Source organism: Streptomyces sp. NPDC057099, from assembly GCF_042671245.1.
GTDB lineage: Bacteria > Actinomycetota > Actinomycetes > Streptomycetales > Streptomycetaceae > Streptomyces > Streptomyces purpurascens.
In genome coordinates this window covers 1-55,417 of record NZ_JBHUTX010000045.1, presented here as the reverse complement: position 1 = coordinate 55,417, position 55,417 = coordinate 1, and the positions used below count along the sequence as shown (strand labels likewise).

At 69.0% G+C, this 55,417-nt stretch carries 55 protein-coding genes and 1 pseudogene (1 of these 56 cut by a window edge); 21 read left to right on the top strand and 35 right to left on the bottom strand.

Annotated elements, in window-relative coordinates:
• The 6 genes from ACFT4A_RS34625 to ACFT4A_RS34600 form a co-directional block, all read right to left on the bottom strand.
• A protein-coding gene (locus ACFT4A_RS34625) for a plasmid mobilization protein (RefSeq protein WP_382838377.1) crosses the window boundary here: on the bottom strand, nt 1-302 show its 5' end (the start). 316 nt of this gene lie to the left of the window's left edge; the window shows 302 of its 618 coding nt (coding positions 1-302); the start codon lies at nt 300-302; its stop codon lies beyond the left edge, outside the window.
• Between the two features lie 207 nt (nt 303-509).
• Entirely contained in the window at nt 510-701 is a 192-nt protein-coding gene (locus ACFT4A_RS34620; RefSeq protein WP_382838374.1) for a hypothetical protein, read from the bottom strand.
• The gene (locus tag ACFT4A_RS34615; RefSeq protein ID WP_382838371.1) at nt 698-2,284 is read right to left on the bottom strand and encodes a hypothetical protein; all 1,587 of its coding nucleotides are present in this window, start codon (nt 2,282-2,284) and stop codon (nt 698-700) included. Before ACFT4A_RS34615 ends, ACFT4A_RS34620 begins: the two co-directional genes overlap by 4 nt.
• A complete protein-coding gene (locus ACFT4A_RS34610; RefSeq protein ID WP_382838368.1) occupies nt 2,281-2,922 on the bottom strand; it encodes a WhiB family transcriptional regulator in 642 nt (213 codons plus the stop codon). The genes ACFT4A_RS34615 and ACFT4A_RS34610 overlap by 4 nt, the downstream gene beginning before the upstream one ends.
• Before the next feature lie 156 nt (nt 2,923-3,078).
• Entirely contained in the window at nt 3,079-3,795 is a 717-nt protein-coding gene (locus ACFT4A_RS34605) for a hypothetical protein (protein WP_382838365.1), read from the bottom strand.
• 3 nt (nt 3,796-3,798) lie between these two features.
• Nucleotides 3,799-4,695 (bottom strand): helix-turn-helix domain-containing protein, encoded by an 897-nt coding sequence (locus ACFT4A_RS34600; protein WP_382838363.1) that lies wholly within the window; start codon nt 4,693-4,695, stop codon nt 3,799-3,801.
• Nucleotides 4,696-5,281: 586 nt separating this feature from the next.
• Between ACFT4A_RS34600 and ACFT4A_RS34595 the strand changes: the two genes are divergently transcribed.
• On the top strand, nt 5,282-6,184 hold the full coding sequence (locus ACFT4A_RS34595) for a helix-turn-helix domain-containing protein (RefSeq protein ID WP_382838360.1): 903 nt from the start codon (nt 5,282-5,284) through the stop codon (nt 6,182-6,184).
• Nucleotides 6,185-6,213: 29 nt separating this feature from the next.
• On the opposite strand, the gene ACFT4A_RS34590 is transcribed toward ACFT4A_RS34595, so the two are convergent.
• Genes ACFT4A_RS34590 through ACFT4A_RS34580 form a run of 3 tightly spaced genes read right to left on the bottom strand, consistent with a single transcriptional unit; the run spans nt 6,214 to nt 9,062 of the window.
• Entirely contained in the window at nt 6,214-7,416 is a 1,203-nt protein-coding gene (locus ACFT4A_RS34590) for an amidohydrolase family protein (RefSeq protein ID WP_382838357.1), read from the bottom strand.
• Between the two features lie 30 nt (nt 7,417-7,446).
• Nucleotides 7,447-8,562 carry an MAB_1171c family putative transporter gene (locus tag ACFT4A_RS34585; RefSeq protein ID WP_382838354.1) on the bottom strand — a complete coding sequence of 372 codons (1,116 nt, stop codon included), beginning with the start codon at nt 8,560-8,562 and terminating at the stop codon, nt 7,447-7,449.
• Nucleotides 8,562-9,062, bottom strand: a complete 501-nt coding sequence (locus ACFT4A_RS34580; RefSeq protein WP_382838351.1) for a hypothetical protein — start codon at nt 9,060-9,062, stop codon at nt 8,562-8,564. Before ACFT4A_RS34580 ends, ACFT4A_RS34585 begins: the two co-directional genes overlap by 1 nt.
• A gap of 1,041 nt (nt 9,063-10,103) precedes the next feature.
• Between ACFT4A_RS34580 and ACFT4A_RS34575 the strand changes: the two genes are divergently transcribed.
• Nucleotides 10,104-10,934 (top strand): helix-turn-helix domain-containing protein, encoded by an 831-nt coding sequence (locus tag ACFT4A_RS34575; RefSeq protein ID WP_382838348.1) that lies wholly within the window; start codon nt 10,104-10,106, stop codon nt 10,932-10,934.
• Nucleotides 10,935-11,082: 148 nt separating this feature from the next.
• Here the strand turns inward: ACFT4A_RS34575 and ACFT4A_RS34570 are convergent.
• Nucleotides 11,083-12,011, bottom strand: a pseudogene (locus ACFT4A_RS34570) (UTP--glucose-1-phosphate uridylyltransferase).
• A 538-nt stretch (nt 12,012-12,549) separates the two neighbouring features.
• Here ACFT4A_RS34570 and ACFT4A_RS34565 point away from each other — a divergent pair.
• Nucleotides 12,550-14,004 carry a hypothetical protein gene (locus tag ACFT4A_RS34565; protein WP_382838345.1) on the top strand — a complete coding sequence of 485 codons (1,455 nt, stop codon included), beginning with the start codon at nt 12,550-12,552 and terminating at the stop codon, nt 14,002-14,004.
• Between the two features lie 5 nt (nt 14,005-14,009).
• Here the strand turns inward: ACFT4A_RS34565 and ACFT4A_RS34560 are convergent, their stop codons facing one another.
• A complete protein-coding gene (locus ACFT4A_RS34560; protein ID WP_382838341.1) occupies nt 14,010-14,531 on the bottom strand; it encodes an NUDIX domain-containing protein in 522 nt (173 codons plus the stop codon).
• A gap of 214 nt (nt 14,532-14,745) precedes the next feature.
• Between ACFT4A_RS34560 and amcB the strand changes: the two genes are divergently transcribed.
• The 5 genes from amcB to ACFT4A_RS34535 all read left to right on the top strand — a co-directional run bounded on the left by amcB (nt 14,746) and on the right by ACFT4A_RS34535 (nt 17,978).
• Nucleotides 14,746-15,897 (top strand): cyclophane-forming radical SAM peptide maturase AmcB, encoded by a 1,152-nt coding sequence (gene amcB, locus ACFT4A_RS34555; RefSeq protein WP_382838338.1) that lies wholly within the window; start codon nt 14,746-14,748, stop codon nt 15,895-15,897.
• Nucleotides 15,894-16,085 carry a multiple cyclophane-containing RiPP AmcA gene (gene amcA, locus ACFT4A_RS34550; protein WP_382838335.1) on the top strand — a complete coding sequence of 64 codons (192 nt, stop codon included), beginning with the start codon at nt 15,894-15,896 and terminating at the stop codon, nt 16,083-16,085. The genes amcB and amcA overlap by 4 nt, the downstream gene beginning before the upstream one ends.
• 75 nt (nt 16,086-16,160) lie before the next feature.
• A complete protein-coding gene (locus tag ACFT4A_RS34545; protein WP_382838332.1) occupies nt 16,161-16,847 on the top strand; it encodes a pentapeptide repeat-containing protein in 687 nt (228 codons plus the stop codon).
• 29 nt (nt 16,848-16,876) lie between these two features.
• Entirely contained in the window at nt 16,877-17,599 is a 723-nt protein-coding gene (locus ACFT4A_RS34540; protein WP_382838329.1) for a hypothetical protein, read from the top strand.
• A gap of 169 nt (nt 17,600-17,768) precedes the next feature.
• The gene (locus tag ACFT4A_RS34535) at nt 17,769-17,978 is read left to right on the top strand and encodes a DUF6207 family protein (RefSeq protein ID WP_382838326.1); all 210 of its coding nucleotides are present in this window, start codon (nt 17,769-17,771) and stop codon (nt 17,976-17,978) included.
• Nucleotides 17,979-18,034: 56 nt separating this feature from the next.
• On the opposite strand, the gene ACFT4A_RS34530 is transcribed toward ACFT4A_RS34535, so the two are convergent.
• The 6 genes from ACFT4A_RS34530 to ACFT4A_RS34505 all read right to left on the bottom strand — a co-directional run bounded on the left by ACFT4A_RS34530 (nt 18,035) and on the right by ACFT4A_RS34505 (nt 26,060).
• Nucleotides 18,035-18,691 (bottom strand): HNH endonuclease family protein, encoded by a 657-nt coding sequence (locus tag ACFT4A_RS34530; RefSeq protein ID WP_382838323.1) that lies wholly within the window; start codon nt 18,689-18,691, stop codon nt 18,035-18,037.
• A 192-nt stretch (nt 18,692-18,883) separates the two neighbouring features.
• Nucleotides 18,884-20,374 (bottom strand): NUDIX domain-containing protein, encoded by a 1,491-nt coding sequence (locus ACFT4A_RS34525; protein ID WP_382838320.1) that lies wholly within the window; start codon nt 20,372-20,374, stop codon nt 18,884-18,886.
• A 55-nt stretch (nt 20,375-20,429) separates the two neighbouring features.
• Nucleotides 20,430-21,572 (bottom strand): NUDIX domain-containing protein, encoded by a 1,143-nt coding sequence (locus ACFT4A_RS34520; RefSeq protein ID WP_382838317.1) that lies wholly within the window; start codon nt 21,570-21,572, stop codon nt 20,430-20,432.
• 61 nt (nt 21,573-21,633) lie between these two features.
• Nucleotides 21,634-23,574, bottom strand: coding sequence for an ATP-binding cassette domain-containing protein (locus ACFT4A_RS34515; RefSeq protein WP_382838314.1), 1,941 nt, complete (start codon nt 23,572-23,574; stop codon nt 21,634-21,636).
• A gap of 284 nt (nt 23,575-23,858) precedes the next feature.
• Entirely contained in the window at nt 23,859-24,986 is a 1,128-nt protein-coding gene (locus tag ACFT4A_RS34510) for a hypothetical protein (RefSeq protein WP_382838311.1), read from the bottom strand.
• Between the two features lie 195 nt (nt 24,987-25,181).
• The gene (locus tag ACFT4A_RS34505; protein WP_382838308.1) at nt 25,182-26,060 is read right to left on the bottom strand and encodes an amino acid--tRNA ligase-related protein; all 879 of its coding nucleotides are present in this window, start codon (nt 26,058-26,060) and stop codon (nt 25,182-25,184) included.
• 503 nt (nt 26,061-26,563) lie between these two features.
• On the opposite strand from ACFT4A_RS34505, the gene ACFT4A_RS34500 reads away from it, so the two are divergent.
• The 9 genes from ACFT4A_RS34500 to ACFT4A_RS34460 all read left to right on the top strand — a co-directional run bounded on the left by ACFT4A_RS34500 (nt 26,564) and on the right by ACFT4A_RS34460 (nt 34,894).
• Nucleotides 26,564-26,902 carry a hypothetical protein gene (locus ACFT4A_RS34500; RefSeq protein WP_382838305.1) on the top strand — a complete coding sequence of 113 codons (339 nt, stop codon included), beginning with the start codon at nt 26,564-26,566 and terminating at the stop codon, nt 26,900-26,902.
• A gap of 129 nt (nt 26,903-27,031) precedes the next feature.
• On the top strand, nt 27,032-28,075 hold the full coding sequence (locus ACFT4A_RS34495) for a fatty acid desaturase family protein (protein WP_382838302.1): 1,044 nt from the start codon (nt 27,032-27,034) through the stop codon (nt 28,073-28,075).
• 106 nt (nt 28,076-28,181) lie between these two features.
• Entirely contained in the window at nt 28,182-29,327 is a 1,146-nt protein-coding gene (locus tag ACFT4A_RS34490) for an inosamine-phosphate amidinotransferase 1 (RefSeq protein WP_382838299.1), read from the top strand.
• A gap of 71 nt (nt 29,328-29,398) precedes the next feature.
• A complete protein-coding gene (locus ACFT4A_RS34485) occupies nt 29,399-30,724 on the top strand; it encodes a JmjC domain-containing protein (protein WP_382838296.1) in 1,326 nt (441 codons plus the stop codon).
• On the top strand, nt 30,721-31,551 hold the full coding sequence (locus tag ACFT4A_RS34480) for a DUF3865 domain-containing protein (protein ID WP_382838293.1): 831 nt from the start codon (nt 30,721-30,723) through the stop codon (nt 31,549-31,551). The genes ACFT4A_RS34485 and ACFT4A_RS34480 overlap by 4 nt, the downstream gene beginning before the upstream one ends.
• Nucleotides 31,551-31,979 carry a GFA family protein gene (locus ACFT4A_RS34475; protein ID WP_382838290.1) on the top strand — a complete coding sequence of 143 codons (429 nt, stop codon included), beginning with the start codon at nt 31,551-31,553 and terminating at the stop codon, nt 31,977-31,979. The genes ACFT4A_RS34480 and ACFT4A_RS34475 overlap by 1 nt, the downstream gene beginning before the upstream one ends.
• Before the next feature lie 134 nt (nt 31,980-32,113).
• Complete coding sequence (locus ACFT4A_RS34470) at nt 32,114-32,980, top strand: dimethylarginine dimethylaminohydrolase family protein (protein ID WP_382838287.1); 867 nt, start codon at nt 32,114-32,116, stop codon at nt 32,978-32,980.
• 67 nt (nt 32,981-33,047) lie between these two features.
• Nucleotides 33,048-34,322 (top strand): cation:proton antiporter, encoded by a 1,275-nt coding sequence (locus ACFT4A_RS34465; protein WP_382838285.1) that lies wholly within the window; start codon nt 33,048-33,050, stop codon nt 34,320-34,322.
• Nucleotides 34,319-34,894, top strand: coding sequence for a nitroreductase (locus tag ACFT4A_RS34460; protein WP_382838282.1), 576 nt, complete (start codon nt 34,319-34,321; stop codon nt 34,892-34,894). Before ACFT4A_RS34465 ends, ACFT4A_RS34460 begins: the two co-directional genes overlap by 4 nt.
• A gap of 502 nt (nt 34,895-35,396) precedes the next feature.
• Here the strand turns inward: ACFT4A_RS34460 and ACFT4A_RS34455 are convergent.
• The 16 genes from ACFT4A_RS34455 to ACFT4A_RS34380 form a co-directional block, all read right to left on the bottom strand.
• Nucleotides 35,397-36,710 (bottom strand): transcriptional regulator, encoded by a 1,314-nt coding sequence (locus ACFT4A_RS34455; RefSeq protein WP_382838400.1) that lies wholly within the window; start codon nt 36,708-36,710, stop codon nt 35,397-35,399.
• Nucleotides 36,711-36,783: 73 nt separating this feature from the next.
• Entirely contained in the window at nt 36,784-36,942 is a 159-nt protein-coding gene (locus ACFT4A_RS34450; RefSeq protein WP_382838280.1) for a hypothetical protein, read from the bottom strand.
• Between the two features lie 165 nt (nt 36,943-37,107).
• Nucleotides 37,108-37,233 (bottom strand): FxLD family lanthipeptide, encoded by a 126-nt coding sequence (gene fxlA, locus ACFT4A_RS34445; RefSeq protein ID WP_382838277.1) that lies wholly within the window; start codon nt 37,231-37,233, stop codon nt 37,108-37,110.
• Nucleotides 37,234-37,247: 14 nt separating this feature from the next.
• Nucleotides 37,248-37,715, bottom strand: a complete 468-nt coding sequence (locus ACFT4A_RS34440; protein ID WP_382838274.1) for a DUF6082 family protein — start codon at nt 37,713-37,715, stop codon at nt 37,248-37,250.
• Between the two features lie 64 nt (nt 37,716-37,779).
• Complete coding sequence (locus tag ACFT4A_RS34435; protein WP_382838271.1) at nt 37,780-38,949, bottom strand: GntR family transcriptional regulator; 1,170 nt, start codon at nt 38,947-38,949, stop codon at nt 37,780-37,782.
• 166 nt (nt 38,950-39,115) lie between these two features.
• Nucleotides 39,116-40,345, bottom strand: coding sequence for an acyl-CoA dehydrogenase family protein (locus ACFT4A_RS34430; RefSeq protein ID WP_382838268.1), 1,230 nt, complete (start codon nt 40,343-40,345; stop codon nt 39,116-39,118).
• 58 nt (nt 40,346-40,403) lie between these two features.
• Entirely contained in the window at nt 40,404-40,961 is a 558-nt protein-coding gene (locus ACFT4A_RS34425) for a GAF domain-containing protein (protein WP_382838265.1), read from the bottom strand.
• Nucleotides 40,958-41,590 (bottom strand): ATP/GTP-binding protein, encoded by a 633-nt coding sequence (locus ACFT4A_RS34420; RefSeq protein ID WP_382838262.1) that lies wholly within the window; start codon nt 41,588-41,590, stop codon nt 40,958-40,960. The genes ACFT4A_RS34425 and ACFT4A_RS34420 overlap by 4 nt, the downstream gene beginning before the upstream one ends.
• Nucleotides 41,544-41,948, bottom strand: coding sequence for a DUF742 domain-containing protein (locus ACFT4A_RS34415; protein ID WP_382838259.1), 405 nt, complete (start codon nt 41,946-41,948; stop codon nt 41,544-41,546). The genes ACFT4A_RS34420 and ACFT4A_RS34415 overlap by 47 nt, the downstream gene beginning before the upstream one ends.
• Nucleotides 41,935-42,414, bottom strand: coding sequence for a roadblock/LC7 domain-containing protein (locus ACFT4A_RS34410; protein WP_382838256.1), 480 nt, complete (start codon nt 42,412-42,414; stop codon nt 41,935-41,937). The genes ACFT4A_RS34415 and ACFT4A_RS34410 overlap by 14 nt, the downstream gene beginning before the upstream one ends.
• A gap of 85 nt (nt 42,415-42,499) precedes the next feature.
• Entirely contained in the window at nt 42,500-44,017 is a 1,518-nt protein-coding gene (locus ACFT4A_RS34405) for an ATP-binding protein (RefSeq protein ID WP_382838253.1), read from the bottom strand.
• A 668-nt stretch (nt 44,018-44,685) separates the two neighbouring features.
• On the bottom strand, nt 44,686-45,534 hold the full coding sequence (locus ACFT4A_RS34400; RefSeq protein ID WP_382838250.1) for an SAM-dependent methyltransferase: 849 nt from the start codon (nt 45,532-45,534) through the stop codon (nt 44,686-44,688).
• Nucleotides 45,524-46,696 carry a methyltransferase gene (locus tag ACFT4A_RS34395; RefSeq protein ID WP_382838247.1) on the bottom strand — a complete coding sequence of 391 codons (1,173 nt, stop codon included), beginning with the start codon at nt 46,694-46,696 and terminating at the stop codon, nt 45,524-45,526. Before ACFT4A_RS34395 ends, ACFT4A_RS34400 begins: the two co-directional genes overlap by 11 nt.
• Nucleotides 46,693-47,184, bottom strand: a complete 492-nt coding sequence (locus ACFT4A_RS34390; protein ID WP_382838244.1) for a response regulator transcription factor — start codon at nt 47,182-47,184, stop codon at nt 46,693-46,695. Before ACFT4A_RS34390 ends, ACFT4A_RS34395 begins: the two co-directional genes overlap by 4 nt.
• Nucleotides 47,185-47,484: 300 nt before the next feature.
• A complete protein-coding gene (locus tag ACFT4A_RS34385) occupies nt 47,485-49,431 on the bottom strand; it encodes a glycoside hydrolase family 15 protein (RefSeq protein ID WP_382838241.1) in 1,947 nt (648 codons plus the stop codon).
• 310 nt (nt 49,432-49,741) lie between these two features.
• On the bottom strand, nt 49,742-50,251 hold the full coding sequence (locus ACFT4A_RS34380; RefSeq protein WP_382838239.1) for an ATP-binding protein: 510 nt from the start codon (nt 50,249-50,251) through the stop codon (nt 49,742-49,744).
• Nucleotides 50,252-50,380: 129 nt separating this feature from the next.
• Between ACFT4A_RS34380 and ACFT4A_RS34375 the strand changes: the two genes are divergently transcribed.
• Nucleotides 50,381-51,622 (top strand): helix-turn-helix transcriptional regulator, encoded by a 1,242-nt coding sequence (locus tag ACFT4A_RS34375; RefSeq protein ID WP_382838237.1) that lies wholly within the window; start codon nt 50,381-50,383, stop codon nt 51,620-51,622.
• A 63-nt stretch (nt 51,623-51,685) separates the two neighbouring features.
• Here ACFT4A_RS34375 and cutA read toward each other — a convergent pair whose 3' ends face one another.
• Nucleotides 51,686-52,012: a divalent-cation tolerance protein CutA gene (gene cutA / locus ACFT4A_RS34370; protein WP_382838234.1), complete on the bottom strand. Its 327-nt coding sequence runs from the start codon at nt 52,010-52,012 to the stop codon at nt 51,686-51,688.
• 522 nt (nt 52,013-52,534) lie between these two features.
• Here cutA and ACFT4A_RS34365 point away from each other — a divergent pair.
• Together ACFT4A_RS34365 and ACFT4A_RS34360 are read left to right on the top strand one after the other, a co-directional pair.
• Nucleotides 52,535-53,017 (top strand): lamin tail domain-containing protein, encoded by a 483-nt coding sequence (locus tag ACFT4A_RS34365; protein ID WP_382838231.1) that lies wholly within the window; start codon nt 52,535-52,537, stop codon nt 53,015-53,017.
• Between the two features lie 340 nt (nt 53,018-53,357).
• A complete protein-coding gene (locus tag ACFT4A_RS34360) occupies nt 53,358-53,819 on the top strand; it encodes a hypothetical protein (protein WP_382838228.1) in 462 nt (153 codons plus the stop codon).
• A gap of 565 nt (nt 53,820-54,384) precedes the next feature.
• On the opposite strand, the gene ACFT4A_RS34355 is transcribed toward ACFT4A_RS34360, so the two are convergent.
• Nucleotides 54,385-54,834: a hypothetical protein gene (locus tag ACFT4A_RS34355; RefSeq protein WP_382838225.1), complete on the bottom strand. Its 450-nt coding sequence runs from the start codon at nt 54,832-54,834 to the stop codon at nt 54,385-54,387.
• Nucleotides 54,835-55,067: 233 nt separating this feature from the next.
• Between ACFT4A_RS34355 and ACFT4A_RS34350 the strand changes: the two genes are divergently transcribed.
• Nucleotides 55,068-55,417: transposase (locus ACFT4A_RS34350; protein WP_382838398.1), on the top strand; the 350-nt coding region annotated here is incomplete at its 3' end.

The following is a 55,417-nucleotide window of genomic DNA, read 5'->3' as shown; positions in this document are numbered from 1 at the left end:
AGGGTGTGTTCGGACGGGTTGAGGCGGACGCTGTGCGCGCGGCGCTGCTTCTTGTCGCGCGGACGCGCTCGCCCCTTGGGCCGCCCCGTGTGGGCGGCTCGTGGCTGCGATCCGCCCCCGGTCGCAGCCTTCCCGTCTGGCACCCCCCGGTGCCAGTCGGACCCCGCCACCCCAGGGGCGGGGACAGGTTCGGACGCTGCCCCCTCGGGGGAGTGTCCGAACCTCCATCTTGCTCGCCCTGAGACCGAGTTGGAGTCGGGGACAGGTTCGGGGGTGTTGCCGTTCTGGAGCGGGTTCGTCATCGGTTTCGGGCCTCGTGGAGCGGATTCGGTGCTGGATGGCGGCGGTCAGTTCGACGATGTCGGCCGGCCCCGCGAGGAGGCGGACAGGCCCGCTGGGGTGGTGCTGGACGAGCCACTGGCCGGTCGGCGTGAGAACCGCGGTGGGTGGACCGGCGGAGCCGGGCCACCCACTGTGGATAGGGGCGTTGGGCTGCGGCTTTGCCAGGTTCAGCCGCACTGGGGGCAGCGCCCGACATGGCCGGTGAGTGCCCGTGCCATGCGCTGCTTGGCTGCTACGGCTTGCCTCGCGCTGGACTTGGCCGCTGGGCGGCCTTCGTGCCGCGTGGAGTGGGCTTGCAGATAGCCGACCTCCCGCTCGTACTCCGCGCGGACGGCGTCGAACTGGGGGCAGGTCTTCATCGGGTGGTGCTCCTTGTCTTCGTGGTGTCGTCGCTCCGCAGTTCCTGGAGGACGAGGCTCAGCCGGTCGTTCCGGCCGCCCTTGAGGCCCTCGCGGCGGAGGATCTCCCGCAGCTGGACCCGCGTGACCGCCTCGTTGCCGTCCCGATCGAGCAGGGCACGTACATGGGGTCGGACCTGCTGGACGAGCTGGTCCACCGACTGCTCCAGCTCACGCGGTGGGCGAGGCGTCTGCGGGGTACGGGACCGGCCGCGCTTCGCCTTGTTCTTCGTCCTGGTCTTCGTGGCCGACTTCCGCCGGAGGGGGACCACGTGTCCCCGGTCCCCGGTGGGTTCGGTCCCCGTGTCGGTGTCGGTCGGTCCCCGGTCCCCGGTGGGTTCGGTCCCCGACTCGGCGGCGTCCGGTCCCCGATGCGAATGAGGGTCCTGAGCAGGAACTTCTCGCGTCAGGCGATCGGTCCCCGTGCCTTGGGCATCCCCCGCTGCGGCTGTCGGATTGGCAGGACCGGACTCTGGGACCGCTCCTGGTTCTAGGGCCTCGGTTTCCACCCTGGTCCCCGCGCTCTCGCCTTCGGTCCCTGCGCCTGGCGACGCCTCCGAGCCCGCCCTTTCGGGGACCGGTCCCCTCAGGGCGCTCGGTCCCCGGTCCCCCTCCGACACGTCGGGACCGACTGTGGGGACCGGCGTCTCCGAGGCCGGCGGCGAGGGGACCGTGGCTGTGGTTGTGGTGGTGTGTGCGGGGGACCAGGGGGAGGGCAGGGGGACCGTGGCGAGCGTGAGTGCGTGCCGGCGGGCGGCGAGCTGGTCGAGCAGTTGCGTGCGCTGGAGGGGGTCGGTGCCGACCGAGGCCCTGCCGACCGCCTTCGACAGCTGTCGGGTGAGTCGTCGGCCGCGCCAGTTCTGCTGCTGCTCGGGCGTGCGCTCGGCGAGGCGGGCAGCGAGGTCGACCGCGCGGGTGGTGGCCCGGTCCCGGGTGATCTGCGCGGCGTCACGGTCTCGCGCGGCGATACCCAGCCGGGACAGCAACCGCTCGCGCGCCTCCCGGCCCAGTACGGCGATCAGCCCGTGGGAGGCGGCGCCAGGGGTGCGCAGGCGCAGCTCGATACCCATGGCGAGGTGCCACAGCATCGCCGCCATGACCGGCCCGACGAACGCCCTCACCGTGCCGCCGACGGGACCGCTCTCGGCGTAGGCGGGGATCACCTGCACTCCCGTGATCACCCAGACCAAGGTGCCCGGCAGGCCGGGGGCGCCCTGGGTGGCCAGATTCTGGCGTGCCATCAGCGCGGTCGCGAAGAGCGCGAGTTCGGCCGCGGCGAACATGGCGGCCCGCTCGGCGGTGCCGGCCATGTCGAGGTAGTCGGCGGCGAAGCGCCAGCTGGTGTCGGCGCTGTAGGCGGTGCAGCCGAGGGCTGCAAGGGCGGCGACCTTGACCGCCGGACCGCCGAGACGTTTCCGCTGGAGCGCTCCCCGGCGCCGGACCGTCCAGGCGGTCAGCACGACCGCGAGGGCGGCGGGCACGACGGCGACGAGGAGGAGAGGGAGGTCCGAAGCGGCACCGAAGGCAAGGACGGGGTGGGTCATGCGGCCTTTCCGAGAGGGGCGTGCGCCGGCGTCGACGCTGCCGGGCGGCCTGCCGGCTGCTGAGTGCCGGGAGCTGCGGGCGTAGGCGCGCCCTTGGCCTTGGAGGGCTTCTTCCGCTTCTTCTTGGGGCGGGGCACGCCGTACTTGCGGTCGCGGTCGAGGACCTTGTTGGCGGCCTGACGGAGCAGGTCCCGGGCGTGCTTGTGGCTGATCTGCAGGGCGGGGGCGAGCCTGTCGGGCCGCCAGCCGCGTACGTAGGCGTGGTCGACGACGACCTGCCGCTCCGCTTCGGTCAGGTGCACGTCGCGTCCCTGGAAGAAGGCCGTGATGCGCCGGTAGTCCAGGCGACGGTGCAGTTTGTTGTGCAGCGGGCGCCGCTCGGCTTCGGTGAGTCCGCCCCAGATGCCCTCCTTGAGGACGTTCTCCAGGGCGAAGTCGAGGCATTCGCGGCGCACCGGGCACCAGCCGCACAGCTCCTTCGCCTCCGCGATGTCCTCATGGTCCCGGGGGCCGGGGAAGAACACCGCGTCGGCGTCCTCGACGTCCATGCCGTGGCACGCTCCGCTGGTGTGCCAGCTGGTGTCGCCGATGCCGCGCAGGCCGGTGGCCGGCGCGTCGTGGGTGGTGATGTGGCGCAAGGCGGATCTCCGATGTGCTGCCGCCTCTTCCGAGGCGGCGGGTGCGGCGTCGGGCGCCGTCTGCGGCGCGGGGGCGTGCGCCGTAGCCGGTGTGGGGCGGTGAAGTGGGGTGGTGCGGTGCACCGGGCGGGCGTGCACGCGTCCCGGATGCGCCGGTCAGGCCAGGGCGGGCTGCTGTGCCTGCTCGGTTGGCTGGGCCTGCTGGGCGGCGGCGAGGTCGAGGCGGCCGGGGTGCGGGGTGGCGCGCGGGGCGGTGCCGTGCGCTCCGTCGTCGGGGCCGATCCTGCGGCGGCGGCACGGCTCGCCGGGCTGGGCCAGGCACCACTCGCACCTGACGCTCAGGGCGTCGGGCCGCCCCTGCGCGACGGCGGCCTCACGGGCTGCCCGGGCGGGACGGTAGGGCGCGAGGGCGGCTCGGGCGGCAGGCGGGATGCAGGATCCGACCTCCCGCAGCCGGGCCTTCAGCCTCGGGTTGATCCCGTCGTGACCGCTGGTGATCGCCAGGGCCTGAGCGGGCGGGGTGGTGCCGGAGGCGACGGCGTGGCGGGTGCCGACCAGCTCGGCGGTCCAGGCGGCCTGGTCGTCCGGGTCGACCGACGGTGTGGGATCGGAGTGCCTCGCCAGGCGGTCGCGCCGGTAGCTCTCCCAGGGGCGGGCGATGTCCGCGGGCAGGATCTGGTACGGCGAGACGCGGATGTGCTGGCGGGCGGCGACACGGGCGTCCCAGCCGTGCGGCGTGGCCATCGGCACGTCGCCGAGCAGCTCGTGCCACTGGGCGAGCTGGTCGCGGGCCTCGCCCTGGTCGGTGCGGGTGGTGCGGGGGTCGAGTCGGCCGATGTAGGCCAGCAGGGCGGCGATTTCGCGGCGGTCCAACGGTCAGCCCTCCGTTCCGGTCGGCTCGTCGAGAGCGGCAAGCAGGGCGGCGGTGTGGGCCTCCGTCCGCGTCATGCCACCCGGAGCGGCGGTGTTCTTGCCGGGCACGGCGTAGAGGCTCGGGCGACTCGGCGGGTGCTCCCGGGCGACCCAGGAGCGCCAGTCGGCAGCCCAGGCTTCCGCCGCCCTTGGGGCGTGGCCCGCCCGGTGGGCACGCCACTTCGCGTCGGCTGCCCGCAGGCCCTCCTCGCCGAGGCGGTCACGGTGCCCTTGCTGGCGGGCCCAGGTGTGGGTGGCTGGGTCGACCTGCCACTCGGCAGCCGAGAGGACGGCAGCACCACTACTGCTGTACCTCCGGTTCAAATCAGGTTCACTACGGTTCTGTGTGCCGGTGGCCGGTACATCGCTGTGCCGGTGGCCGGTACGCCGCTGTGCCGGTTTACGCTTCGACCTGCCGGTTTCCGGTACTGCCGAATTCCGGACCCTCGCGGGGGATTCCGGCACCTCACGCGGGCGGATTCCGTACCGCCGCAGAGCCGAGAGCCGGAGCTTCGCAGGGGCGGCGGGCTCGTTCGACACCCCTGCGTCGCCTTCCTCCTGCTGCTGCTCTCGCAGGGCCTGCGCGACCGCTTCGGCGGCGAGAGGCATGCGGTAGACGGTGCTGCGCTGTGGGCCTACGAGATCGTCGAGCTGTTCCAGCTCGCCGGCCAGGAGCAGGCTCTCGATGGCCTTGCGCACCGTGGAGAGCGAGGCGCAGGTGCGCTTGGCGAGGCTGGACAGCGAGGCCCAGGAGATGCACTGGTCGTCCGCGACCCGGTCGGCGATCGACAGCAGGACCAGTCGCGCGGCTCCTCGGCTGGAGCTGTGCTCCCACACCCACTCGCGGGCGTCGCGGCTCATCGGCCGCTCCCGATGAGCGGGCGGGACCGGCGGCTCGCCGGGGCCAGGATGGTGCGGTCCGGCCCGGGGCGCTCAGGCGCCGAGGCGGAGGTGGCTATCGCGCAGGCCAGGCGGAAGGGCCTATTGCGCAGGGCAGGAGGCATGCGATACTCCCGTTTGCAGTGTTGCCACGCTGACGCGCCCCTCGGAAGGACTCAGCGTGGTGATGGTGGGCAATCTCCGCCCTTGCCGGGGCGGGTTGCCGCTTAGCGTTCGGCGTCCGTGAGTTCCCGCTCTCGGGCGCCATCGCTGTTTGTGGACCTTCGCGGTCCGGTCCGTGCTTGTGGTCTCCTGACGTCCGTCGTCGCGGGTGGGCTGCCCGGGGACGACGAACATACGCACGGACCCGTGTCAAGATCCAGAGTTGGTTCTTAAACTCTGTAGAAGTCGCACCGCGGGGTGCGCCCCGGGACGGCTGATCATGAGTGGTCCTCGTGCCTGGGAGCGTGGCTAAGCCACGCCTTTTTCGCTAAGCTGAACCTATCCCCCGGCAAAGTAAAAGTCAACGAGATGCATCTACTTCAACTTAGCGAAAAAGAGAGGTTCGATGCCTGCCCGTCACTTCGACCGACACCGCGCTCGCGCCGTGCGGCGAGCCGCTGACCGCCTGCAGGGCCAGGTGGGTGCTGACATGGGCGTGTCGGATTCCGCGGTGGCGAACTGGGAGACGGGCCACTCTTCGCCCGATCCGGAGAAGTTGCCGGAGTACGCGGCGGCGCTCCGTGGTGCCCTGGACGACCTGTTTCCGCGGACGGGCATGCCCGATCTGGCTGATCTTCGCTGCGACGCCGGCATCTACCTGAACGAGACGGCCGGGGTGATTGGAACCAAGAGCGCAGGTCCGGTCAGCGCAGCCGAGAAGGGTGTCCGACGGCTCAAGGACAGGTACGTCCCGGCCCTGGCCGCGAGGTATGGCGTCAGCGAGGGGGACCTGCGCAGAGCCGAGGACCGTTCCTTCGCCGCAGCGGAGGAGAAGAGCAGAGGAGCGGAGTCCGGAGTCCACCAGGACGCTGCCGCCGACTTGGGCAGGCCGCCCGGCTCGCTCGCCGAGAAGATCACCCTCATCCTGCAGCGTTCGTACCCCGGGCCTCAAGGACCCCCGTCGGACGCCGAGATGGCGGCACAGGTGAATGCCCAGATGGGTGCGGACATCCTCACTGCGCAGGATTTCCTCGAACTGCGGACTGGCGTCAAGGACACGGCACCTACGGCAGTACTGCCGGCCCTGGCAGCGGTTGTCGGCGTTTCCCCGCTCTACTTCGAATCCGATGACGCCGTTGCCGCCCAGGTCTACGAAGGACTCCAGTTGCTGGCCGCCGCCAAGCAAGGATCAATCGGAAGGGTCAAGGCCCGCGGCCTGGGACCCCAGGGCCTGTCGCCCAGGATGATGGCCCTGGTCAACGAACTTGTGGCGGAGATGAAGGAAGAAGAGGCAGAAGCCGGAAAGTAGACCGGCCCCGCGGCCGGCCGGTCGGGCAGCTACCGCTTCTGCTCTGCCGGTGAGCCCGGGTCGTGCAGGTGTCCTGCGGCGATCACGGCGCGGATGTCCTTCAGCGCCCCGAGGTCGGCCAGGGGATCACCGCCGACGACCAGCAGGTCCGCGCGGTACCCGGGCGCGATGCGGCCCGCTGACCCACCCAGCCCGACAGCGTCCGCCGCGTGGGCGGTGGCCATGTCGATGATCCTCTCGGTCGGCACACCCACGTGCGCGTAGAACCCCAGCGCCCCGGCCAGCGAGCCGTTGAACCCGGTCCGCTGCACCCCGGCATCGGTGCCGGCGATGAGCCTGACGCCAGCCTCGGCCATCTGCCGGACCTGCCCGAACAGGATCCGCGTCCGCTCGTCGCCGAAATAGCGCGCCACCTTCTGCCAGTGCGGACTGACGGCCGGGCAGACCGCGATCCCGCGATCGACGATCTCCATCAGGACGTCCTGACGCAAGCCGAAGCCGTCCTCAGTCATCCACGTGCAGTGCTCAATGGTGTCCACGCCTGCGGCAACGACCGCCGCGATGCCATCCGCGCTGTGGGCGTGCGCGGCCACTGGCACCCCGGCCAGGCGCGCCTCCTCCACCAGCGCCTTCAGCTCGTTCGCCGAAAACTGGCTCTGCCAGCTCTTCGGCCCGTCCTTCGTCAGACCGCCGCCGCTCGCCATCACCTTGATCACTTCGGCACCCGCCGCCACGTTGGCCCGCACCAGGTCGCGTACCGCAGCCTCGCCGCGGACCTCACCGCCCAGGAAATGGCAGTGACCTCCGGGAATGGTCAACGGCGTGCCCGCGGACACGATACGAGGGCCAGCAGCGGCGTCCCGCCCGATTTCCTCCCGCAGGCGCAGCACCAGGCCGTCGCGGTCTCCAAGATCACGGACAGTTGTCACACCGCTCGACAAAAGCTGCTCCGCACGTTGGCGCATCTCCCGCAGCAGCTTCTCGTCGTCCGAGTCCTTGAAGGACGCCAGGGGTTCGGTGCCGCCGTCGAACACGAGATGCACATGGGCGTCGATGAGACCCGGCATCACAGTGGCGCCGGGAAATGAGAGGTGGGCCCCCTGTGTGCCGGCGTGGCCGGCGAGTTGCGCGCGAGGCCCCACAGCGGTGACCAGGTCACCGTCGACGAGGACTGCGCCATCCTTCAAGTACGTCCCGGAGCCGGTCAGGACCCGGTCGGCGGTGATCAACATGCCGTCTCGCCTTCGCTGTCTCTTGCACGGTCACGCGGTCAGCCGGAGTGCCTCCGACACCGCTATCAGCTGGTCGACGTCCGAGTCCGGGTCGTCCCCCTTCGGCTTTGCCAGAGGTACTGCCCTTGTGGGGGCCGGGGTGCCCTGCCGGATGGTGGTGGAGGCGTGACGCAGCCGTCGGGCCAGCTCTGCCGGCTCCAGGCGGAGGAGGTCGGCTTCCTCGCCGTCAGCCGCCAGGTAGGGGCTGATGTCGACCAGTCCATCACGGCATTCCACTATCCGTCGGTGGTAGCGGCGGTGCACGCCACGGGCACGCCACCTGTCCCACGGTGTGCGCGACGCGGACTTCAGCTCGTTCTTCGGGTTGATCCCGGTCAGCAGTTCCCAGAGCGGAGTCAGCCGGCGGTGATCCCTGCGCCGGCGCAGCCATAGCCGGGTACCGGTGATTCTCGCGCACAGGCCCGAATAGGTGACGCCCACGACGAAGACCAGGTTCGACACCGTCAGCATGACGGCCGCCGAGGTCATCAGCGGGTCCGGCACCGACCCGCCGCTCCAGCGGACGACCGTGAAGACCGCGCGGACGCCACAGGCCAGGGCCAGCGAGCCGAGTGCGATCGCCGTGATCCACAGCCCGGTGGCGTGAGGCCGACGCGACTTGCGGGCATAGCGAGCAGACCACCGTCCCGCCCTCCCGATCGCGTACGTCATGTACAGGCCCGCGCAGAGGTAGAAGACGGCGACCTGCGGGATCGTCATATCCATCAAGCGGCTCGGCACGCTGAGTGCTCCCAGCGGTACGTTCAGGGCCGCCACGGTGATCACAAGCGCGACCAGGGCCACAACGACGCCGTCCACCTGGGCTCGGCGCCGGGCAGCCGGGCCTTCGGCGGAGTACAGGTAAAAGCACATCAGGAAGTAGGACGCGAGCAGCAAAAACAGGTTCTGGACCAGTCGCGCGATGTCGTGCCCTGCCGTGATGTCGAGGCCGTGGGCGCCCCCTGGACTGGCCACCGCGTGTGACAGGCCCAGACTCAGAAGGGTCAGGGCAACCGACCGGGTGGGGGCGTCATGGGGAGCACGCGACCACAGGAACAGTCTCCACACGATGGCAGCCGCGATGACCAGCGGAAGGTACTTCGCCACTACAGCCACCCCCGCCGGTCACCCAGAGCGGCCTGCACCCGGCGAACCTCCGGGTCATCCGACAACGGCGGGAGTTCGTCGACCACCGACGACCACTCAAGGATGATGGTCGCCGCAAGTTCGACTGAGCATTCCTGCTCGTCGTCGTACGAGCATCGCAGGCATATCCGACGGATCAGCTTCGGATCGACGATCGGGATGAGGGAAGCCCACTCCTCCACGAAGTCGATCGCAGAGTCCGCCACGGTCTCACCCTCCCACTCCGAGACGATGATGTGGAGAAGCTCGTGGAGGATGATCTGGCGCTGGTGCAGTCGAGTCGTTTCCTGTTGGTAGACGATGAGATCCGCCTCTGGCAGCTCGAGCCACATCCCCGACGGCCCCGGTACCTCCAGTGGGAACGGGCGAAGAATGCTCCGACGGCCGCGCCGCTCTCCAAGAGCCTTGGCCAGCTTTTCCATATCAAGTGGCGGGCGAATACCCAGGCTGCGCAGCTCCATCCGGAGCCGGCGGTGGAGGTCTCGCTCTACGGTCCGTTGTTCCCCCGTACGCCACCGCCCCCAGCGGCGGCTCGCTCTCGCCCGAGCAGGCACCGCAGAATCCTGAGCGCCGGGGAACCTCTCTCCCGTAGACATGTGCGCAATTCCTTCCTACCGGCTGGCCGGAGCTCTTCCTCCAAGCCGGATTGGGCCAGAAGGTGTATCTCTTGGCGGCAGCAACACTATTGGCGGATCTCGAAAGGCACGGGAGACAACATCCGCGCTCATCTCGCAGATGAGAACTGGCAGTTCTCATAGCCAGCTGACCGTCGTTCAAGCCATCACTTGTCCGCCATGCGTGCGGACTTCAACTGGCCCAAATGCAAGCCCTGATGGCAAGTGGGCATGGCGGCAGACGGCGCCGTAGAAAGTCGGAAACCTGTGACGCGAATCCCACCCGCAGGGCCGAGAGGCGTTATGTAAACGTTATGGATGGCGGGGGTCTAGAGGCTCCCCTTCTCGCCCGCTCGCGAAGGACCCCGTGGCCGGGCGACGGGCGGCACTCCAGCCATCCCTCTCAATCAACTCCTGCCACCTGCTTTGCAGGCCCAAGTTGAGCAGGGCGAACCTGGGGCATCTGCCTGAGCGACCAGCGATGGGACACCCTTGCCTGCAGGAGAGGACCCAGGAATGGGTTTCGGCCCCAACGTCGTGGAATAGGCGCTGACATGGCCGGAAGCGCAGGCTCATAGCACGCCGAGGGCTAGGCCGACCGGATCGGCCAGCGGCAGTTCGAGTGGCGCGGCAGGGTGCGTTGCCCCGGACGTCAGTGACCCTTGCACCAGATCTCCAAACGCGCAGACATTGTTGGTGGCGCATATTCTGAGGGTGAGAACTGGCAGTTCCCATGGCCGGGTGGTCGAATCTTCAACGACATCCGACCGATGGGGCCGCCCACTGTGACTTGCTTCAAGTCGGGCCCCGACGGCCGGCGAGTGCGTGGAAGGGAGGCGGCGTCGAGACTCGGGGAACTGTCACGCGAATCCCACCCACGGGCGTCACATGAACGTTATGAGCGGCGGAGGTGCGGAGAATCTCGTTATCACCCGCATCCTGCAACAGGCACGCGCACGGCGACATGGAGCGGACATACCGGGGTTCGCTGCGGTCTTCGGGGTGCGGGCGACCCGTGGGATCACTCAGGCGGAGACAGCAAAACTGGCAGGCGTCAGTCGCCGCTGGTACAACGCCCTCGAAACGGGGCGCCGGGAGAACTACAGCGACACCTTCCTGGAAGCCGTCCGTCGCATCCTCGCGCTGAACTCCGACGAGTGGGACATCGTCTATCGCATCGCGCGTGGCGGCCGTGCCCCGGACATCCACCCCACGGACCCCCCAGCCCGAACGGTGCCACCTGCTCTGCTCTTGCTCGTGGAGCATAGTCTGACCTGGGGTGTCTATCTCAGTGACCATCGTTGGGATGTTCTCGCTCACAATGCGAAGGTCCAGGAGTACCTTCCGTGGCTGGCCAGTGGGGTCAACGTCTTGGAATGCGTGTTGACTTGGCCGGAAGTGCGGTCCCAGCTCGTCAACTGGGAGAAAGATTGGGCGATGCCCGCCATTGCGGCGCTACGCGTGGATTCAGAACAGTGGCCGCTTGACGAACGCCTTCAGGAAATAGTTGCGAAGGTGCGACTCGCACCTGCTGCCCGCAGGTTGTGGAACGCTCCCAATCTACCGACGGCCAGATATCCAGCATCGAGTTCTCCGCGCCGTCTCTATCTGCCCCAGCACGGTGGCAAAGAATTCTCCATACGACCTGTTGCGCTGACACCTATGGAGCTGCCGTTTTGCCGTCTGGTAGCAATCACGCCTGCAGAGTTGGTGTCCTAAGATCGTTGGAAGCTGACGGGCGGCCGGTCGAGGGCGCGCGGCGGCCGTCTGCGCCGCACCAGTCGGCGAACGCGCTGGAGGCGCCGGTCGGGGTGCGCGTGAGATGCGGCTCCGGGGGAGTGAGCGGCCCAGGACAGGAAGCGGCAGGTCAGGCGTCGGTTTCCGCCGGGAGGGCGGTAGTGCGGTCGGCGTCGAGTCCGGCGACCAGGCCGCGCAGGACCGGGCCGTACTCGGGGTGGGCGAGGGCGAATGCCATCTGCGCGACGAGGTAGTCGGCCGGGTTGCCGGTGTCGTACCAGCGGCCCTGGATAACCTGCCCGTACACGGCGCGGGTGGAGGCGTAGGCGTTGATGGCGTCGGTCAGGTAGACCTCGCCGATCTTGTGCTCGTACCAGCGGCGGGTCTGCTCGCGCAGCTCGTCGATGATGCCGGGGGTGATGACGTAGCCGCCGATCGCCGCGAACGACGACGGGGCGTCGGCGGGCTTGGGCTTTTCGACCAGGCCGGTGATGCGCAGGGTGCCGTCGCCGAGGTCTTCCTTGACGACGGGTACGCCGTAGCGCTGGGACTCGGCCGGGTCCATCGGCAGGAGAGCCAGGACCGGGCAGCCGGTTCGTTCGTAAGCGCGGATCAGCTGCTGGGCGCGGGGGACCTCGGCCACGAACACGTCGTCGGGCCACAGCACCAGTACGGGCTCCTCGCCGAAGGCGCGGGCGGCGTTGAGGACGGGGGTGCCGTTGCCGTAGGGGCCGTGCTGGTCGAGGTAGGTGATGTGTCCCTGGCGGGCCAGCTCGGCGACCTCCTCCACCGCGTCCGCATAGGCCGTCTTGCCATCCTCGCGCAGTTGCGCGACGAGGCTGGGGTTGGGCCGGAAGTGGTCCTGGATGAGGTTCTTGCCGCCGGAGACGACGATGGTGATGTCGGTGATGCCGGAGTCCACCAGCTCGCGCACGGTGTGCTCGATGACTGGCTTGTCGCCGACGGGGAGCATCTCCTTGGGGTCGCCTTGGTCAGGGGCAGCAGACGCGAGCCCAGTCCGGCGGCGGGGATCACGGCCCTGCGGATCGTCGGGGACATCAGGTCTCCCTCGGTCGAGCGGTGCACCGCGCCGACCGGCACGGCACACGCCGACGCTACCAACGCCAGCTGCTGCCCCTGCCTGATTGCCGCATTCACTGACCACTTCGGTCATTACCGGCACAGAAATGACTTGGTGTATTTCGTCACCGCGGGTCCAAAGAAAGTCGGTGTGGCGGTCGACGAGCAGGCTTCCGTCACGTACGACGTAGCGCAGAACCTTGGCCTTGGTGATCTTCTCGGGCACGTGGTGATGCCCGCGTCCGTCGGCTGCACCTCGGCAGCGAGTCAGACCGGAAGGGCTGAGCTAGGGCCGGCAGGGAGGCCACGGCGCCGTCACCGCGAGCGCGTGCAAGTGTGGGGGTGAGATGCACGTGGAGGCGGGTTTCCCCTGCTGACCACACTCCTGGGCATGCTGGAACACGAGCGGCTTCAAGGCCAAGCCCCGTAGCATCTCGATCCTGAACGCGCGTCGGTGGTAGGCGAGTTGGGTACGGTCCGACCGGCGGTCCGGGTCGTTCGGCGGCGGAGGCGAATCATGAAGCGTGCGCACATGGGGCTCGCGGCGTTCGAGACCAGAGTGGGCGAGGCTGCCCGGACCCTGCTGCGTAATCAGGGGTACGACGGCGGGTGGGGTCTCACCCTGACCTCGGTCTCGTCGATCGTCAACACCAGCGAGGTCCTGCCGATTCTGCGGGCCGCAGGCATCGCCGGACAGCCGGTTCGCCAAGGGCTCGACTTCCTTGCCGGCGTCATCCCGGAGCACTCGCGGCCCCGACCTAAAGGCGGTCGTGGTGAGCACACGCGGTTCATCGCGTTTGGCCTGGCCGGACTGCTGTCCCACCCTCGCTTCTTTCACCACAACGGCGTCGCGGAGTCCGCGGCCTGGTGCGTCGGCTGGCTGGAGGATCACTCGGTCGACCACGGCTGGCCCGAGGTCCTCGGACTTGACGACACCTCGCTGCACCAGACCGCCTTGGTGGTGCACCGGCTCGCCGAGCTCAGAGATACCCTCCATGAATTCGGCCCTGGGCTCCTCTTGCCCGGCGGGGTGGAGACCAACAGCCTGCTGGAGCGCGTCGAGCCGCTGATCGACCATGGGGTGTACGGCCTGCTCTACCACCGGCGCCCCAGCGGGGCATGGGGGTGGCGTACCTACGTCGACACCGATCCGAGCCCGAGCAAGACCGCGCTGTGCCTGCTCGCGCTGTCGGCCGTCTGTGCCGGAACTGGGCCCGGCGGCGAGCCCTCCTACCGGGACGTCCCGCGAGAGGCGGGCGGGGTGCACGGCCAGGTACAGCGGAAGCGGCTGTCCGACGTGGTCGTCGAGGCCGGCCAGTGGCTGCTGCACAACCATCACCGGTGGGAGGAGTTCGTCGAGGACGACAAGGACGTGCAAGGCACGGCCTGGGAACACATGGCGTACGCGCTGTGCACCCAGGCTGCCATCCGGGCCGGCGCGAGTCCGCGCGATCCCCGCCTCGCCAAGGCGTGGAAGTTGATGAACGACCTGTGGGACCCGGAGGCGGGGCTGTGGAACGAGCCGGGTGCCTCGGGCAAGCGCGCCACCATCAGGGCCGCGTACTACACGGTGTCGGCCTACGAGGAAGCGGCGCGGCGTCTGGCCCGTATGAACCTTGCCGACACCACCTCTGAGGACGTGAGCGAGACGTCGGCCGAGATGGTCATCGTCCATGTCGCCCTCGGGCCGGGCCGGACCGTCCTCCTCAGGGCACGCGACAGCGAGGGAAGTGTGGCGTGTGAGCTGTCGGATCGCCTGTTCGACGTGGTGAAGGCCGTGCACGACGCCCCCGAGGCGGCAATGGCGACCGAGCGGATCGCCGCGAAGCTCTATGTCGCCCCGTCCTCGGTGCCCAAGTACGTTCAGCGCCTCAACCAGGCCGTCTCTGCGGCATTCGGCGGTGCCCCGACCCGGTTACTGCTGGCCAGCACGGTGGACGGGGCCAGCGGGTATCGCCTCGCGGGGCAGTAGGCCGTCTATGACGTGGCGCGCTCCCCGGCCAGCGGGTAGTTCAGCAGGGCGAACCGAGCCAGGGAACGGACCTGGTCGAAGGTCTTGAGGGTGTCGAGGTCCTCCAGGCCGAACCAGGCGGCCCCGTGCACCTCTTCGAGTTGCGCCTCCACGGCCTGTTCCCGGGTACCCGGCTGCCGCTGGACGTAGAAGAACTGGACCAGCGCCGGCGTCGGGAACCCTTCGCGCTCGATGTCCGCATAGAACGGCACGGGTTCAGGAGTGGCGTTGTGGTCGGCCGGGTGGATGGCCGGCTGGCTGGAGATCGCCTCCACCAACAGACCCGTCTCCTCCTTGAACTCGCGCACTGCCGTGCCCGCGAAGGACTCCCCGGGCTCGATATGACCGCCCGGCGGAACCCATTTGTCGAAGCGGTTGTGGTGCACAAGCAGCACCTTGCCGCGCTCGACGAGGTAGCCCGAGCAGCAGTACACCAGACCGATATCGCGGGCGGTCTGGCCGTCGTGGATCAGAATCGAGCGAGGCACCCCGCCACGATAGCCCACAGGAATCCACTCGAACTCCCGTGCAGATGACGCCACTTCAGCGCAGTGTCAGCGCCGCGCCGATGACATGTCATCGGCAATGACAGTGCGATGTCATCGCGTAGGCGTCATCGCGGGACGGATCGTGGTCGCATCCCGCTCCGCGGCACCCACCGCGGGCCGGCGTTGCCCTCCGTCCGTTGAGGAGAGGACCCCGATGCGCTCTCGCCCTTACCCGTGGCAGGCTCGGTACCGGCAGCGGTTCGCGGCCCCGCAGACCGTGGTGGTCCAGCCCACGACCTGGTGCAATCTGGACTGCCGGTACTGCTACCTGCCCTTTCGCAAGCTCAAGCACCAGATGCCCCTGGAGGTGGCCGAGGCCCTGGCGCAGGCGGTGGCCCAGTTCGACGACAGCGGCCATCCGATCGGCATCGTCTGGCACGGCGGGGAGCCGCTCGCCGTCGGCCAGCAGAGGTTCGCCGCCCTGCTCGCACCGTTCGAGGCCCTGCGGCGGGCGGGCCGAGTCCACCACTATGTGCAGACCAACGCGACGCTGATCACCGAGACGTGGTGCGACCTGCTGGCCGCGCACGACGTCCACGTCGGGGTGAGCGTCGACGGCCCGGCCGCCTTGAACGCCGAGCGCGTCGACCTGCGAGGCAAGCCCGCCTTCGACCGGATCCTGCGCGGCATCTCGCAGCTGCGCGAGCACGGCATCCCGTTCTCCGTCATCTCGGTGGTCGGCACCCTGGGCATCGCGATGCCCGAGGAGCTGCTGCAGTTCCTGACCTCTCTGGGCGGCCATTCGGTGGGCTTCAACATCGAGGAGATCGAAGGGGTCAACACCGACCGTCAGCCGCCCACTGCGGTCCAGGCCGAGGAGTTCTGGCGCCGCACCCTCACCTGGACTCGCGAGCATCCTGGCGCCCCGGCGGTCCGGGAAGTCGAACGCCTCGCCGAGTACCTCCAGCTGATCCGGTCCGGCCAGAGAAGTCAGTGGGACGGGCGTCGCCTCGACCCGATCCCCACCATCTCCTGGAAGGGCGACGTGGTCCTACTCTCCCCGGAACTCGCGGACACGGCGGCGCCCGAGTACGGCGACTTCGTGGCCGGCAACATCCTCCACCACCCCCTGCCCGAGACCCTCCGTGATGCCCACCGGCTGCGCTACGTACGCGACTTTCTCACCGGCCTGGACCGCTGCCAGGCCGAATGCGAGTTCTTCGACTTCTGCCACGGTGCCCAGGCCGCCAACCGCTACTTCGAGAACGGTGACCTCACGACCACCGAGACCCACTACTGCCGGGTCTCCCGGCAGGCACTGGTCACGGCCCTGTCCACGCTCGCAGCCAAGGAGGCTGTTGCATGAAGATCCTGGACCGACTCGCCGCATCCGACACCCCCGTCGTGATGGAGTTGACCGCCACGCACGACGTCCCGACCCCGGTGATCGTTGAAGCGACGTGGGACAACCGGCCCACCTGGGACAACTGGGCGAAGACCCCAGCCCCCTTCGACAACCGCCCGACCTGGGACAACTGGAACAAGAAGAAGTAGAGCCGCGCCGCTGCTGGCATGCCCCGGGCGTGCCAGCAGCACCGGCGACCAAGCCACCGCGCTGAAAGGCTGCTGATGGACACCCGCACGATCCGCCGTACGAGCGTCACGCTCCCCGCCCTGAACGAGCCGGGCCTCTACCTCTCCAACGTCACCTCACTGGAGGGTGGCCGTGGCCGGGTGGCGGAGTTCCACTACGCCGACGCCGACCTGCGGGACCTCGATCTGGCCGACACCCACCTGATGGACGGGCGGATCACCGGCCTCAAGGCCCAGCGCACCCGCCTGGAGAAGCTGCGCGTCGACTCCGTGGAGTTCACCGGCTGCGACCTGGCCTCCCTGCACTGGACCGACAGCAAGGTCTCCCGAGCCGTCTTCCGCGACTGCAAGCTCATGGGCGCCGCACTCGAAGACGTCACGCTCGACAACGTCCTGTTTGAGAACTGCAAGATCGACTACAGCACCCTCACCCGCGTTCGGGCCGCCGGCCCCGTGATCTTCGCCAAGTGTTCCCTGCGCGAGACCACCTTCGCCGCCGCTGACCTCGGCGCCGCCCTGATCGACGGCTGCGACCTACGGCTGACCGAGTTCGACGGCGGGAAGTACCGCGGCCTGGACCTGCGGGGGAACGACCTCTCCCAGCTTCGCGGCCTGGCCTCGCTCAAGCAGGTCGTCATCGACCACGCTCAGACACTCCAGCTAGCCGAGGCCCTCGCCGCCGAGCTGGGCGTCACCTTCGGTGAAGACCTTCACGACAAGTAGCCCCACACCTGCCCTCGGGAGGCACGGCCATGGGCCCGCGACTCGTATTCGACACGTACGACGACATACGCGGCCGGTGCGACACCGCACCCGTCCGGCAGACCGGCAGCGAGCCCGGCTACGACCACGGCGCCATCGTCCCCGACGATGACTGGGCGCCCCTCACCGCCACGGAGGCCGCGCGGCACCAGGCCGACGACTCGACGCCGGACAGCATTCGCATCGAGTTCGTACACCGACCGCTGCCGGACCTCGACCCTGACGACCTGTCCGGCCGACTCGAAACCGCCGCTCGCCTCGACCCCCTCAACGGCCACTGGCCCAACACCCTCCTGGGGTGCGCGTCCAGCCCCGGCAACCGGACCACCACCACAGAGGACAACACCCGCCGACGCATCGGCCTGCACGTCGACAACTTCGACCGGCTGCCCTACCCCAGACGCCACCAGGGCCGCCGCCGACTCTGCCTCAACCTCGGCCCCGGCCCGCGCTACCTGCTCATCGGCGACCACGACATCCAGCAGATCTGCCGCACGCTCCACACCGACCCGGAACGGCACCACCCCCACACCGAGGACATCCGCCGATACGTCGCCGCAGGACACCCGCTGCGCTGCTTGCGCATCCGCCTCGATCCGGGTGACGGCTACATCGCCCCGACCGAACTCCTTGCTCACGACGGCTCAACCGCCGGAGTCGACCAGCCCTCCGTCGCCGCCTTCTGGCTCGGCCAGCCACCGAACGCGACATGACCGACCAGCCGCGAAACCGAGTTCAAGGACCAGGAGACCGAGCGGGGACGCGAGGGCGCCGCACCTGGCGCCATACCTGTGGCTGCGCGACGCCGGCCGGAACATACCCGGTCGGGTGAACGCGCCACGGCAGGGGAACCTCCGGGATCCGCAGCGCGTAGTGCCAGGCATGAAGCCGATCAGCGAAGCGCACGTGGCGCAGCCGGGCCTGGCCGTCGTCGACGTCGCGGCATGCGACGACCAGACCGCGCTCGCCGTCCAGGAACTGCTCGCCGGGCAGTGGGCGACCGCGCCGGCGGACAGCACGACCCGGGTACCCGGCGAACCCGGCGTACGGCTGCGCTGCTATCTGGACGTGCGCCAGGAACTCCGCTCGTAGCGTCCTCGGCTGCGGGCATGTCCCCGATGGCCGAATGCGTCGGGGACGTTGTCCTGCTACGGCGCCAGCTCGTACTGCACAGTCTGAAGCGGGCAGTCGACAGCCAGTTCACGCAGGGCTGCAAGCTCGGTTTCGTCAGCCGTCAGAGTCCAGCGGAGCTTGGTGCCCACCCACTCCGCGGCGTAGCGGCAGTGGGCGTCGGCGGCGGGCGGGAGCCACTGGGCCGGGTCCTGGTCGGCCTTGCTCCGGTTCGAGCGGGCGGTGACCGCGACCAGCGACGCTTCCTGGCCTTGGTCGTTGGCGTACCGCTCGCGGCGCTGCGCCGTCCAGGCCGAGGCCCCGCTGTCCCACGCCTCGGCGAGGGGCACCATGTGGTCGATGTCCAGACCGGAGGCCGCCTCCACAAGGACGTCGTCGTAGTAGGACCACCAGCTCCCGCCGGTCTGACGGCAGTTCGGACCGATGCCGGGCGGCTCGACTGCCTCGTGGAGCAGGACCTCAGCGCGCGTGTTGCATCCGTCGGCCGGGTCGTCACCGGCGTTCCAATGGCGGAATTTTTCGCGGCTGTAGCCGTCGCGGGATTCAGTTCCGAGCGGCAGGATGTCGACGGCTTCGGACAGGGGCAGTGTCTCCGCAGCGTGGGCGGGTGAGGAGACGGTGGCGGACAGGACCACAAGGGCGGCAGCCAGGCCGCGCAGAACAGCTTTGACCATGCAACGGTGATAACGGCCCGGCCAGGGGCGTGTTCAGCGGATTCCCGATGCGCCGCCCGTGTGAGTGGAAAGGTCATACCGGATGTACGCCGACACCAAGAGTTGTCTGTCCACGCCGGGGCGCCCCACGGCCTGCTCAGCAAGCCGTCACACACCTCGGGCCGGGAGGCCCGAGTGCCGAGGGCGCCGTGCTCACGCCCATCCCGCTTCGGAGTAGAGGCGGTCGGCGAGGATACCCTCGATGGCTACCCGGGTGTAGGGGACGAGGTCTTCGGGGAGTGCGGTCGGGTCCCAGAATTTCCACTGGGTGCACTTGTTCGGCTCGCGTAGTTCCGGCTCACCGGTCCAGGTCTGGACGCGGAAGACCACGCCCATACGGGGCTGGTCCCCGGCCTGGTCGATGTGGTGGATGACGTGGACGAGTTCGATGTCCTGCGGCTGGATCAGGAGGCCGGCCTCCTCCTGTGCCTCCCTGATGAGGCAGGTGGTCGCGCTTTCCCGCTCGCAGTGGCCGGCCAGGAGGTGCCAGGTGGAGGGTGCGAACTCGGAGTCGGGGTGGCGAAGCCCGAACAGCACCGTTCCGTCGGGCCGCTCCAGGTAGAGGTGGACGCCGATGACGTTGGGGACCGTGCCGTGTGGGGCGGCCGGGCGGCGCTCATCTTTCGGTGAGGCCCCGATGCGCGGAGAGGCACAGGACGTGCCGACCGTGTGGCTGGCGGCGTGGCGTCGTACGAGGTCGCTGGTGGTGGGTGCGATGCGCAGGCGGTGGAGGTCATCGGGGGCGAACCAGGCCAGCATCACTCCTTCCGTCAGTCGGAGTTCGCGGGGATCGCCGTTCCAGCGGCCGGCGTAGATGGCGATGGGCACGGTCGCTCCGGCGTCGTCGGTTGCTTCCTCGATGCCGAACGGGGTCAGGTCGGCGATGTGGAGGCCGGCTTCCTCGGCGAGTTCGCGCCGCACGGTGTGTTTCAGGGTGGCGTCCTGGAGCTCTCGGCCGCCGCCCAGCAGCGACCACATGCCCGGCTCCCAGATCTGGCCGGGGAAGTAGTCGCGCAGGTGGAGCAGGTACTCGCCTCGGTCGTTGTAGATCAGGGCGGAGGCGTTGGCGGTCGCCGGTTCGACGGCGGGCGTGAGCTTGATCAGCTTGTTGCGCAGGGAGGGTGAGGTCACCCGGTCCACGGGCCGCCACTCGATGCCGCCGACCTCTTCTTCCTGCAGCACCACCTCCGGTTCGGTCCCGGTGTGGAGGCGGAAGAGGAACCGCAGGTCGAAGTGGACGTGGCCGGGTTCGCCTTTGCCCGGGCGGGCGTCGATGTCGTGGATGTCGATGTCCAGTGGCACGGTCTCGTAGCCGGGCCACGGCGTGACGGCTTGGGGTGGGATCCCGGTCTCCTCGTGCAACTCCCGCAGCGCCGCTGCTGCCAGGGACTCGTCGGCGGGCTGGGTGTGTCCGCCTGGAGGGAGGACCTTGCCGCTCGCCAGGTGGAGCACATGCAGGACGCGTCCGAGCTGGTCGACGACGATGGCGCCGCAGGTGATGTGTCCGGTGAAGGTGGAGCGGCTGGCGATGTCGGTGGGCCGGTCGAGGGCGTCCAGGAGGCCGCCGAGTTGTGGTCGCTCGTCAGGTTGGCGGGCGAGGTAGGTCTCGACGGTGGTGCGGATGTGGTGGTGCGACAGCGACATGTGGACCTCGGAGGGGCGGGGAGCGGAACGAGTCGAGGTGGGGTGGTCGTTCGTGTCAGCTCAGCCGCATCCCTGCCGTGGGGACTTCTTCGATTGCGGTGGGGCGAGCGGTGGGCAGGCCCCAGCGGTCCCGAGCTGTCCCGGCGGCGAGTTGGGCTTGCCGTGCTCCTGGCGGGCCCCACCCGAGCAGGGCGGCTGCCTGGGCGGGGGTGGCGAGCAGGCGTGCGAAGGGGTGGCCGGTGGCGGGGTCGATGGCGGCCGGGCCGATGTCGCTGATCCGGGCGGCCAGGCGGAGCCGGGCGTTGGGCCCCACTCCGCCGTAGACCTCGCCGGTCTTGTCGAGTACCCAGCCCAGTCGCACCGGGTCGGTGAGGGTGAGCTGGGCTTCCTCGGAGGCTTCGCGGCGGAGGGTGTCCTCGGGCGTCGTGTCGGTCTTCTCCACCGTGCCGCCGGGCAGCATCGGCAGCGCGCCCCGGGGTCGGGGTTCGGCGACGAGGACGATCCTGCCGTCGGGGACGAAGCACCACGCCCAGGCTTGCTGCACGGGGAGCCGCTCGGGGACGGGGCCGCGGTTGAGGGGGCTGTCCCAGTGGGGGCGGTAGCGGACGTGGACGTCATGGCGGTCCAGCACCGGTGTGTCGAGGATGTGCCGGCCGTCGGCGAGGTGGGCGGTGGCGGTGTTCCCGAGGCGGGCACGGTAGGCGGCGAGCATGATCTGCCCGTCCACGGGGAGCAGACGCCGCACCGCGTCCCTGGTCTCGAGGAAGGCGAACTCGGACAGCTCCTCGCGGGGCAGGCGGATCGCCTTCGCCTGGTCGGGGGTGAGGGTTCCGCCGTCGAAGATGTAGCGGATCTCTCCGGGGCAGGGCATGCCGGGCCGGATGTCGGGGTGGTGCGGCGAGAGGGAGTGGACGGCGAGCACGCCCGCCAAGGCCGGGTCCTGTAAGCCCAGTTCTTCGGTGATCTCGCGTCGGCAGGCATCCTCGGGGTGCTCGCCGGGGTCGGCGGCGCCTCCGGGCATCAGCCACCGGTCGTCCTCGCGGTAGGTGGGGTGCACCAGCAGGACGCGGCCGATCTGGTCGGTGATGATCGCGGCGGCACTGAGCCACACCGCATGGCGGGACGCTGCGTACTGCTGCGCTGCGGACAGGGCAGCCTGCTGCGCAATGGGGTCCGAAGGGGAGACGGAAGAAGTCACGGGCGCTGCCTTTCACCGTCGGTGCCGGGGCTGTGCATGGTGCGGGGCGGCGAACCGGCCATCATTCGGCCTCGCCGCTCATACGGCGCTGCAACTCCCACAAGGACCGGAAGAGCCCGGGCTCCTGGGTGAGTTGGGTGTAGGTGCCTTCCTGCACGATCCGGCCCTCGTCCAGGACCACGATCCGGTCGGCGACGGCCACATTGGTGAGCCGGTGCGTGATCAGCAGGACGGCGCGGTCCTTGGCCAGCTCGCGCAGGCCGGAGAAGATCCGGTGCTCCGCACGGGCGTCGAGCGCGGCCGTGGGTTCATCCATCACCAGCAGTGCCGCCTGCCGGTGGAAAGCACGGGTGAGGACCAGGCGCTGCCACTGCCCGCCGGACAGCTGCTGTCCGCCGAACCACTCACTGGTCAGAAGGGTGTTCAGGCCGGAGCGGAGGCCCGGCAGCATCTCCGCGGCGCCGGACGCCTCGCACGCGGCGAGCAGGGCCGCGTCGCTGGTGTCGCCCTGCCCGAAGGTGATGTTGTCGCGCATCGTCAGCGGCAGGTAGGTGAACTTCTGCGGGACCAGCGCGACGTGCTCCCATGACCCCCACGGGTCCAGGTCCGCCGTGGAGGCGTGGTCCCAGGCCACGTCGCCTTCGGTGGGCAGGAGCAGTCCGCACAGCAGGCGGGAGAGGGTCGTCTTGCCGGAGCCGTTCTCCCCGACCAGCGCCACGATCTCGCCGCGCCGCACGTGGAGGGAGACGCCGCTCAGGCTGTCCTTGGGGGCGCCGTCGTAGCGGTAGGTGACGTCGCGGACCTCGAAGCGCTCCGGTACCGCGGGCAGGGCCGTGGTACCGCGGGAGTCGGTCATGGCCTGGCCGTGGGCGTTGTCGAGGAAGTTCTGCCAGTCCTGCACGTACCAGCCGGTGCGCACCAGGCGGGCCCCGCCGTTGATGATGCCGCGCACCGAGCCGGTGGCCGTCTGGAGGGCGAAGACCGCGCCGCCCCCGGCCGCCAGGCTCATCCGCCCGGAGGCCAGGAGCCACAGCAGGGCCGCCCACACGGCGGTCGAGGCGATCCCGCCGGCGACAGCACCGGCCAGTCCCATCCAGGCGCCCGTGTTCGCGGCCTTGCGCTCGGCCGCGTTGACCGAGGCGGCCAGCTTCCGGTACCGGCCGATCAGGAAGGGACCGGCCAAGCAGGCGCGCATCTCCTCGCTGGACTCCTGGTAGGCCATGTGCCAGCGCAGCTTGCCCAGCATCCGGCGCCGCCCGGAGGTCTCCAGACCGGCGAGGTAGATCACGCGTGCGGAACGGACGTAGGCGGCGGCCTGCGGCAGGCACGCGAGGAAGAGAAGAGGAAGGAGCATCGGGTGCAGGACGGTCAGGACGGCTGCTCCGGCGGCGAGCGTCGCGGTCGCCGCGAGCACGTCCTGTGCCTCTTCGACGAGGTCGGGAGTGACCTGGGCGCCGCGGTCGGCGATGTCGTAGGCGTCGTTGTAGCCGGGCTTGTTGTTGGCGGCCAGTTCCGCGCCGAGCGCCGCCTCGATCATCGTCACCTCCGCTGCCCGGCCGAGCACCGGTCGCAGACGCCCGGTCAGCCAGACGACCGTGATCCCCAGCAGCGCGCGCAGGCCGGCGGCGGCGGCGATGACGGCCAGCTGCGGAGCGGCGTCCCACAGCCGCTCGGTGATGTCGCCCGAGGAGACCAGCGCGGTGATCGTGCCCGTGACGGCCAAGAGGCCCAAGGCCGCGAGGACGCCCGTCCCGATCTGGCACACCAGCAGTCCGATGGTAGCGCCGCGGTCCACCCGCCAGGCCATCCGCACCGAGCGCCGCACGAGCGAGGGCAGGCGCCGAGCCATGGTGCGGGACGTCAGCAGGGATCCGGCCTGGAGCCGTGACGCGTCGCGGTAGAGATACTCCTCCTCTCGAACACCGGCCTCCTGCGGGTCGTCATCCTGCGACGTGCCCTTCGGTGGTGGTGGCGGCTGGTCCTGCGTGATGGCCGAGGTCATCGTTCCCCCTGGGACGGTCGCTGCGGCAGAGTCGTCAGGTTTAATGACCCGGCGCCGTTATCGAACACACGTCATTCGGTCGTGCTGGGAAGCCCGCAACTTCCTGCGCGAGCGCCCCCTTCGGACCTGGGATACCTGGTCCGGCCTGGAGCGGCCCCGGGCCTCCGATGGCCGAAACGCCGACAACATTGGGCGGCGAGGGCGATGCGGCGGTTCCTCTGGGCTGGCTCCCCGTCTGGTCGAGATCGGGCTCGGTCTCCAGCAGCCTTTGCTCAGAAGCGGTGTCAGGCGTCGAGGATCGTGAAGCCAACGGAGGGGAAGCGGCGGCCGTTGACTTGAAGGGCGAGGGAGTAGGAGCCTGCGGATACCTTCCACCGGGCGGTCGAGCGCAGTGGGTGCACCTTGGCGAGCCGCAGTTCCTGACCCGGCTTGGCTGTGGCGCGGCGTAGGAAGGAGACCTTCTCCCGCGGCTGGCCGGTTTGCCCCGTGATGCTGATCACGATCATCACGTGGACCGGCGTGGTGGTGGGGGCGGTGAGAGTGGCGGAGAAGTCCAGAGTGTCCCCGTCGCGGAGTTCGGTGCGCTCCAGAGTGAGCGGGGTAAGCGTGATGGGTGCGTCGTGGGCGTAGCCGAGGATGGCGTAGGCCGGGGGCCAGCCCTCCTTGAGCCGGTTGCGCAGGGCGCCCCGAGCGATGACGGTGAAGTGCTTATCTGGGAGGCGGCCCGACTGCTTCCAACGCTGAAGGATCTCGAGAACGAGTCCGGGCTTTTCTGCGGCGATATCGCTGAGGTGGTTGGCGACCGAGGTGCGGACGAAGGGGTGGGTGTCGTCGTAGAGCTGTTCGAGGACGGGCAGTGCTGCGTCGGTGGGAAGCGTGAGCCGCGGGGCCCAGGGCAGCAGGGGCCGGGTGGCCTCGCTGGCCAGTCGGCGTACCCGGAAGTCCCCGTGGCGGGCCCACACGTCTACAGCCTTCATCGTCTCGTCGGGGAAGTCGGTGAGAAAGTGCCGCGCCGGCAGCTCGGCGGAGAAGTAGCCGGTCATGCGTGCCAGAGCGGCCAGAGCCTGGTCCAAGTGCTTGGCGGTGCGCACGTAGCGGGAGACGTAGTCGGAGTGGGGGGCGTAGGTGTACAGCCCGAAGTCGTTTGGAACGCCGGCTGCCTCGGGAGTCGGCGGGAGGGAGCGCAGCAGGATGTCGAGCGCACCGGGGCCAGTGACCGGAAGGTGGGTGTGCAGGCCGTCACTGGTGCGGGCGATCCGGGCGCTCAGCTCCAGCCGGGGGAGGTCAGCCATCACCGACTGTACGAAGCCGTCGGCATCGAATTCGGTGCAGACCGCCTGGACTTCGCGGCCGATGCGGCTGATGCGCTCGGCGTTGAGAGCGGTCTCTTTCAGGGGAACCTTCACGGTCATGGGCAAACCCTAGGGCCGACTACGGGGGGGGAGCCTTCGTGTTCTTGCCGCAGGTCATCCGGCGGCGTGAACGCGAGACTCTCGGCTCGGACGGCGGCGCGGTACAGCAGCCGGCGATGGCGGGGAGCCGGTGTCGCCGAGCGAGCGTGGTGGCAAGGGCATTGCGGCTCCATTCCGGACGGTGGTCCTCGGCGCTCAGTACTGGGGCGACTGCTGGAAGAAGGCGATGTTCTTGATACCTGAGGCGGCCATGCACAGCCGCTCGATGCCGATGCCGAGCCCGACGCTGCTGGCCGGTAAGCGTCCGGCGTCGATCGCCTTCCACGCCAGGGCCTGCTCGTCGTCGTACAGGTCCACCGCCTGGGCGCGCTCGACGAACGCGTCACGGTCGGGCTCGTCCTCGTATCCGTTGACCACCTCGATGCCGTCGAGCAGCAGCTCGAAGCGGCTGAGGACAGCGGCTGTGCCGGGTGTGAGGCGGGCGCACGGCTCGTCTCCGCCGACCGGGTACTCGGTCAGGAACAGTGCGGTGCCGGTGCTCTGGACCTCCAGCTCGCGCTCGATGAACTTCCCGAGCACCGTCTTGAACGGCACGTCGGCACCCATGTTCAAGTGGGCGGCCATCTGTGCGGGCAGGTCGCCGAGAGGTTCGCGGAGCAGATCGATGCCGAACTGGTCGCGGATGTGACCAGCGACGGAGAGCCGTTGGGGCGTGTGGGGGATGTGCGGGCCGATCAGTTTCTCGGCGAGGTCGATGAGGAACTCGAAGTTCTCGTTGGCGGCGTATAGGTCGAGCATCTGGAACTCGGGCGCGTGGAGCTTGTCCGGCTTCTCGGGCCGGAAGCACGGGCCGATCTCGAAGACCCGCCGGTGGTACTCCAAGTTCACACGCAGGGCCGGGCCGATCATCGCCCGCAGGTGTCGCTTGCCGTCAAGGTCCACTAGGACACGGCGTCCCGTGCCGAGGTCGGCTCTCCGCAGCGTCGGGGTGACCACCTCGACAAACGTCTCCGAGCGGAGCGTGTCCCGCAGGCTGAACAGCAGGTCGGACTTCATGGCGACGGGGTTGAGCACGCGTACTCCTCAAGGTCGATGCTTCCGGCGGCAGATGGAGGGCAGCCGCAGCACCACTGCGTTCTCGGGCGTGGTTCCTCGGCGATGCCACAAAGTAGCCGCGCCAACGCGGGCAGCAGAAGCCTGTCCATCAGCCCTGCAGCTTCCGTGGACCCGATCTGCCGCTCATTCAGGACCTGACTTCAGTATTTCCGCAGCTCAGGTGGCATGAGAGCGCAACGGTCACGCAACGGTCCCGTGCAACCGGCGCAACGCCCAGAGCCGTTGCGGCCCCTCCGGCGCCGCCATAGCGTGACTGGCCAAGCGCCCAGAGCGACCGCGCCACGAGGCTCATTCACTGATGGACAGGACGTGCTCCGGCGCGCCTTCTCCAACGGCGTGTGCCTGCGCCCAGGGCGCGCCGAGCCGATGGTTCAGCACCGTACGAGACTCGCGGCCCGGCAGCTCCACCACCCGATCACCCGGACTCGCGGATCACCCCGCGACCGAAGAGGGAGAACTCCATGACTGCTACTGCCGGAATGACCCCGGACACCGGCCTGAAGGCGGGCATGCGTCCGGACGCGCCGGAGCTGAAGCTCGGCATGCGCCCCGACGCGGTGCTGAAGCTCGGCATGCGCCCCGACGCCGCCGGCCTGAAGGCGGGCATGCGTCCGGACGCGCCGGAGCTGAAGCTCGGCATGCGCCCCGACGCGGTGCTGAAGCTCGGCATGCGCCCCGACGCCGCCGGCCTGAAGGCGGGCATGCGTCCGGACGCGCCGGAGCTGAAGCTCGGCATGCGCCCCGACGCGGGCGGGCTGAAGGTCGGCATGCGCCCCGACAGCGGCCTCATCACCGCCTGACCTGCGACTGAACCACCCTTCGCCGGCTCCGGCGTGCCCGCCAACGGCAGCTCGCCAGTCGGCTGCCCGCCTGCGGGCACGCCGGAGCCCGGCACATTCCACCCGCACCGCACCCGACTGGAGGACTTGATGGGCAGCCCCGCCGCCGGGAGGACCCGCAAAGGCACCGGAGCGTCCGGCCCTGTGCGCAAGGCCCTCGGGCAGCAGCTCATCACCGACCTGGAGAAGCTCTGCGGACGCCCCACCATCGGCCTATGGGACGTCGCCTGGGACCTCGTCGCGATCGTCGTCGCGGCGATCGCCGGCCACCTTATCGGTTACGTCGTCGGCCCTCTGCTCGCCGTCTGCTACATCGGGGTGCGCCAGCGACACCTGTCCAACCTCGGGCACGAGTGCGTGCACTCCAAGCTCATGGCCACCCGCCGCGCCAACCGGATCATCGGCTACCTTCTGACCGGCCTGCTCGGCGAGGGCTTCGAGCCATACCGCAGCAGCCACTACGTCCACCACGCCAAACTCGGCTGTGACGACGACCCGATGTTCCAGTCCTACCGCGCCGGCAAGATCCGTGCGGCGGGCCGCGCGCCCAGCCGTCGCTCCTTCGTTCTGCGGGTCATCGTGCGCAACGCCTTGTGGCGGCTGCCGAAGACCGCGGTACTGACGCTGGCTACCCGCGCACCGGGGGAGACCTGGTGGGCATTGGCCGCCAGGGCCGTGCTCTGGGTGGGGATCGCCGTCGCGCTGTGGCCCGTGGGCGGCGTGCCGTACCTCCTGCTCTACTGGATGCTCCCCCTCGTCCTGGTGCGGCCCGTCGTCACCTGGATCACCGATCTCGGCAACCATGCCGGGCTGATCGAGAACGACGACGTCCTCCTGCAGACCCGCGGCTGGACCTCTCACTGGCTCACGAGGCACCTGCTCGGAGGCCACTGGGACGACATGTTCCACCCCATCCACCACTGGTGCCCGCAGATCCCATGGCGGCGCCTGCCCGAGGCCCGCGCCCTCACCGCGCAGCGGCTCCCGCGCTTCGCAGAAGTGCCTTGGTGCTCCGGCTACTTCTTCCGCCGGCGCTCCACTCCCGAACAGCCGTGTGTGATCGAGGACATCATCACCCGGCTCGCCGCCCCCGGCGCTGCCTGCACCCCGCGTCGGCACGCCTCGGCCGCCTGACCCACTCGGACCTGCTCACCCAGCCCATACGGCACCGACCCTTCAGTGCGCACCCGCGCCACGATAGTGCGCGCGCCGTCGCCCGCCGCCGAGGAGGCGGCCCATCATGCCTCAGCCCACGCCTGCCTCGCCGCCCGCCCTGAACAGCTTCGACGAGTTCACCCGGCTCGACGAAGTCGTCCTGGGACGTGCCGAGAACTACAACGCCCACCACATCGACCCCTCGTGGCGGCTGTTCTTCTTCGACAACGTCGAGCCCGTCCTCGACCGGTGCACCAGCCCGTCGCAGGACGGACTCCTGCCGATCCCGCCGCAAGTGGTCGAGGAACTCCATGAGGACATCGCCGGCCTGGCCGACGCTCTGACCGGATGCGGGGTGAACGTCCTGCGGCCCGCGGCTCCGGGCAAGGACGTCGACATCCGCTCCCCGCACTGGGACGCCCGGGCCACCCCGCCGCTCAACGTCCGCGACCAGACCATCATCCTGGGCACCACCATCGTGGAGACCGCGCCCCACGTCCGCGCCAGGATCTTCGAGAACGACCTGCTCAAGCCGCTCTTCTACCGCTACTACCGGCCTGGGACGAACTGGTTGAGCATGCCGCGGCCCGCCCTGAGCCGCGACTCCCTGGATTCCAGCTACTTCACTCGCCAGGGGCTGGACGTCACCCGCGCCACCGACGGCGAGCGGGCCGGCAACATCGAGGGCCTCAGCCTGGAGATGGTCTTCGACGGTGCCCAGTGCATGCGCCTGGGCCGCGACGTCCTGGTCAACGTCGCCAACCACAACCACGAATTCGCCCTGCGCTGGCTGCGGGACAACCTGCCCGACCTGCGGTTCCACCGCCTGGACGCTATGGCCGACAACCACATCGACAGCGTCCTGGTCCCGCTGCGCCCCGGACTGATGCTGCTGCGCTCCCCGGACTACCTGAAGTACCTGCCCAAAGACATGCAGTCCTGGGACGTGATCTACGCCCCGGAGACCGACGACAGCAACTTTCCGGACTACGGGGACCTCGGTTTCGTCATCCCCATCGGCAGCCGGTACATGGACATCAACCTCCTGTCCATCGACGAGAACACCGTCGTCGTCAACTCCCTCTACCCGGAGCTGATCGCCGTCCTGGAGTCCCGCGGATTCACCGTCGTCCCGGTCCGCCACCGCCATCGGCGCCTGTTCGGCGGCGGCTTCCACTGCTTCACCTTGGACACCGTGCGCCGCGGCGGCCCCGAGGACTACCTCAGCTGACCCCGGCGCCGGCCACCGCGCCCCGTCTCCCCTCCATCACGACAGCTCGACTCGATGTCAGGAGATCTTTGATGGACACCGCTTATACCTGGCCGCCCGACCAGGCATTTTGGACCAACACCTTCCCCGGCCACACCACCGGACGGACCACGCCCTTCCTGTTCAAGGGCATCATCCCTGCCACCGCCGCCGACCCGGACGACGTCCTGGCCGGGTTCGGGGCCATCCGCCGGGCCTACGCCGCCGGCACCGACTTCAAGGCGCACGCGCGTGTCTACGTCGGCGAGGACCGCCGCGACGACCTCCTGCCCCAGGCACTGACCGCCCCGTCCTGGAACGGGGGCGTGGACGCCTTCGTGCCGTGGATGCAGGACCTCGCCGACGCCGAGCGGTTCTCCCTGGTCATCAACAACCTGGAAACCGTCAGCCCCGCCCTCGCCGCCGGCCTCGGCACCTTCCTGAAGAGCCTCATCGACGGGTGGGGCCTGCCGCTGGGCGGCGCCGAACTGGTGGCCTTCGCTGGCAACTACGCCGGCACCGCCTTCGGGATCCACGAGGGATACGAGGACGCCTTCCTCGTCCATCTCGGCCCCAATGCCAAGAACTTCTACTGCTGGCCCGCCGAGCAGTACGAGAAGCTCACCGGCAGCAAACAGCCCACCTACGGCGACTACCAGGCGCTGCTGGAGCAGGCCGAGCACTTCCTGCTGGAGCCGGGCGACGCGCTGTTCCTGCCCCGACGGGTCTTCCACGTCGGCACCCAGGACACGTTCTCCGTCTCGGTGGCCATGCCGCTGTATACCTACCCGTACGCGCAGCTCCTGCAGAGCCGCATCATCCCGGATGCCCTTGCCTCACTGTCCGGTGACGGGCCCGACGACCCGCTCAACGAACCCTCCGAGCTGGCGAACACGGCCGCCGGCCCCGACGCCCTCGCCCAGCATCTGGCAGCCGTCGGCCGCGAGTTGCTGCGCGCCGCCGCCGACCGCGTCCCCGCGGCAGCCCGCGAGCACGCCGAACAGCGGTGGTCCACGCTGCGCAGCAACGGCGGCTGGGAGCTGGTCGAGGGCGACCTCGCCCGGCAGGAAGCCGCGGAAGCCTTCGACCCCCATCAGGTCACGCCCGGCGCCAAGATCGCCCTGATCGCCCCCTACCGGGTGACCACCGTCCTCAGCGCCGACGGCGACTCCCAGGAGGTGCTGCTGCGCGGCTACCAGACCGGCATCACCCTCGACGGCACGGGCCTGGACCTCGACATCGTCACCCAGCTCAACGCCGGCACCACGGTCACCCTGCCCGACAACGGGCAGCTGCTCGCCGCCGTCCGCGACCTCGGCGCCACCGGCGGCATCCACCTCACCGCGCGCTCCACCACCACGGAGGACACCGCATCATGACCCCCGACAACTCCCTCGTGCAGGTGTTCCTCAAGGCCAACCCCGAGACCCGCATTGCGATCTCCCGCACCCTCCAAGGCAGCCTCACTGACGGCACCGTCCTCGTCGACAAGCACCTCAAACCCATGATCGACTCGGTGTACCGGCAGATCGCCGAGCTCGTGGCCCCCGGCAGGCTCACCGCGGACCAGGCGCGGATGTACCTGGAGGAGACGTCCGTCTTCGCCCGCTACAACGCCGCCTACCTCCGACAGGCATCCGCCTCCGTCGAGGGCTTCTGCCCGGCGCTCGCCCACGAGCTGTACCGCAACTTCCTGGAGGAGGGCGGCGAGCCCGGCAAGGTCCCCGCGCACTACGTCCTGTACTCCACCGCTCTGCTCAGCGACCTCGACCTCATGGTCACCGGGCACGTCCCCGCGCCCGAGACGCAGATGCTGCTGGTCCTGCACGAGCGGATGGTCAACTCCCACCAGCCCAGCGCGATCACCGGCGGCTACTACGCCACCGAGGGCGTGGCCATCGCCGAGACCGAACTCCTGCGGGACATCACCGACCGGTACGGCGAACTGACCATCGGAGCGAGCGGCAGCAAGCTCCCCAAGCTGGACCACTACTACCGTCTCCACCTCGACGACGACCACGCCGCGGCGCAGGTCGACGGCCTCAGCGTCGAGGCCGCCCATATCGAGGGCCTGGCCGACTTCCTTCGGAAGAGTGAAGTCTTCCATCTCGATCTTCCCCAGGCCCTCACCGGATTCCTGGAGATCCTCGAAGGGATGGCACAGTGGTGGGCCCAACTGGCCCACCGTGCAACGGAGATGGTCTGATGAACGCCACCCCTGACATCGTCGCCGCCGCTCAGGAGCGCTCCGGCGCCTGCCTGTGCGGACTGGTCCGCTTCACCGTCAGGGGGAAGGCGGTCTTCCCGCACACGTGCAGCTGCCCGCACTGCCAGAAGCTCGGCGGCGGGCCGATGATGTGGTGGGCCGGCTTCGAGCCGGAGAACGTCACCTGGACCGGTGGCGAGCTGACCTGGTTCACGACGTTCGAGGGGAAGGCAAAGCGGGCCTTCTGCGGCACCTGCGGCAGCCGCCTGGCAGCGATCGATATCGACGTCCCAGAGATCGGCATCGTCGTCACAGCCCTGGACGACACCACTGGACCCGACCTCATCCCTGTCAACCAGAGCTTCCGTGACAGTGCGGTGGCCTGGCTGGACCAGGTCCCGGACACCCAGCACAGCACCGTCGGCTGACACCGCCCTGTGCCCCGGGGTGGCCGGTAATCCTGACCTGCCGGCCACCCCGGACCATCCCCGGGACCCGCCCGCACAGCAACCGGCACCACCGCGTGCCCTTCTCTGCAGCCCCAGGCCCCGGGAGGCCCACCATGCTCACCCCGCATGCCACCAGCGAATACGGAGCCCTAAAGCGCGTGGCCATGCGCTACGCCGGCGACTTCACCCGCGACCTCGAAGGCCCTGGCGTCCACCCGGTCCTCACCCGGCAGATGACCACCAGCTCGTGGACGCAGTACGCGGCCCCCGCCGTGCGCGCACAGCAGGACAACCTGATCAGCCTCCTGCGCGGCCGCGGCACCGACGTCGTCCTCCTGGACCCCGCACCCGGGTGCTCGGCTCAGCACTATCCCCGCGACATCGCCTTCGTCATCGACGACGTGTTCTTCCTGGCCCGGCTGAACTCCGAGCACCGGCTCCCGGAAGCCGACGCCCTGGCCGGCCTCACCGCCGGGATGCCGAAGGTCGCCCCGCTCGCGGCCGGCACCATCGAAGGCGGCGACGTCATGCTCCATGACCAGGCGGTCCTGGTCGGTCTCAGCGAGGAGACGTCACAGGCCGGCGTCGACGCCCTCCAAAGCGCATTAGACGAGTACGGCATCAAGCGCGAGGTCGTCCCGGTCTACTTCGCCACCAGCGGCATCGTCCACTTGGACGACCACTTCAACATCGTCGCCCCCGGCACGGCGCTCATCCACCGCGGTGTCTTCCCGCCCGCCCAACTGCGCTGGTTCGAGGAACGCTTCGACCTGATCGACGTCAGCGACGCAGAAGCCCGAGCCGTCCAGGCCAACGTCCTGGCGATCGCGCCGGGCACCGTGATCGTCACCGCGGGCAGCGACCGCATCGCAGCCCAGCTCGCCGAGCGCGGCATCGAGGTCCTCATCGTGGACTACTCCGAGGTCACCCGGATCCCCGGCTCCCTGCGCTGCACCACCCTGCCACTCCACCGCGCCTGATCCACCACACACCTGTCGCCAGGTCGCCCTGCCCCCGCGAGCACCCGCCCCGACTTCTGGAGCCCTCGTGCCCGACCCGCTGCTGCCCCTGCTCCTCGCCGTCCCGGTCGTGGTCCTCGCCTGCCAGGCAGGAGGCCGCGCCGTCAGGCTGCTCGGCCAGCCCCCGGTCATCGGCGAAATCCTGGCCGGGATCCTGCTCGGCCCCTCCCTGCTCGGCTGGCTCGCCCCCAGCGTCCAACACCACCTCCTTCCGCCCTCCGTCCTGCCCGTCACCTCCGCCCTGGGCAACCTCGCCCTCCTCGCGTTCCTCTTCCTGATCGGCCTGGAACTCGATCTCCGCTCGCTGGGCACCACCCGAGGCGCGGTCGCCGCCGTCAGCCTAAGCGGCGTGCTGCTCCCCATGGCCCTCGGCACCGCCCTGGCCTCAGCGCTCTACCCGCACTTCGCACCCCCCGGGGTCAGCCGACTGCCGTTCACCCTCTTCGTCGCCGTTTCCCTGAGCATCACCGCGTTTCCGGTCCTCGCACGGATCCTCGCCGACCGTGGCCTGGAAACCACGCATCTGGGCACCTTCGCTCTGACCTGCGCCGCCACCGACGATGCCCTCGCCTGGTGCCTTCTCACCGCCGTCGTCGCCCTGTCCACCGCCGGTACCGCGCTGTCGGCCCTGACCACCCTCGCCCTCACCGCCGCCTTCGTCGCCGGCCTCATCCTCCTGCGCCCGGTACTGCTCGCCCTGCTCAAGCGGGCCGGCAGCACCTCCGACGAACTCGTCCTCGTGCTGCTCTTCGCAGGACTGTGCCTCAGCGCCTACACCACCGACCGGATCGGTGTGCACCCTGCCTTCGGCGCCTTCCTGTTCGGCGCCGTCGCACCCCGCGGTCTCGCGGCCGTGGAGCGCGGCGCCGCCCGAATCCGCGCCGTCGTCCTGCCCCTCCTTCTTCCTCTGTTCTTCGTCGACACCGGCCTGCACACCGACTTCTCCGCTCTCCCGGCCGGACAGTGGGGCTGGGGCGCGGCGATCCTGGCAGTCGCCGTCATGGGCAAGTGGGGTGGCGCGGCCTGCGCTGCCCGGCTCAGCGGCTCCGACTGGCGCTGGTCGGCCGCGGTCGGCACACTCATGAACTGCCGGGGCCTGACCGAACTCGTCGTGCTCGGCATCGGCCTCCGGATCGAGGCCATCAACGAGCAGTTGTTCACCCTGCTGGTCATCATGACCGTCATCACCACGGCCGCCACCGCCCCGCTCCTCAAACGCGTGGCCGGAGACGACCCGAGGATGACCCCGCCGCCTCCGCAAGGCGATCCAGAGCGCGACGCAGCCCGGGAGACAACCGGATGACCGCGCAACCGGACCCGGTTCTGCGGGCGGTCCTCGCCCGCCGCAGTGCCGCTCGTCTCACCGATCCCGCGCCCAGCCGCGACGACCTGGAGCGCCTCGTGCAAGCCGCGGCCACCGCCCCCGACCACGGGCGTCTTCGTCCCTGGCGGCTGGTCCCCGTGATCAACGACGAGCGGGCCCGCCTCGGCGAGGTACTCGGTGAGGCAGCGACCTCACCGGAGCAGGCCCGACGCGCCGCCGTAAAGCCGCTGCGCGCCCCGATGCTCCTGTCGATCGTGCACTGTCCGGTGCCTGACCATCCAAGAGTTCCAGAGTGGGAACAACTGGCCGCCACCGCAGGAATGGTCACCACCCTGTCGCTGCTCCTGCACAGCCACGGCTGGGGCGCGATCTGGCGTACCGGCGCGGCCGTAGAGGCTCCCCAGGTCCGCAAGTACCTCGGCCTCACCGACGGGGAACAGCTGCTGGGATGGCTGTACGTGGGAACCCGTACAAAGTCAGGAACCCTCCCAGAACGACCGCCATTCGACCCCGCAGACAGGATCACTTGGTCCGCCCACGCCAGCGAGTGAGCGCCACACACGCCGCGCTGCCTTCTAGGACACACCTGCCAGCCCCTAGCGCCAAGCCAAGCTGTCCACACCAATTCCTGTCGAAGGCCCCCGATCTGGCATCGGCCACCGAGCCATCGGCGTCGGCTCCATGACCGCGGGGCGGACTCCGGCTGCCTGCCGGGCTTCGTAACACCGCGAGTCAGCAGTCCGCCATTCGGGCGCCGACGCAGCCGTTCTCGACAGAGCACCGATCTGCCAGAGTAGAGGCATGGCGACATTCGACCGCCCGCACCGTCTGGGATTCGCGGGCATCCCAGCTCTCGGGTCGGGGCTGCTCACCACGGCCTCGTGCGCGGTGATAGGCATCCCGCCGTCGCCCTGGGCCTGGTTGGCGGCGGCGGCCGGCGGCGTGTGGGGATACTGGTACGCCACACGATGGGTAGCACCAGCCGGCCGGTAGCAAACGAGGTTCACCGACCTTCATGGACCGCGAAGGCGTACTCCGACCTCAGGGCGGGGCTCAGAAGTCGTCAAGGGGCTGGCCCGCGGTTAGCCGGTTGATGCGATCGGTGAGTCGTCGACTGGCCAGGTGACGGGAAAGCTGGACAGCGCGCCTGGTCAGTGCCGCATGCTCTGCCACCTCGCCGCGCAGCCGGGCCAGTTCGGCCTCTGTTATCAGCAGTTCCAGCGCGTCTCGAGCGCGGTCCGAAGGACACGCCGATGCCTGTTTCAGCGCCTCAAGTCCTTGATCGGCAAGACCAGCCACTACGAAGGCCCAGGCAGCCTGCCCCTCCAGCTCACGGCGGTCAAACCACTCCAGCCAACTGGGGCCGTCCGACCGCTGCGCACGGTTGAAGAGATCTCGAGCCCGCTTCACCGCTCCCACGACATGGTCAGGACGGCTATTGATCGCCCAGGCCCGGGCCTCTGTGACGCAGGCGTAGGCTTTGACCAGAGGTGGTGTGCCCTCGGCTGCCAGCACCGCGCTCCGCGCGTCCGCCAGAACTTCTTCCCGCCCGCCCTGTGTGGCGGCAAAGCGAGCCTGGTGAATGTGCACGCGAGTGATACGGGCACGGTCGCCGATCGCCTGAGCCAGACGCATCGACTGCAGGTCGTATCGCTGAGCCAGGCCGGGAAGCCGATCGTCGTAGGCCATCGACGCCATCGCAAGGACCGCGTCCACCACGCTGCCGTACAACCTCCGCCCGGTCCGAGCTGAGAAGGTGCCGGCCAGCATCGGCGTAGCATGCGTGTCCATCAGCGAAGCGAAAACGCCACGGTACGCACCGCCACCGTGCTGGGAGTCCAACCTCCCGTAGATCCTCGTGTGCTCGTCAATCAAGTCGATGTCGGCCGCGGTGACCTCGTGAGGGCCCCGTCCGCCGATGACAGTGTCTGACGGCATCACCAGTGCCTCGCGTGAGGCAGGGCCGAACACACGCGCCGAGACGGCGCTCTCGACTACGCTGCGCCGGCGCATGGCGTCAAGCGACCACAACTTGGACAACATACGCACGGCGTGCGGGACGTCCCGGTACTCAAGGGCCTGCGCCGCGATCAGGTCAGTGTCGGACGGCCAGCCCAGACTCTCGGGGGTGACGGACCGGTGGAGCGCTGTAGACAGCACATGACATGCGGCAGCTGCGAGTTCGGCACCAGGGATGGAGCCCTTGCACCACCGCGAGACCGTGCTCGGACTCACCGTGTAGGGCAGGCTCATCACCTGGCACCGCTCAGCGATACGGCGCGCGAGGCCGCTGATTGACCAGCCCAGCGCCTCCAGGTGCTTGTGTAAGACCTCGTTTCGCCCGTCGCTCTCTGATCGCACGCGCATCATCGTGTCGCCCCCCGCATCGGCGTCCAGCAGAGGGCGGCACCGGGGCGGAAGGGTCTTCGTGCCTTGCTGATCATGAAGCGGCTACCGAAGTCGCAGGCGGGGAAAGCTGGCAGCCCTGCGCAGCGGAGTCAAAGCGCGTAATGCAGTCCCAGTCCAAGCCGGTCTTGCCGACCAGGGCGGCGGTGTGCAGGTCGTCGATGACGGCGTAGTCCTCGATGTCTTGAGGCATAGGTGGTAGGTCCGTCCGATCTCGGTGTGCTGCGGCAGCCTCGCCCTCGTGCAGGCTTGGTCCTACGTGCCCTGTCACCGCTCTCCCTTCTTCTCTTCCCTCGTGACGGACGGGTGCGGGACGGACGGGAAGATCCGTCCGTCCCGCACCGCTAGGTCGGCCGGCTTACGTGGCGCTGCAGGCGCTGCCGCAGGCATCGCCCGTGCCGCACGGCAGGACCGTCTCGGTTGCTGGTGTGCCTTTGATGAAGGTGATGTCGAGCCTGAACGGGACGGTCGACTCGGTGGTCACCTTGCCCCGCGTCTTCAGACGGCTGCGGGCCGCTCCTTCTGGTGGGACTTCGCGGCCTGGTCCAGGACCTCGGTGAAGCGCTTGGCGCGCTCGTCGCCCTGGGTCTCCTGGGCACGGAGGATTCCGAACCGGTCCCAGTACCTCCTGCAGACGTCGCTGCTCATGACCAGCGAGGCGTAGAGCGGCAGTTGTCCGTCGCGGACGAAGCCGAGGCGGTCGCGCCGGCCGAGGGCGCACAGGAGCTGGTTGGCATTCAGAAGCTGCATGTACTCCTCGACGTCCATGTCCTCGGGCGCCCAGAGCTTGGCGAGGTCGGGGTTGGTGGACAGCCGGTCCAGCCAGTCGAGCTGGTTCCGGGTGACGATCGCGTCGTTCTGCTCGGCCTGATGCCGCGCGCTCTGCCCGAGCCGGGCGGCACTGGCCAAGGCGGTAGTGAGGGAGACAGCTGCGCCGGCAATGAGGACGGCGGTGGTGAGCTTCATGAATCGACGGTCCTTTCTCAGGGGGGGGGTGTGGATCCTGCGTGAGCTGGAAGACGTCATCAGGTCAGGCGAAGCGTGGGTGCGCCGGTACGGACGGATGAATAGGCCGCTGCGGATCCGGGCGGCCGGTGTTGGCCGCGTGTAGGTCGTAGACCTCGCGGACGAGGGCTCCCAGGCAGGCCGCGCGCCAGGTCTGCTCCCACCTGTTGGAGGGTTGTTCTGCGAGCGCAGTGGCGGCGAGTCGCCGGATGGTGGTCCGTGCGTCGCGGTCTCGCGGGTGCTCGTGCAGGTTCCGTATGGCCTGCGAAGCGAGGTGTGCCCCGGCGGTGACCAGAGTGCCGGAGAGGTCGTGGGCCTTGCCGGGGTCCGGCAGGGTGCGGCTCGACCACGAGGTGTGTGTCTGGCTGCATGCCGCGAGGATGTCCTTGCCGGTCAGCTGGAGGCGGGGACGGGCATGGCGGTTCAGTTCGAGGATGAGGTCGTCGAGGCTGGTGGGTGCGGCCACGGAGAAGGGTGGGGAGGGGTGCACGAGGGTGCGTCGGCCGCGTTCGGTGATCAGCACCTGCTGGTCCGCGAGCAGGCGAAGCGCACGGGAGACGTCGGGGGTTGAGGAGACCAGGCTCCGTGCCAGGGGCTGTACGGGGGTCAGGGCCGAGTTCGGCGGGTAGACGCCCGACTGGATGAGGAAGCGCAGCCACGTGGCGATCTGCTGGGGGCGGTCCTCGGGCATGGAGGATCCGGCTACCCGGGCTCGCTTGGAGGGGCTGATGGTGATCAGCCCTTCGCGTTGAAGATCCTGCAGGGCCAGGTCGACGCGCTCGACGGTGGGAGCGCCGGTCTCGGTCGCGATGCGGGTTGCCGCCAGCAGGCTCCCGGGCGGGTAGGTGCCGCTGCTGATGGCGTGGCGTACCCGGTCGGCGATGTCGCCCGCGCTGGGTCCGGGTCGCTCGGCCTCCATCAGGGCATGCAGCAGGCGGCGTGCGGCACTGACCAGCGCGACGAGGTCGGGCCGGGGCAGGCACGTGCCGCTGGGACGGCGAGCGGCGCTGATCATCGCGCGCCAGTGCGTCTGGTGGGAGGGCGAACGTTCTGCTTCGCCCATCCGCTGCTCTGCGAGCGGAAGCCAGGGCTCCACCGTCTTCCAGATCGTCTCGCGGTCGCGGTCGATGCCCGCAATGGTCTGACCGGTGAACTGGGTGGCCGCCCGCCGCAGCGAGGTGAGGGAGGTCCTCAACTGCAGGTACTGCGGCGTGGGCTCCGATCCTTCGGCTCGGCTGGATCTACGGGTGCTGGGCGGGACGGTCATGTTGCTCCGAAGGCAGAGTCGGGGCGTGAGGGGCTGGCCGGGAGGCCGGCGTTGTGGCGAGGGGTCGGGCACTAACGGAGGGCAAGGCTTGGGCTCATGTGGTGGGGCGGAAGAGTGAGGTCTTGTCGGCGAGTCGTTCGGACCACTGGATGGGCGGTGCGCCGAGTTCTGTTTCGGCCAGGCGTTGGCGCTGGACTTCACCGGTTCCGGCGGGGGCGTAGGTGTGCTGGATGTCCCGCCACAGCCGCTGGAGGGGGTAGTCCGTTCGCAGGGCGTGGGCGCCGTGCAGTTCCATGGCGTCCTGGGCGGATTCGACGGCCCATTTGTGGTTGAGGTACTTGGAGTTGATGAGCACGTCGTCGCAGCCCTGGCCTTGGTCCAGCAGGAGCGCGGCGCGGTGGGCGAGTTCGCGGCAGGCCATCAGGCGCGCTTTCATGCCGCCGACCCGGTCGCGCAGGACGGGAAGGTCGGCGAGAGTGCCGCTGTAGCGGCGGCGTCGTTCAAGGAAGCGGGTGGTGCATTCCATGATCGCTTCGTGGATGCCGAGGGACAGCGCAGCGAGGTTGGGCCGGCCGTAGAGGATGCTGCTGCTGTAGGCGATGTCCTTGCCGTCGCCTACTTCGCCGATCACGTTGGCCTCGGGTACGCGCACGCCGTCGAAGGAGAGCCGGCCGAAGCTGAAGCCGTGCAGGCCGAGGGCGGGCTTGTGCGGTTCGACGGTCAGCCCCTTGCGGTCGTCCTCGACGAGGAAGGCGGTCAGGGCGCGCGAGCCGGCTGTGTCGGCGGACGCGGTGCGGGCGATGACGCAGTGGACGTGGGCGAGGTGGCTGTTACCGATGTGTACCTTCCTGCCGTCGATGACCCAGTCGCTGCCATCACGGCGGGCGGTGGTCTCCATGCCCAAGACATGGCTGCCGGCTTCCTCCTCGGTCACCGCGATCGACAGCAGCGTCTGACCGGAAGCGACCCGGGGCAGCACGAGAGCCTTCTGCTCGTTGCTGCCGAAGTGCACGAGCACCGATACCGGCAGTTGGCTCGCCTGCAGAATGGCGCCGGCCGCGCCCGAGACCCGCGCCATGCTCTGGATCATGAGCGTCTTGATGAGATGTCCCGCGTGCATGCCGCCGTACTCGCGGGAGATCGTGGCTCCGAACCAGCCCTGCTCTGCCATGAGCAGGGCCAGGTCAGGCTCCACGTCGTGCGGGCAGGACTCCATACGCTGGACTCGCGGGGCGACTTCTGCGGCGGCGAACTCGTCGAAGTGCTCAACGAGGGCTTCATAGTCCGGCACGAGGTCCGGAGTCGTGGACGACATCGTGGGCATCACTGTCTCCCTCTCGGGGTGGTGCTCGCGGGTGGTGCGGCCATGCGCAGCGGTGCCTCTACTGCGGCGCGTTACGCAGGGAGAGGGCGTCCCCCACGAGGCCCGCGTGGTGCCCGACGAGCTGCCAGTGCTCTCGGGCCGCGGAGCGCGGAAGCGGCTCGGGGCCGATGACGCAGATAGTGCCCAGCACCGTGTTGGTGTGCCGGTCGATGAGAGGGGCGCCGGCGTACCAGCGCACCCCGAACTCGTCGATCACCGGGTTGCTGGCGAACTCGGCGTAAGCGAGGGTGTCGTACAGGACGAAGGGCTGTCGCAGGACGGCGACGTGCGGGCAGAAGCCGTGGGTGTAGGGCATACCGCGCCCCAGCAGGGGCAGGTCGCTGCCGGTCGGGTTGGCCACGCCGACGAATACCTGCTCGTGCTCTCCGAACAGGTTGACGATGCCGTAGGGGGCACCGGCCTCATCTGCCAGCGTCCTGGCGAAAGCGTCGAGCGCGCCCACGGGAGGAGCGGCCGGGTCGAAACCGGCCGGCAACTGCGCCCCCCAGTCCAGACCTTGGTCCGGGGTGAGCAGGGCAGACGGCCGGCCGAATCCGGGGCCGGGGGTGTCGTTCACAGGGGGGCTCCTTGGGATACGCGCGTGGGATTGCGTTTGCGGGACAGTGCGCGTTCGACGAGGTGGGACAGCACGTCGGCCACGGAGGCGGTGCTACGGGCGTCGCAGAGCAGAACCGCCACTTCGTCGGGCAGCTCCAGGGCGGCGCGAACTTCGTCCGGGGTGTAGTGGTGGGCGCCGTCGAATTCGTTGACCGCGACAAGGAAGGGCGTTTGGTGGTCCTCGAAGTAGTCGACCGCGGGCCAGCATTCCTCGAGCCTGCGGGTGTCGGCGAGGACGACAGCGGCGACGGCTCCCCGGGTCAGCTCGTCCCACATGAAGAAGAAGCGGTCCTGGCCGGGAGTGCCGAACAGCAGCAGGACCACGTGTGCGGGTGGGGGGAAGGTACGGCGTCCGAAGTCCATGGCCACGGTGGTTCCCGTCTTGCCGGCCAGGAGGGAAAGGTCGTCAACGCCCGCGGAGGCGGCCGTCATCAACGCTTCGGTGCGCAGCGGCGCGATCTCCGAGATGGCACCGACGAATGTCGTCTTGCCGACGCCGAATCCTCCCGCCACCACGATCTTGAGCGCGGCGGGAGCGGTGTCAGCACGAGGGGGCGGGCTCGACGGCGAGATTGCGGAGTCCCTCAAGGACGGCCTCCAGGAGTGAGGTCTCGGCGGGGGCGCTGGGGCTTGATGCAACGGTGATCAGGGCGCCGGCGTCGATGAGCCGGGACAGGATGACTTTGGTGATCTGCAGGGGGACCTCGATCAGGGCGGCGATCTCGGCGACCGTCGTCGGCTGTCCCCGGCACATCTCGATGGCACGCTGGGTTTCCGGCCCGAGGGTGATGGCCACTCCGGTGTCCTCGGCGACCAGCATCGTCTGCACTTCCAGTGGATGACTGGGAGTCGTCTGGCCGTCGGTCAGGACGTAGAGGCCGGGAACCTCGGCGTCCTCGCATGTCCATGCCTGACCGCCGAAGTCCTCCACGTCACTGGCCGGCACCGGGGTGCGTTCCGCTGACACGGGCCTGCGTGCTCAGCCGTTCCCCCATCCGCTTGATGGTCTGCACCATCTCGTAGGCGACGGCGCCCTCGTCCCCATCCCTCGTGGTCCACACCCCCAGGACGCTTTCGACGCTCAGCGACACCTCCGGCGCGGTGCGTCCGGCGCGCATCGCGAGCGCGGAGAAAGTCTTGTGCTTCATCAGGACCTGTTCCAGGTCCCGGCCCGTGCTGCCGTTGAGCTCGGCGACACCGTGCGCAACGCCGTGCATGCCAGAGATGACCGCGGCCATCCGGTCGGCTTTCGTCTCGGCTTCCTTCTCGTCGCTGTCCAGGCCCGCATAGGCCAGAACCAGGCCGTCCTGCGAGGCCAGTACCACTCCCACCACATGGGGCAGGCTGACCAGCGGCTCGAACAGCCAGCCCAGGACCTGCCCTGGCCGCCTCGTGCTCGTCTCGTCGGTCATCGAGAATCTCCGTATCTCCGTACCGGGTACGGTCGGCGCCTCAGCGAACCGGGCGCAATGCGTGGGGGATTGAGGCCGTAGTTCTCTAGTCCGGGGGATGGTTCGACGGCCCTGTCGCACGGAGTTGTGGAGCGTCGGCGCTCCAGTCCTGCTCCGCGCGGCGGGCCGCTCCGGTGATGTTGGACACGAAGTCCGCCTGGGGCGGGGCGGGCGGTTCCTCGCGCGGCGCTTCGACGACGGCCTCCTGGCGGGGTTCCTGCCGCTTGGGCCGCTGGGGAAGCACCGGTCTCCCCGGCGGGGTACTGCCTGCCGAGGCCATGTGGCCGACTGGGGCAGCGGCCCTTTCCGGTGTGCGCACCGGCGCCTGCCGGGGCCCGGTAGCAGCCGAGTCCCCTGCCACCGCGTTGCCCGGGCGAGTTCGGTTCACTGCCCGCGGCCGTGGACCACCGCGGGCCGCGCCGGCGCTGGGAGAAGCCGGGAGACTGCCGACCCGGTGTCCGCGCACGGGTTCGGCCTGGCCCGGCTGCTCCAGCAGGCTCCAGGGCACCACGACGAGAGCTGTTGTACCGCCGGTTATGTTGCTGCGCAGCTCGACTTTGATGCCGTACCGGCGGGCGAGCTTGGCGACCACCAGCAGTCCTACCTGGCGCTGCCTGAGCCGCTTGGACAGGTCCGAAGCCTGCGGGTCGGCCAGCAGACGGTTGGATTCGTGCAGCAGGTCGTCGTTCAACCCCCAGCCACGGTCCTCGACCTCCACGGCCAGCCCTGCGCGTACCGGCTCGGCCCGCAGGAGAACCTTCGTCTCGGGCGGCGAGCACAGCGTCGCGTTCTCGGCCAGCTCGGACAGAATGTGGATCACATCGGGGCCTGCGACACCAGGAACCTGGGCAGGCACTTTAGGCAGAGGGATACGTACCCGCGCGTACTTCTCGATCTCTGCTGCGGCTCCGCGCAGCACGTCCAGGACCGGGACCGGCTGTGCGACCTGCCGCGACTTCGTCCCTCCCAGCACGGCCAGGCGACCCGCCGACCGGCGGATGCGCCGCAGCAGGTTGGCCAGATCGAACAGCGTGTGCAGCTCGTCGGGATCCGACACGTGCTGCGTTCGCTCTGTCACGATGCCCAGGGCGCGCACGACGAGCGTCTGAAGGCCACCTGCGAGGTAGACGAGCGTCGACGCCAGCTCGACCTGCCTCCGGTTCATCACCGCATTCCAGGCTGCTTCGTTGGCCCCGATCAGGACAGTCTCCACCTCGCGCCACGGGTCATTCGACGCCACGGCCGGCACCCTTGCGCCGAAGTTCGGACGCTCGGGCTGCTCGCCGCGATCGAGCTGTTCCAGCAGCACGCTGATGGTCGCCTGGCCGCCCTCGGCCTGTGACTTGTAGCGGCGTAGCCAGCCCTGGGCCCGGTCGTCGTGGATGGTGCGCTGCTGGTGCAGCTCGGCCGCCATCCTGATGGCCAGGCGGTCGAAGACGACGATCACACCGCCGCATCCCAACGCGGCGGCGGGCACCAGCCATCCCGCAGGAATGCCACCGAGCGCGTGGGCAGCCCACGCCGAGGACAGCACCACCCCGGTGAGAACTGGGCCGAGCACCATCAGCCGCAGCCGACCCCTCAACCCCTTCTCACAGCTGAGGGGCTCAGCCCCGCGTCCACGCCGACGATGGCTTACTGGACGCGGGTATGACTGATCAGACATGGGTGACCTCGCGGAACGTGGCCTTGGCGGGCAGGAAGGGACGTCCGGCAGCGGCTCGCCGCCGAGAACAGGACTGGCCGTGAGAGGACTTGGGTGGGGAAGGCCGCCGGGGCACGCGCACCAGGTCCCCGCCGACGGGGGAGACGGCGTACGGTCTGGGCCCACGAGGATGCCCCGACGGCCGGTCTGTGGGTGGATCTCGCTGATCGTCTCGGCCACCGTCGGCACCACATAGCTGATGCCCGAAGGGTTCCGCGTGCCCGACGGATGGAGAGTCTGCGCAGCTGGTGACCACACATTGGGTTCGGGCGCGGCAAAGGCGGGCCGTCATACCGGCTGAGCCGGGAAACAGGGCGGGCACGGTGTCCTCCGGGGCGCAGACTTGTCGTCTTGCGTCATGTCCGCGACGCCCGGGTGACCGTTTCCGGCCTTCCATGATTTTAGCGGAAAACCAGAGAAGTAAGCGATGGTCCGGCAGTGTTCGGGGCCAGTGAGGACGGGCGCAGAGCACGACCGCGCTACCGGTCCTCCCACGCTGTGGTGGCACGCTCTGATGAAGGTCAAGCTCACTCATGCCGACCCTGCTTCCGCGCCATGCCCACGTACGACGCGGCCTGAGGATGCATCGGGTATTCCAGCGTCATCGTCTGGGGCTTGGCCAGCCCTGGTGGAACGAGCTGCCAGCCTTCGAACACCGACATGATCTGCTCTTTCGTCCGCGGATAGACGGAGCAGCCGGCGCCCGTCATCAACTTGGCCGTCTTGCGTGCGGGCTTTCCGGCGAAGTCGGCCGTGGCATGCGTGAGTACGAGGGCACTGCCCGATGCGGCGACCTGCTTGTACGCGTTGACGAGCGCGGCAAGGCGGTGGGCCGGCGTGTCGTTGACGTGGTGGAGAACGCCGCCGAAGAGCAGGATCACGGGCTCCCGCCAGTTGATCGTCTCCAGGATCTCTCGCGACGCCAGGACGGTTTCGGGCTCGCTGATGTCGGCCCGCAGATGGGCGACAGCGGCCGGCGCGCTGGCCTTCACCAGTGCCCTGGTGTGGGCGTGCACCACCGCGTCCTGGTCGATGCACACCGCTCGTGCGTTCGGATGGACGCCGGTGATGACGTCCACGGGGTTGGGGGAGTGGGGCAGTCCGCAGCCGAAGTCGACCAGCTGCCGAACGCCGGCGATGGCGAGGGCCTGGACCATCAGGAGCACGTACCTGCGCTCGTGACGGACAGCGCTCGGCAAGAACGGCATCCTGGCGACGGCCTGTTGAGCCACGTCACGGTCGATGGCGTGGTTGTCCCGCCCGCCGAGCAGGTAGTTGTGGATCCGGGCGCTCGATGCTCCGTTCAGTGAACTGGTCGGCAGCGCGTCGGGGACTCCGGGACCGGACGGGATCATCGCCGGGTGGTCAGGACGCATGAGGCTCCGCCCCCTGGGTGGGCAGAAGGGCGTCGGGAAGGCGCCAGGACGAGCCGTCGGGCGTACCGAGCCACAGGGTGTGTTCGGTTTCCGTGATGGTCACACCGAGTTGCTGAACCTTCGGTTCCCCGGCCGCATGCCACTGGGCCAGGGCGTCGAACATGACGGCGCCGAGAGCACGTGGCCCCCACTCGTGGACGGTGCCCGGGCCGCACAGGAAGACCACCGCCCTCGACGCCCGGTGGTCATGAACACGGAGACGGTCGGCGACTTCCCCTTCGAACTCCGTGGTGCCCCGCACGACCTGCATCCTCAGGTCAGGACTAAGGAGACCGGCGAACAGACGCGCGTCGGGCGACAGTGCCGCCCGCGTTGCGTCCGGGGCCTGCGAGGTCCGTGGGGACGCTGGCGACTCGATGAAGGGAGCGTCGGCGGGGCGCTGGTTGCGCAGCCACAGTGCCTGCGGCGCCGGTCCGGCATGGAAACGACCACTGGCCGACAGGCCGTCTCGTGCCACCCGCAGGGCGAGCAGCGTGCTGGAGCCGCTGAGGCCGGTGCGGACCGGCAGACACAGCCGGCCACCAGGGCGAACTCGGGTCACCCATTCCCACGGAACGCGTCGCACAGCACGATGGGCAAGGAGCCCGTCGAACGATCTCGCCGGCCCAATAGCCCCGGCCTGCAGCTCGCTCACCACCTGTACCCGCGGGTAGCGTGCCAGGCGTTGTTGTGCGCCTGCGGCGAGGCGCATGGTGTCTGCGGCCGTGACGACCGCACCGCCCTGGAGGTGATGGTCCAGCAAGGCCGCCGTCCAACCACTGTCCGTGCCGATCTCGGCGATGGCCATACCCGGGGTCAGTGCGAACGCGGCCAGACGCGCGGCGACGTCCTGTTCCGCGGGCATCACGCCCGTGACGATGCCGGGGCCGCCCTCCTGACCGTCATCAATATCGAAGACGACTGCTTCGGCGCGGTGGATGAACTTAGCCCAGTCGCCCGCGTTCTTGTTCCTGTCCACCCGGCGCCAGCGCCCGCCGCGGTGGGTGCGGATCACTGCGGGCGCGAAGTCCTGCCGACGATCGCATACGAACGCGTCTCCCGCATGCCGGTGGACGCCACCGCTGTCCGGCCGCGGACTGCCGATCTCTGTGCGGGCGTTCATGAGGGGCCTGCCACAGAGGTCACGTCGCGAAGAGCTTCACGGCCAGCCGCTGGGCCGAGGAGGCCGAACTGCCAGCCGCGTGTGACCGCGTGCGCGGCGGTGGAGGCGCCCAGCGCGCGCAGCGTGCTCCGAGCGTCCTTACGCACGTCGGACAATCGGCGCCGTTCGCCGTCAGCCATCTGCTCGACGGTCTTGCCGGCCGCGAGTCCATCCAGGATCACGCGCTGCCCGTCAGACAGATGGACCTCACGACGCAAGAGCACCGGGGTGTCCAAAAGTTGCTGCCGGTAGGCGAGTTCCACTATGGCGGCACGCTCGACGGCCCCGAGCCTTCGGCCGATCCGGACGACGTACGTCTTCACGGTGCGCTCGGACACGCCCATATGGGACGCCGTCTCCGCGGTCGTCTTTCCCAGGGCGATGCCCAGCAGGGCATCCCGTTCCTGAGGGGAAAGCGGCGGTGTGAGGGTCCCGTCCGGGGCCGGCATGGTCATACTCCTTCAGCGTTCTGGTGAGGCACGGTCTTGGTGAGGTGGCTGCTCACCCGGGTTCTGCTCGCGGCAGTGGTCTACGGCCCGGTGTAGAGCTGCACGACGAGGGCGGTGAGGCCGAAGTGGGCAGGCTGATAGCGGCGGCGAGCAAGACAGCGCCCCAGTGCAGGCGAGCCTGCCGAAGACCGAGCCGGAACCACCCTGGAGGGGCCTCATCGCCCCGTCGGGCCTCCTGCTTCGGCGCGGGTGCAGAAACAGAGCGAATCAGGTCAGGGTGAGAACCGAGACGGGGCCGGGTCATGCCGATCCCTGCTCGGCTCGCTGTGATGCTCCGCGCGGCGCAGGAACAACCTCAAGGCGGGTGCGGGAGCGCGGGTGCACGCCCGACTGCTTCCACGACCCTGCTCTCCGCATGCCCTCACGGACGCGCATCGAGTCAGAACCAGCCCCCGAGTCAAGCTGCTGAAGCAGGAGCGCAGACCCGATCACTCCGATGTGGCTGTACGCCTGCGGGAAGTTACCCAGTTGCCGGGCGGTCGCGGTGTCGTACTCCTCGGCGAGCAGACCGAGGTCGGTGCGCAGGGCCAGGAGCCGGTCGAAGAGAGCGCGGGCTTCGTCCAGACGGCCGGTGAGCGCGAGCGCGTCGACCATCCAGAACGAGCAGAGCAGGAAGGTCCCTTCGTCACCGTCCAGGCCGTCGAGCCCGACGCGGTCGCCGGCGGTCGGGTAACGGCGTACGAAGCCCTCCGGGGTGGACAGCTGCTGGCGCACCGCCTCCACGGTCCCCAGCACACGAGGGTCGTCCGGCGGCAGGAATCCCACCCGGGGGATCAGCAGCAGGGCGGCATCGACCTCCTGCGATCCGTAGGACTGGGTGAAGGTGTTGCGGACCGGGTCGAAGCCGCGCGTGCACACCTCGTGGTGGATGGCTTCGCGCAGGTCGGTCAGAGCGGACAGGCCAGCGTCCAGGGCGCCGGCCTCGACCAGACGGATCGTCCGGTCGACCGCGACCCAGGCCATGACCTTGGAGTGCACGAAGTGGCGTCGCTGCCCGCGGATCTCCCAGATGCCCTCGTCAGGCATCTGCCACCGCTCGGCGAGGTGCTCGACCAGCCGCTGGTGCAGGACGGCAGTGTCACCGCAGCGGGCGACCCCGCCGAGGTGCGCGAGATACAAGGTGTCGATCACGTAGCCGTACACGTCGAGCTGCAGCTGGTCCGCGGCTCCGTTGCCGATCCGGACCGGGACCGAGTTCTCGTAGCCGGGCAGCCACCCCAGCTCCCGCTCCTGCAGATCCCGCTCCCCGGTGATCCCGTACATGATCTGCAGGTTCTCCGGATCGCCGGCCACGGCCCGCAGCAGCCATCGCCGCCACGCCTCTGCCTCACGCTGGTATCCCGTCCCGAGTAGGGCGCCCAGGGTGGTGGAGGCGTCACGCAGCCAGGTGTAGCGGTAGTCCCAGTTCCGGCCGCCGCCGATCTCCTCCGGCAGCGACGTGGTCGGCGCGGCGACGATGCCGCCGCTGGGCGCGTACGTCATCGCTTTCAGGGTGATCAGCGACCGGACAACGGCTTCCCGGTACGGGCCGTTGTAGGTGCACCGGCTCGCCCAGTCCACCCAGATTGCAAGCGTCTGGGCGAGCGCGGTCTCGGGTTCCGGGACCTCCGGCGCGGCCCCGTGCGAGGGGCCCCAGCTCAGGACGAACGCGACGCTCTCGCCTGCGGTGACCGTGAACGAGCTGACGATCGCCCCGTCCTTTTCACCCTGCCCCGTCGACGTGTCGAGCCACAGAGCGTCTCCGCCGGCCTCGGCGATCATGCGCCCGCCCAGCTCATGGATCCACGGGCTGACCCGGCCATATCCAGGACGGGCGCGCAGCGTGGAGACAATCGGCACCTCGCCGGACACCCCCTCCACAATGCGGATCACCTGAGGTGCTCCGTCCCGCGGCGGCATGAAGTCGGTGACCTTCGCGCTGCCGGTGGGCGTCGTCCACACCGTCTGCAGCACGAGGGACTCGCCGACGTAGCCCCGTTTGGCCTTCACATCGGTGTTCTCGAACGCTGCGGCCGGTGCTATCCGCCACGCCCCGTGCTTCTGCGTACCGAGCAGCGCAGTGAAGAGGGCGGGCGAGTCGAAGCGCGGCAGACACAGCCAGTCGATCGAGCCGTCATCACAGACATGGGCACTGGTCTGCATATCGCCGATCAGGCCGAACTGCTCGATACGCGGAAGACGTTTCATCGTGTGGGTCTCCGTTAGGCCCCGCGAATCCGGGGATAGCTTCAGGGCCGCCGAAACGGCCGGCGAACTGTTGACGAGGCGAGTCACCGGTGCTCAACCGGACGGGGGCGGCGGCTCAACCCGAGTCGGCGTGGGTTCTCCGCTCGTCGGCGGGGATTTCCTCGAGCGATCACCGCGAAGAATCAGCCACGCCGTGGGACCGAGGATTAGGACGATCAAGACCGCCCCGGTGACGGTCATGTCCGAGGCACCCACGCGGCCAGAACCAGACAGGCCAAGAGCGTGGTCGGGGGCGAGGTAGTGGTCTGACTCAAGCCGCAGCCCTCGCGTCCCGGAACTCGCACCACGTTTCCTTGCCGCTGCTCTCCCACGCGTCCGCCATCGCGTCGACAAGCTGGATTCCGCGACCGGATTCATGGTTGGGCCCCGCTTGCTTGAGTACAGCTGGGGCCGGGCTGTGGTCGGTTACAGATACGCGCACCACGTCGACAGTCACACCGATCCGGAGCGAGACTTCGCCCTCACCGTGAACCACGGCGTTGGTGACCAGCTCCGAAACCGCCACTTCGACGAACCCCGCCACCGGTTGCGTAACACCGCACCGCCGCAGGAACGCCCTGGCTGTCTGCCGTATCTCCCCAACTGCGCTGAGTTCAGGGAGAAACGCCGCCTGACAGGCATGGGATGTCGTCGGCAAGCTGGCTCTCGCTGACGTGCTGCGCGTGTCCTCCTGAACCGACGTCACGCCGGACACGGCTGCTGTGGCCGCAGAGTTTCGGGTGCTCCCGCCGGGCGGGGTCTCCTCTTGGAGCCTGGTCATGGGGCTATCGCATCGCTTGGCGACGCCATCGACCAGGGGAATCCCGAGGGGGAAAAATCTGTCAAGGGGGAAACTGAGGGGGGAGATGAGGCCATGATTGGCTTCCGCCCACCAACAGAGGTCACACTCATGCCAGATCCGTTCGCCGACCTGCTCATCCGGTTGCGGAAGGATGCGGGCCGGTCGCAGGAGAAGCAGGCAGACGCGATCAACGCTGTCTCCGGCCGGGACACCATGACCCGCCGAGAGATCAGCCGCTATGAGAACTTCGAAAACATCCCCACAAATCACACAATCGGCCATATCGCGGCGGCCTGTGGTGTCCCCTTCGAGGATCTACAGCGGGAGGCTCAGGCTGCCCGCGCTCGGAAGCGAACGGGGCAAACCAATGCAGGAGAGGGTGAGGAGGACGTGAAGCGTCGCACGCTGCTGGGCGGCGCCGTTGTGAGCGTGAGCGCGGCTGCCGAGCCTTGGGGGCGCCTCGCCTTCGCCCTCAGCAGGGGGGCCAAGATCGATTCGCCCTCCGCCGTCGCGCTCATCGACCGAGCCGCTGAACTGCACGTCCAGGAACTCAACCTCAGCGCCCGCCGGCTCCAAAGTAGGGTCGAGTCGCATCTCGACGCGATTACTGCGGCTCTGCCCCGTGCGGGCGAGCACGAACGGGCTCTCACCATCGCCGCCGGAGAAACCGCAGCCCTGGCCGGTTGGGTGGCCTGGGATCTGGGCGAGCAGGACAAAGCCGATGCCTACTACGAGGTCACGTCGCAGTGCGCGGCGATAGCCGGGCACCCTCCCCTCCGAGCGCTGGCCCTGACCTACAGCAGCTATGGCGCCTCGACGCCGAAGGCCAAGCTGGAGATCCTCTCCCAAGCGGCCAGCGACGTGCGAGGCCACGGCAATGCGACCGCGGCGGCCTGGATCCTCGGCAGGCACGCGGAGGAAGCTGCGGCAGCCGGCGACGAGGCGGGGGCGCTCCGGGCGCTGGAGCGAGCACGCTTCGCCTACGACTTTGCGGATCACACCAGCGAGCAGGCGTGGGTCCGGTTCGTGACCCCGTACCGAATGGACTCGTTGGCCCTCTCCGTATACGGGCAGTTGAAGCGATCAGAACTCACCGAAACAGCCGAGAGCGCAATAGACCGCCTCGGAGATGAACTCCCGGACGGCGGTGTCGTAGTCCTCGGCGACCTCGCCTCGGCCCTGCTGCGTGGAGGTGACGTCGATCAAGGCGTCTACGTGTCACGCCAGTTCGCCTCAGCGGCGCAGGCCAAGCCCAACACGATGGGCAAGGACCGCGCAGCGACTATCGCCGCGTCGCTTCCCGACAGAGAGCGAGAACTCGCCCTTCACCTCCGGCGGTTCGTGTCCTGAGCCCGCTCGCGTGATGCGTCGGAAGGCTAAGGACGCGAACGCCGTCGGACAGCCCGTCGCTCGTCAGTCCCGTGTCGTCTCATCTACAACCCAGGACAGGTACGCCTCGGACCCGCCGGTCACGGGCAGCGTGACCCACTGGGGAACGTCGTACGGGTGCCTCTCGTGCAGCCACGCCTCCAGCGCCGGGAGACGGTCCGCCGTCGTCATATACGAGATCCGCCACTCCTGCGCCGTCTCGACCTTTTCCTTCCACCAGTAGAAGGCGGTGATCGGCGCATCAATGTGAACGCCCGCTGCCAGCTTGCTCTCGACCGCCCCCCGCGCCAGTGCTCTTGCCTGCTCCTCGTCGGCGGTGGTCGTCTGCGCGATCACGATGTCGTAGGCCATGCAACTACCTCCCCAGCTCGGTTACCACGACCTTATCCAGCGGTCAGAGGCAATCCGAAAGTCGGTCGCTGCTGGTGAAGCCGGATTGTTCGGCGAGGGCACCTGCTGCAACGAGGTCATCGCCGCGAGCGTGCCGTCCACGCACGTACTCAGACGCGTTCTCCAGGTCAGAACCCGAGTGCGCGGCAACCAGCCTGCTGTTACTCACTTTCGGGTGACGGCCCGGCCCCTTGCGGGGTGGCGCAGCGTGGCAGAGAGATGCCTCGCCTCAACCCCCGCACGGCCTGTCCGCCTGTCAGCGCGTCAACATCACGCAAGGGCGATATAGATGGATGTTACATCCGAGAGTTACGGAAAACCTGACAACAGGTAATAGAGGTCATGTTTTCCCCTCATCTCCTCCACGGCGTGGACAGAGTGTGCGGGCGGCCAGCCGGCCGTCACCGACACACGACACCCGACTGCCCGGGCAGCCCGCAGGGGCCCCTCCGGAGGTCGGTGTCCGCACCATAAGGGGACCTCTTGTCCGCTTCCGTTTCTGTCACCGCTCGCCGTATCGCCGCCGCCGCGCTCGCCGCCGGTGCTCTGGTCTCGGTGGTCACGCTGCCGGCGTCCGCCGCCGACCACCGTCCCGAGCGGTCGAAGGTGGAGATCTCCGACGTCCAGTACGACTCCCCCGGCCGTGACGATGGCTCCAACCGCTCCCTGAACCGTGAGTGGGTGGAAGTCACCAACACCGGCCGCCGCACCGTCAACCTCGACGGCTGGACCCTGAAGGACGAGGACGGCCGCACCTACACCTTCGACCACTACCGCCTGGAGGGCCGCGCCACGGTCCGCATCCACACCGGCCACGGCCGCGACACCGACACCGACCTGTACCAGGACCGCCGCCGGTACGTCTGGGACAACCGCTCCGACACCGCCACACTCCGCAACGACCGCGGGCGTTTCGTCGACGACGAGTCCTGGGGCCACCACGGTGGTGGCCACCACCGCCGCTGACCCAGCACCGCGTGCGTGAACTGACCACTCCACCCACGCCCCGATAGAACACTGACGCACCCGGCCAGGAAGGCCGGGTGCGTCAGTGTTTGGCGGTCAGGGACACCCGAAGGGACAAAGAGCTCCATGGGCAGGAAGAAGGCCGGTCCGCACGGCAACGCCAGGCCAGAGAAAGTCCAGCCGATTCAAGCACGCGTCCGGCAAGCCCGTGCGCATGTACCGCCGCTACCACGCGCCACTGGCGCCCCTCAGACTCACGTGATCATCCCCAACCCATCGCGAGAACGACGGAGCCCTGATAGCCCCTCCAGACTAGAGTCCCAGGTGGCAGGCTCGCTCCATGGCAGATGACGTTGTGGGGAGCCAGGTCGCCGACCTTCGGGCCGAGTGCGAACAACAAGCCCGGAAGAACCGCTTCCGCCGGCAGTTCTGGCGGTTCACTCATGCCGCGCTTGGACTTCCGGCTGCCGTGCTGGCCGGGATCTCGGGCGCAACGGGGCTCTCTTCTGCAGATGCCCGTATCCCGGCGGCCGTACTAGCGCTCGTCAGTGCGGGACTTGGCGCTGCTATCGCCTTTCTGAAGCCGGAGGTGCATCAGCGAGCGGCTCACGCACGCCGCAGGGCCTACCTGGCATTGGAGGTGGAGGCCCGCTTCGCGCTAACGCAGGCGGCCTCCAGTGGCGAGCCCGTACCTCTGATCGTCTACAGGAATCTACTGGAGCGCCGAAGGATGATCATCGCAGGTCAGCTCGACGAACTTGTACAGCGGATTGCTGTCGGAGGAGCGGCGGCCGACGAATGAGGAGCCGTGTGCGAAGGGTCTTCCGGCTTCCGGAGGCGGGCCAAGGGGATGTCGTTCTGGCTATGCCGTGCACCGATAGCCGCAGTCAGCAGTGGCGGGACTCCTCTCGCGCGGTGCCGACTTCGTGATGGTCCGCGAGTGCAGCGACGAAGCGCGGCAGCGTTGGACGGTCGAGCAGTGACGCCGTAGCCACCAGACGAACAGCACGTCATGGATCATGCGGCCCCGCGAGACCCTCACCGCGAGCCAGGACCAGTGGCTGATGGAGGTCCGGGTCGCCTGCCCGGACATCACCTGGGCCTGCGACCTCGCCCGCGCGTTCGCGGATCTCGTCCGTCACTGGCGCGGGTACCTGCTGCTGGAGTGGATCCGGCAGGCCGAGCAGGACGCCCCGAAGCCGATGCAGGGCTTCGCCGGCTTCCTCCGCCAGGACCTCGCCGCCGTCACCGCCGGCCTTACCCTCCCGTGGAGTTCAGACGTCGTCGAGGGTCACGTGAAGGGTGAAAACACTCAAGCGGGCCATGTATGGCCGTGCCTCGTTCGAGGCTCCTCCGGACCCGCATCCTCACCCGGCCGGCGATGCCCCTTCAGCGGGCCTCTGGCGGTGAGGAAGGTTGACCTGTTCATGCAGGAGAGCTGCAGCCTGGAGGTCATTGGTGACCATCACATGAGCCAACCTGCCCGCGACTGTGATCACGTTGCTCCAGGCTGAAGCATCTAGATAGACCTCGTCCGGGGCACCGCGACCTACTTCTTCCTGCACGGTCGAGTAGACCTTGCTCAGCTCCTTCATGAGCGCGACTTCTTCCTCGGTCCGCAGGCTCTTGCCCAGCCACGGCGCCGGATCGTCTGCGTTGCAAAAGTCGTCGAACAGGACGGTGACCACGTAGTCCAGGTCCTCGAACTCCTCCGGCCGCAGCCAGACATCGCGCTGCCACGAGGGACTCGCAAGGGCGAGAACCGCTGGCACAACATGAAGTCGGAAGGCCGGGAACTCAATGCCGTGATCCGTCACGTCCCGAGCCTACTGACAGGGTGAGAGACAGCACCCGCTTCCCGGTGCGCCTGTTCACGAGACACGGTCAGAGCGGCTTCAAGAATCCCCGTCAACGGCCCGGAAAGCTCCTACAGCTCCTCCGGCACCAGCCCCTCTAAGAGCTCGTAACACGATCTTGTTGAAGTGTGCTGGTTGGCCGTGACCGGTGTGACGATTTGGCCGTTCGTGACGGTGTGAGTACTCGGCCGTGGATCGTGGACGACGACTTGTGGGCGCTGATCGAGCCGCTCCTGCCGCCTTGGCCGGAACGGTCTCCAGGGCCTCGGCCGGTGCCGCACCGGCTCTGTCTGCAGGGCATCCTGTTCGTCCTCTACAACGACGTAGCCTGGCAACTCCTGCCCCTGGAGCTGGGCTTCGGCTCGGGGCAGACGTGCTGGCGCCGACTGGACCGGTGGCAGAAGACAGGAGTCTTCGACCTGCTGCACCGGGTCCTGCTCGCCGGACTGAACGCGGCCGGCGAACTCGACTGGTCGCGGGCATGCGTGGACGGCTCCCACATCCGCGCGAAAAAGGGGGGCCCGACACCGGTCCGTCGCCGGTC

Excerpts from the sequence above, each read along its gene's own strand:
- ACFT4A_RS34430 (WP_382838268.1), bottom strand. The coding sequence starts at position 40,345 with ATGCCCACGATGTCGTCCACGACTCCGGACCTCGTGCCGGACTATGAA.
- ACFT4A_RS34545 (WP_382838332.1), top strand. The coding sequence starts at position 16,161 with ATGGACACCCGCACGATCCGCCGTACGAGCGTCACGCTCCCCGCCCTG.
- ACFT4A_RS34475 (WP_382838290.1), top strand. The coding sequence starts at position 31,551 with ATGAACGCCACCCCTGACATCGTCGCCGCCGCTCAGGAGCGCTCCGGC.
- ACFT4A_RS34535 (WP_382838326.1), top strand. The coding sequence starts at position 17,769 with ATGAAGCCGATCAGCGAAGCGCACGTGGCGCAGCCGGGCCTGGCCGTC.
- ACFT4A_RS34440 (WP_382838274.1), bottom strand. The coding sequence starts at position 37,715 with ATGAAGCTCACCACCGCCGTCCTCATTGCCGGCGCAGCTGTCTCCCTC.
- ACFT4A_RS34565 (WP_382838345.1), top strand. The coding sequence starts at position 12,550 with ATGAAGCGTGCGCACATGGGGCTCGCGGCGTTCGAGACCAGAGTGGGC.
- ACFT4A_RS34360 (WP_382838228.1), top strand. The coding sequence starts at position 53,358 with ATGGCAGATGACGTTGTGGGGAGCCAGGTCGCCGACCTTCGGGCCGAG.
- ACFT4A_RS34595 (WP_382838360.1), top strand. The coding sequence starts at position 5,282 with ATGCCTGCCCGTCACTTCGACCGACACCGCGCTCGCGCCGTGCGGCGA.
- ACFT4A_RS34490 (WP_382838299.1), top strand. The coding sequence starts at position 28,182 with ATGCCTCAGCCCACGCCTGCCTCGCCGCCCGCCCTGAACAGCTTCGAC.
- ACFT4A_RS34530 (WP_382838323.1), bottom strand. The coding sequence starts at position 18,691 with ATGGTCAAAGCTGTTCTGCGCGGCCTGGCTGCCGCCCTTGTGGTCCTG.
- amcB (WP_382838338.1), top strand. The coding sequence starts at position 14,746 with ATGCGCTCTCGCCCTTACCCGTGGCAGGCTCGGTACCGGCAGCGGTTC.
- ACFT4A_RS34485 (WP_382838296.1), top strand. The coding sequence starts at position 29,399 with ATGGACACCGCTTATACCTGGCCGCCCGACCAGGCATTTTGGACCAAC.
- ACFT4A_RS34510 (WP_382838311.1), bottom strand. The coding sequence starts at position 24,986 with ATGACCGTGAAGGTTCCCCTGAAAGAGACCGCTCTCAACGCCGAGCGC.
- ACFT4A_RS34455 (WP_382838400.1), bottom strand. The coding sequence starts at position 36,710 with ATGCGCGTGCGATCAGAGAGCGACGGGCGAAACGAGGTCTTACACAAG.
- ACFT4A_RS34380 (WP_382838239.1), bottom strand. The coding sequence starts at position 50,251 with ATGACCAGGCTCCAAGAGGAGACCCCGCCCGGCGGGAGCACCCGAAAC.
- ACFT4A_RS34375 (WP_382838237.1), top strand. The coding sequence starts at position 50,381 with ATGCCAGATCCGTTCGCCGACCTGCTCATCCGGTTGCGGAAGGATGCG.
- ACFT4A_RS34580 (WP_382838351.1), bottom strand. The coding sequence starts at position 9,062 with ATGGAGCTGCGCAGCCTGGGTATTCGCCCGCCACTTGATATGGAAAAG.
- amcA (WP_382838335.1), top strand. The coding sequence starts at position 15,894 with ATGAAGATCCTGGACCGACTCGCCGCATCCGACACCCCCGTCGTGATG.
- ACFT4A_RS34600 (WP_382838363.1), bottom strand. The coding sequence starts at position 4,695 with ATGAGCCGCGACGCCCGCGAGTGGGTGTGGGAGCACAGCTCCAGCCGA.
- ACFT4A_RS34385 (WP_382838241.1), bottom strand. The coding sequence starts at position 49,431 with ATGAAACGTCTTCCGCGTATCGAGCAGTTCGGCCTGATCGGCGATATG.
- ACFT4A_RS34615 (WP_382838371.1), bottom strand. The coding sequence starts at position 2,284 with ATGACCCACCCCGTCCTTGCCTTCGGTGCCGCTTCGGACCTCCCTCTC.
- ACFT4A_RS34390 (WP_382838244.1), bottom strand. The coding sequence starts at position 47,184 with ATGCCGGCCCCGGACGGGACCCTCACACCGCCGCTTTCCCCTCAGGAA.
- ACFT4A_RS34450 (WP_382838280.1), bottom strand. The coding sequence starts at position 36,942 with ATGCCTCAAGACATCGAGGACTACGCCGTCATCGACGACCTGCACACC.
- ACFT4A_RS34400 (WP_382838250.1), bottom strand. The coding sequence starts at position 45,534 with ATGCGTCCTGACCACCCGGCGATGATCCCGTCCGGTCCCGGAGTCCCC.
- ACFT4A_RS34515 (WP_382838314.1), bottom strand. The coding sequence starts at position 23,574 with ATGACCTCGGCCATCACGCAGGACCAGCCGCCACCACCACCGAAGGGC.
- cutA (WP_382838234.1), bottom strand. The coding sequence starts at position 52,012 with ATGGCCTACGACATCGTGATCGCGCAGACGACCACCGCCGACGAGGAG.
- ACFT4A_RS34470 (WP_382838287.1), top strand. The coding sequence starts at position 32,114 with ATGCTCACCCCGCATGCCACCAGCGAATACGGAGCCCTAAAGCGCGTG.
- ACFT4A_RS34590 (WP_382838357.1), bottom strand. The coding sequence starts at position 7,416 with ATGTTGATCACCGCCGACCGGGTCCTGACCGGCTCCGGGACGTACTTG.
- ACFT4A_RS34620 (WP_382838374.1), bottom strand. The coding sequence starts at position 701 with ATGAAGACCTGCCCCCAGTTCGACGCCGTCCGCGCGGAGTACGAGCGG.
- ACFT4A_RS34460 (WP_382838282.1), top strand. The coding sequence starts at position 34,319 with ATGACCGCGCAACCGGACCCGGTTCTGCGGGCGGTCCTCGCCCGCCGC.
- ACFT4A_RS34405 (WP_382838253.1), bottom strand. The coding sequence starts at position 44,017 with ATGGTGCTCGGCCCAGTTCTCACCGGGGTGGTGCTGTCCTCGGCGTGG.
- ACFT4A_RS34525 (WP_382838320.1), bottom strand. The coding sequence starts at position 20,374 with ATGTCGCTGTCGCACCACCACATCCGCACCACCGTCGAGACCTACCTC.
- ACFT4A_RS34495 (WP_382838302.1), top strand. The coding sequence starts at position 27,032 with ATGGGCAGCCCCGCCGCCGGGAGGACCCGCAAAGGCACCGGAGCGTCC.
- ACFT4A_RS34500 (WP_382838305.1), top strand. The coding sequence starts at position 26,564 with ATGACTGCTACTGCCGGAATGACCCCGGACACCGGCCTGAAGGCGGGC.
- ACFT4A_RS34540 (WP_382838329.1), top strand. The coding sequence starts at position 16,877 with ATGGGCCCGCGACTCGTATTCGACACGTACGACGACATACGCGGCCGG.
- ACFT4A_RS34575 (WP_382838348.1), top strand. The coding sequence starts at position 10,104 with ATGAACGTTATGAGCGGCGGAGGTGCGGAGAATCTCGTTATCACCCGC.
- ACFT4A_RS34480 (WP_382838293.1), top strand. The coding sequence starts at position 30,721 with ATGACCCCCGACAACTCCCTCGTGCAGGTGTTCCTCAAGGCCAACCCC.
- ACFT4A_RS34395 (WP_382838247.1), bottom strand. The coding sequence starts at position 46,696 with ATGAACGCCCGCACAGAGATCGGCAGTCCGCGGCCGGACAGCGGTGGC.
- ACFT4A_RS34410 (WP_382838256.1), bottom strand. The coding sequence starts at position 42,414 with ATGACCGACGAGACGAGCACGAGGCGGCCAGGGCAGGTCCTGGGCTGG.